Source organism: Bacillus sp. AL-1R, assembly GCF_052180195.1.
In the GTDB taxonomy this organism is placed as follows: Bacteria; Bacillota; Bacilli; order Bacillales; family Bacillaceae_G; genus Gottfriedia.
In genome coordinates, this window is the sequence record NZ_CP197469.1 from 2,018,498 (window position 1) to 2,076,168 (window position 57,671).

43 protein-coding genes (1 of these 43 cut by a window edge) are annotated in these 57,671 nt (G+C 32.1%); 36 read left to right on the forward strand and 7 right to left on the reverse strand.

What is annotated here, in order from left to right; genetic code table 11:
* The 4 genes from ACSBO6_RS09530 to ACSBO6_RS09545 form a co-directional block, all read left to right on the forward strand.
* On the forward strand, positions 1 to 234 hold the end of the coding sequence (locus tag ACSBO6_RS09530; protein ID WP_180233011.1) for an acyl-CoA dehydrogenase family protein. It extends 915 nt beyond the left edge of the window; the window shows 234 of its 1,149 coding nt (coding positions 916-1,149); the start codon falls outside the window, past its left edge; it ends in the stop codon at positions 232 to 234.
* A 31-nt stretch (positions 235 to 265) separates the two neighbouring features.
* Positions 266 to 1,417: a thiolase family protein gene (locus ACSBO6_RS09535; RefSeq protein WP_498844545.1), complete on the forward strand. Its 1,152-nt coding sequence runs from the start codon at positions 266 to 268 to the stop codon at positions 1,415 to 1,417.
* A gap of 31 nt (positions 1,418 to 1,448) precedes the next feature.
* A complete protein-coding gene (locus ACSBO6_RS09540) occupies positions 1,449 to 2,219 on the forward strand; it encodes a 3-hydroxyacyl-CoA dehydrogenase (RefSeq protein ID WP_098848188.1) in 771 nt (256 codons plus the stop codon).
* A 446-nt stretch (positions 2,220 to 2,665) separates the two neighbouring features.
* Positions 2,666 to 3,091, forward strand: a complete 426-nt coding sequence (locus ACSBO6_RS09545) for an SRPBCC family protein (protein WP_098848189.1) — start codon at positions 2,666 to 2,668, stop codon at positions 3,089 to 3,091.
* 93 nt (positions 3,092 to 3,184) lie between these two features.
* Here ACSBO6_RS09545 and ACSBO6_RS09550 read toward each other — a convergent pair whose 3' ends face one another.
* Entirely contained in the window at positions 3,185 to 4,027 is an 843-nt protein-coding gene (locus ACSBO6_RS09550) for a hypothetical protein (protein ID WP_098848190.1), read from the reverse strand.
* A gap of 396 nt (positions 4,028 to 4,423) precedes the next feature.
* Between ACSBO6_RS09550 and ACSBO6_RS09555 the strand changes: the two genes are divergently transcribed.
* The 11 genes from ACSBO6_RS09555 (at position 4,424) to istB (ACSBO6_RS09605) (ending at position 15,598) form a co-directional block, all read left to right on the forward strand.
* Positions 4,424 to 5,455 (forward strand): alpha/beta fold hydrolase, encoded by a 1,032-nt coding sequence (locus ACSBO6_RS09555; protein ID WP_098848191.1) that lies wholly within the window; start codon positions 4,424 to 4,426, stop codon positions 5,453 to 5,455.
* Between the two features lie 29 nt (positions 5,456 to 5,484).
* Positions 5,485 to 6,063, forward strand: coding sequence for a TetR/AcrR family transcriptional regulator (locus ACSBO6_RS09560; protein WP_286138475.1), 579 nt, complete (start codon positions 5,485 to 5,487; stop codon positions 6,061 to 6,063).
* A 164-nt stretch (positions 6,064 to 6,227) separates the two neighbouring features.
* Positions 6,228 to 7,448 (forward strand): phospholipase D-like domain-containing protein, encoded by a 1,221-nt coding sequence (locus ACSBO6_RS09565; RefSeq protein WP_286138477.1) that lies wholly within the window; start codon positions 6,228 to 6,230, stop codon positions 7,446 to 7,448.
* Between the two features lie 177 nt (positions 7,449 to 7,625).
* On the forward strand, positions 7,626 to 8,657 hold the full coding sequence (gene argC, locus ACSBO6_RS09570; RefSeq protein ID WP_098845090.1) for an N-acetyl-gamma-glutamyl-phosphate reductase: 1,032 nt from the start codon (positions 7,626 to 7,628) through the stop codon (positions 8,655 to 8,657).
* 13 nt (positions 8,658 to 8,670) lie between these two features.
* Positions 8,671 to 9,894 (forward strand): bifunctional ornithine acetyltransferase/N-acetylglutamate synthase, encoded by a 1,224-nt coding sequence (argJ, locus tag ACSBO6_RS09575; RefSeq protein WP_498844546.1) that lies wholly within the window; start codon positions 8,671 to 8,673, stop codon positions 9,892 to 9,894.
* 14 nt (positions 9,895 to 9,908) lie between these two features.
* Positions 9,909 to 10,679: an acetylglutamate kinase gene (gene argB, locus ACSBO6_RS09580; RefSeq protein WP_498844547.1), complete on the forward strand. Its 771-nt coding sequence runs from the start codon at positions 9,909 to 9,911 to the stop codon at positions 10,677 to 10,679.
* A complete protein-coding gene (argD, locus tag ACSBO6_RS09585; RefSeq protein ID WP_498844548.1) occupies positions 10,672 to 11,835 on the forward strand; it encodes an acetylornithine transaminase in 1,164 nt (387 codons plus the stop codon). Before argB ends, argD begins: the two co-directional genes overlap by 8 nt.
* A 159-nt stretch (positions 11,836 to 11,994) precedes the next feature.
* Complete coding sequence (locus ACSBO6_RS09590; RefSeq protein WP_098845083.1) at positions 11,995 to 12,462, forward strand: NUDIX domain-containing protein; 468 nt, start codon at positions 11,995 to 11,997, stop codon at positions 12,460 to 12,462.
* 90 nt (positions 12,463 to 12,552) lie between these two features.
* Positions 12,553 to 13,464 (forward strand): aminoglycoside phosphotransferase family protein, encoded by a 912-nt coding sequence (locus tag ACSBO6_RS09595; protein ID WP_498844549.1) that lies wholly within the window; start codon positions 12,553 to 12,555, stop codon positions 13,462 to 13,464.
* Positions 13,465 to 13,563: 99 nt separating this feature from the next.
* Positions 13,564 to 14,853 (forward strand): IS21 family transposase, encoded by a 1,290-nt coding sequence (istA, locus tag ACSBO6_RS09600; RefSeq protein WP_498844550.1) that lies wholly within the window; start codon positions 13,564 to 13,566, stop codon positions 14,851 to 14,853.
* Positions 14,846 to 15,598, forward strand: coding sequence for an IS21-like element helper ATPase IstB (gene istB, locus ACSBO6_RS09605; protein WP_098847248.1), 753 nt, complete (start codon positions 14,846 to 14,848; stop codon positions 15,596 to 15,598). Before istA (ACSBO6_RS09600) ends, istB (ACSBO6_RS09605) begins: the two co-directional genes overlap by 8 nt.
* Positions 15,599 to 15,780: 182 nt before the next feature.
* Here istB (ACSBO6_RS09605) and ACSBO6_RS09610 read toward each other — a convergent pair whose 3' ends face one another.
* The 3 genes from ACSBO6_RS09610 to ACSBO6_RS09620 all read right to left on the reverse strand — a co-directional run bounded on the left by ACSBO6_RS09610 (position 15,781) and on the right by ACSBO6_RS09620 (position 17,908).
* Positions 15,781 to 16,443, reverse strand: a complete 663-nt coding sequence (locus ACSBO6_RS09610) for a hypothetical protein (protein ID WP_498844551.1) — start codon at positions 16,441 to 16,443, stop codon at positions 15,781 to 15,783.
* A 25-nt stretch (positions 16,444 to 16,468) separates the two neighbouring features.
* Positions 16,469 to 16,645 (reverse strand): hypothetical protein, encoded by a 177-nt coding sequence (locus ACSBO6_RS09615; protein WP_180232847.1) that lies wholly within the window; start codon positions 16,643 to 16,645, stop codon positions 16,469 to 16,471.
* Between the two features lie 183 nt (positions 16,646 to 16,828).
* The gene (locus ACSBO6_RS09620) at positions 16,829 to 17,908 is read right to left on the reverse strand and encodes a site-2 protease family protein (RefSeq protein ID WP_498844552.1); all 1,080 of its coding nucleotides are present in this window, start codon (positions 17,906 to 17,908) and stop codon (positions 16,829 to 16,831) included.
* A 225-nt stretch (positions 17,909 to 18,133) separates the two neighbouring features.
* Between ACSBO6_RS09620 and ACSBO6_RS09625 the strand changes: the two genes are divergently transcribed.
* From ACSBO6_RS09625 to ACSBO6_RS09635, 3 genes are all read left to right on the forward strand, one after another.
* On the forward strand, positions 18,134 to 19,603 hold the full coding sequence (locus ACSBO6_RS09625; protein ID WP_498844553.1) for a long-chain-fatty-acid--CoA ligase: 1,470 nt from the start codon (positions 18,134 to 18,136) through the stop codon (positions 19,601 to 19,603).
* Between the two features lie 407 nt (positions 19,604 to 20,010).
* Positions 20,011 to 20,661 (forward strand): hypothetical protein, encoded by a 651-nt coding sequence (locus ACSBO6_RS09630; RefSeq protein ID WP_498844554.1) that lies wholly within the window; start codon positions 20,011 to 20,013, stop codon positions 20,659 to 20,661.
* 519 nt (positions 20,662 to 21,180) lie between these two features.
* Entirely contained in the window at positions 21,181 to 25,344 is a 4,164-nt protein-coding gene (locus tag ACSBO6_RS09635; RefSeq protein WP_498844555.1) for a S8 family serine peptidase, read from the forward strand.
* A gap of 802 nt (positions 25,345 to 26,146) precedes the next feature.
* Here ACSBO6_RS09635 and ACSBO6_RS09640 read toward each other — a convergent pair.
* Entirely contained in the window at positions 26,147 to 27,055 is a 909-nt protein-coding gene (locus ACSBO6_RS09640) for a nuclease-related domain-containing protein (protein ID WP_498844556.1), read from the reverse strand.
* Positions 27,056 to 28,023: 968 nt separating this feature from the next.
* On the opposite strand from ACSBO6_RS09640, the gene ACSBO6_RS09645 reads away from it, so the two are divergent.
* From ACSBO6_RS09645 to ACSBO6_RS09690, 10 genes are all read left to right on the forward strand, one after another.
* The gene (locus ACSBO6_RS09645) at positions 28,024 to 29,472 is read left to right on the forward strand and encodes a sensor histidine kinase (protein ID WP_498844557.1); all 1,449 of its coding nucleotides are present in this window, start codon (positions 28,024 to 28,026) and stop codon (positions 29,470 to 29,472) included.
* On the forward strand, positions 29,469 to 30,155 hold the full coding sequence (locus tag ACSBO6_RS09650; RefSeq protein WP_098845091.1) for a response regulator transcription factor: 687 nt from the start codon (positions 29,469 to 29,471) through the stop codon (positions 30,153 to 30,155). Before ACSBO6_RS09645 ends, ACSBO6_RS09650 begins: the two co-directional genes overlap by 4 nt.
* A 233-nt stretch (positions 30,156 to 30,388) precedes the next feature.
* Entirely contained in the window at positions 30,389 to 30,760 is a 372-nt protein-coding gene (locus ACSBO6_RS09655) for a hypothetical protein (RefSeq protein WP_498844558.1), read from the forward strand.
* A gap of 287 nt (positions 30,761 to 31,047) precedes the next feature.
* Positions 31,048 to 31,722, forward strand: coding sequence for an ankyrin repeat domain-containing protein (locus ACSBO6_RS09660; RefSeq protein WP_498844559.1), 675 nt, complete (start codon positions 31,048 to 31,050; stop codon positions 31,720 to 31,722).
* Between the two features lie 74 nt (positions 31,723 to 31,796).
* A complete protein-coding gene (locus tag ACSBO6_RS09665) occupies positions 31,797 to 32,768 on the forward strand; it encodes a DUF4822 domain-containing protein (RefSeq protein WP_498844560.1) in 972 nt (323 codons plus the stop codon).
* A 719-nt stretch (positions 32,769 to 33,487) separates the two neighbouring features.
* Positions 33,488 to 33,763 carry a hypothetical protein gene (locus ACSBO6_RS09670; protein WP_098848608.1) on the forward strand — a complete coding sequence of 92 codons (276 nt, stop codon included), beginning with the start codon at positions 33,488 to 33,490 and terminating at the stop codon, positions 33,761 to 33,763.
* 15 nt (positions 33,764 to 33,778) lie between these two features.
* Positions 33,779 to 35,797, forward strand: coding sequence for a DUF6531 domain-containing protein (locus ACSBO6_RS09675; RefSeq protein WP_498844561.1), 2,019 nt, complete (start codon positions 33,779 to 33,781; stop codon positions 35,795 to 35,797).
* Between the two features lie 46 nt (positions 35,798 to 35,843).
* Positions 35,844 to 36,521: a hypothetical protein gene (locus ACSBO6_RS09680; RefSeq protein WP_498844562.1), complete on the forward strand. Its 678-nt coding sequence runs from the start codon at positions 35,844 to 35,846 to the stop codon at positions 36,519 to 36,521.
* The gene (locus tag ACSBO6_RS09685; protein ID WP_498844563.1) at positions 36,496 to 38,007 is read left to right on the forward strand and encodes an RHS repeat-associated core domain-containing protein; all 1,512 of its coding nucleotides are present in this window, start codon (positions 36,496 to 36,498) and stop codon (positions 38,005 to 38,007) included. Before ACSBO6_RS09680 ends, ACSBO6_RS09685 begins: the two co-directional genes overlap by 26 nt.
* 774 nt (positions 38,008 to 38,781) lie before the next feature.
* A complete protein-coding gene (locus ACSBO6_RS09690) occupies positions 38,782 to 39,975 on the forward strand; it encodes an RHS repeat domain-containing protein (protein ID WP_498844666.1) in 1,194 nt (397 codons plus the stop codon).
* Positions 39,976 to 41,448: 1,473 nt separating this feature from the next.
* On the opposite strand, the gene istB (ACSBO6_RS09695) is transcribed toward ACSBO6_RS09690, so the two are convergent.
* Both istB (ACSBO6_RS09695) and istA (ACSBO6_RS09700) read right to left on the reverse strand, forming a co-directional pair.
* Positions 41,449 to 42,201: an IS21-like element helper ATPase IstB gene (gene istB / locus ACSBO6_RS09695; protein WP_098847304.1), complete on the reverse strand. Its 753-nt coding sequence runs from the start codon at positions 42,199 to 42,201 to the stop codon at positions 41,449 to 41,451.
* Positions 42,194 to 43,483, reverse strand: a complete 1,290-nt coding sequence (gene istA / locus ACSBO6_RS09700) for an IS21 family transposase (RefSeq protein WP_098847306.1) — start codon at positions 43,481 to 43,483, stop codon at positions 42,194 to 42,196. Before istA (ACSBO6_RS09700) ends, istB (ACSBO6_RS09695) begins: the two co-directional genes overlap by 8 nt.
* A gap of 999 nt (positions 43,484 to 44,482) precedes the next feature.
* Here istA (ACSBO6_RS09700) and ACSBO6_RS09705 point away from each other — a divergent pair.
* From ACSBO6_RS09705 to ACSBO6_RS09740, 8 genes are all read left to right on the forward strand, one after another.
* Positions 44,483 to 45,259, forward strand: coding sequence for a hypothetical protein (locus tag ACSBO6_RS09705; protein WP_498844564.1), 777 nt, complete (start codon positions 44,483 to 44,485; stop codon positions 45,257 to 45,259).
* Positions 45,260 to 45,377: 118 nt separating this feature from the next.
* Positions 45,378 to 45,764 carry a hypothetical protein gene (locus tag ACSBO6_RS09710; RefSeq protein WP_498844565.1) on the forward strand — a complete coding sequence of 129 codons (387 nt, stop codon included), beginning with the start codon at positions 45,378 to 45,380 and terminating at the stop codon, positions 45,762 to 45,764.
* Positions 45,765 to 45,885: 121 nt separating this feature from the next.
* On the forward strand, positions 45,886 to 46,659 hold the full coding sequence (locus tag ACSBO6_RS09715; protein ID WP_498844566.1) for a hypothetical protein: 774 nt from the start codon (positions 45,886 to 45,888) through the stop codon (positions 46,657 to 46,659).
* Between the two features lie 1,507 nt (positions 46,660 to 48,166).
* Entirely contained in the window at positions 48,167 to 55,195 is a 7,029-nt protein-coding gene (locus ACSBO6_RS09720) for a DNRLRE domain-containing protein (RefSeq protein WP_498844567.1), read from the forward strand.
* A gap of 90 nt (positions 55,196 to 55,285) precedes the next feature.
* Positions 55,286 to 55,687, forward strand: coding sequence for a barstar family protein (locus tag ACSBO6_RS09725; RefSeq protein WP_498844568.1), 402 nt, complete (start codon positions 55,286 to 55,288; stop codon positions 55,685 to 55,687).
* 502 nt (positions 55,688 to 56,189) lie between these two features.
* Positions 56,190 to 56,348: a hypothetical protein gene (locus ACSBO6_RS09730; RefSeq protein ID WP_498844569.1), complete on the forward strand. Its 159-nt coding sequence runs from the start codon at positions 56,190 to 56,192 to the stop codon at positions 56,346 to 56,348.
* 90 nt (positions 56,349 to 56,438) lie between these two features.
* Positions 56,439 to 56,789 (forward strand): hypothetical protein, encoded by a 351-nt coding sequence (locus ACSBO6_RS09735; RefSeq protein ID WP_498844570.1) that lies wholly within the window; start codon positions 56,439 to 56,441, stop codon positions 56,787 to 56,789.
* Between the two features lie 454 nt (positions 56,790 to 57,243).
* The gene (locus tag ACSBO6_RS09740; RefSeq protein ID WP_498844571.1) at positions 57,244 to 57,600 is read left to right on the forward strand and encodes a hypothetical protein; all 357 of its coding nucleotides are present in this window, start codon (positions 57,244 to 57,246) and stop codon (positions 57,598 to 57,600) included.
* Positions 57,601 to 57,671 lie beyond the last annotated feature (71 nt).

The following is a 57,671-nucleotide window of genomic DNA, read 5'->3' on the forward strand; positions in this document are numbered from 1 at the left end:
TATAAGCATATGGAAGGCGAAAATGTTGTTAAGCAAGTATCGATGGCAAAATGGTGGATTACAGATTTAGGTAAAAAAGTAGCCTCAGAGTGTCTTCAATTGCATGGTGGATATGGATATATGGAAGAATACGAGATTGCTAGACGTTTCAGAGATATTCAAATCATGTCAATTTACGCAGGTACAAATGAAATCATGAAGACAATTATTGCAAAACAAATGGGATTAAATTAATCTAAGATTTTAAAATTGGAGGATCAAGTTTATGAGAGAAGTAGTTATTGTTGATGCTTTAAGAACACCTATCGGTAAAAGAGGCGGCAGCTTTAGCGAAACAAGACCTGATGACTTAGCTGCAATTGTACTAAAGGAATTAGTAAGTCGAAATGAATTTGATCCAAAAGAAATAGATGATGTGATTATGGGCTGTGTTACTCAAATTGGTGAACAGGCTGGTGATATTGGTAGAGTTGCCGCTTTATTAGCAGGTCTACCAATAGAAGTGCCTGGTGTTACAATTGACCGACAATGCGGATCAAGTCAACAATCTGTCCATTTTGCATCACAAGCCATTTTAAGTGGGGATATGGACATTGTCATTGCTGCTGGTGTTGAAAGTATGACACGTGTACCAATGTTCTCGAATTTAAAAGGATCAAAATGGAATGAAAAACTAACGAATATGTATGGTGATTTTAACCAAGGAATTTCAGCAGAACGCATAAATGAAAAGTGGAATATCAGTCGAAGCCAACAAGATGAATTTGCTTATAATAGCCATCAAAAAGCATTAAAAGCAATGAAACAAGGTTATTTTGAAGACGAAATTGTTGCAGTTTCTGTTACGAATCAAGACGGTGAACAAGTTCAAGTTTCGAAAGATGAAGGACCGAGAGAAAACTCTTCGATTGAGAAATTATCCACTTTAAAACCAGCATTTACTGAAACTGGTTCAGTTACTGCTGGAAATGCCAGTCAAATTAGTGATGGTGCTGCAGGATTACTTTTAATGAGTAAAGAAAAAGCACATCAATTAGGTTTTAAACCAAAGTTTCGAATTATTGGGAGAACAGTAGTAGGATCTGACCCTCAATTAATGTTAACAGGTCCAATTCAAGCAACTCAAAAAGTACTACATAAATGTGGTTTAACAATCGATCAAATCGATTTGTTTGAAATAAATGAAGCATTTGCTACTGTTCCTTTAGCATGGCAAAAAGAATTAAATGTACCATTTGAAAAGTTAAATATATTCGGTGGAGCGATCGCATTAGGTCACCCACTTGGTGCTAGTGGTGCAAGAGTTATGGTCACTTTATGCAATGCTTTAGAGAAAACAGGCGGACGTTTTGGATTACAAGCGATCTGCGAAGGCCATGGTATGGCAAATGCGACAATTATTGAGAGATTAAATTAATAACCAACAACAAACTGGGGGATTTAAAAAAATGAATATTCGTGATAGTATAGCAATCGTTACAGGTGGAGCATCAGGTTTAGGTGCAGGTACAGTTAGAATGATTGTAGAAAATGGTGGGAAAGCTGCTATTTTCGATCTAAATGAAGAAAGAGCTGCAAGCTTGATTTCTGAATTAGGTGAAGAAAATGTTTGTTTTGAAAAAACAGATGTATCTTCAGAGGAGAGCGTAAAAAATTCAATTCGTAATGTTTTAACGAAATTCGGTTCATTCAATACAGTGGTAAACTGTGCGGGGATCGTTTTAGCTGAAAAAGTAATTAAAAGAGATGGAATTCATTCATTAGAATCTTTCCAAAAAATCATTAATGTAAACTTAGTTGGTACGTTTAACGTTATTCGTTTAGCAGCCGAACAAATGATTAACAATGAACCAAATGAATTTGGTGAAAGAGGCGTTATTATTAACACCGCTTCTGTAGCAGCGTTTGATGGCCAAATGGGGCAAGCAGCTTACGGTGCATCCAAAAGTGCAGTAGCAGGAATGACATTACCAATTGCTAGGGATTTATCAAGATACGGCATCAGAGTCATGAGTATTGCTCCTGGAATATTTGAAACGCCAATGTTTGATGTATTACCAGAAAAAGCTAGAGAATCATTAGGTAATATGGTACCATTCCCATCACGTCTTGGTAAACCATCTGAATACGCACACTTAGCGAAAAGCATTGTTGAAAATCCAATGTTAAATGGTGAGGTCATCCGTTTAGACGGTGCAATTCGTATGCAACCAAAATAAAAGGTAGATGAAAGGCAGGAGGAGCGTAACTTATTCTCCTGCTTTTTAGAATAAACTACTTAATTAAATCAATGCGATTTTATGAAGTTATGATAGAAAAACGACTCATAAGAATCTTTTATCCTTACTTTTTATTATAAAAAAGGTCAGGTTTTCCACAATTTGGGCACTCATATAAATAATGTTCTTGAATTTCGTTACTAATATTTGAATTCTCGTCATTAATGGAAACGTCTGAATTACAATTTGGACAATTATTGCTATTTTTTGAGGATTTATTTTTTAAATTCTCCATCTTCAATTCATCCTTTCTTTTCATTTCTCTAATAAATCTTTTATATTTTACCCATTAAATGATCGATTTTATTAAATAAATTAAATCTATTTTGGCAATACAGTATAATGTACTTTTAATATATTTTGGGTTCAAGAGAGGCGGTATTAAAATGGAAACAACGAATAAGGTAACTGTAAAAGCGACGATTAACGCACCAATTGAAAAAGTATGGGAATTTTGGACAGAATCTGAACATATTAAAAAATGGAACTTTGCTTCAGATGATTGGCACACACCAATTGCAGAAAATGACTTACGTGTAGGTGGGGAATTCCGTTCAAGAATGGAAGCAAAAGATGGTAGTTTTGGTTTCGACTTTGGCGGGATTTATGATGAAGTAAAAAAATATGAAGTTATAGCATATACACTAGGTGATGGTAGAAAGGTTAAGATAACATTTAGTGGAAATGAAAACGAAACAGAAGTAATTGAAACATTTGACCCTGAAACAACTAATCCTGTTGAGCTTCAACAACAAGGATGGCAAGCAATTCTAGACAATTTTAAAAAATATACTGAACAAACAATTAAATAAGTAGATCTACAGATTTTAGTAATTGATAAAAGCACAAATAGGTATACAAATGCATAAAAGGGCTACTTTTGTAGCCCTTTTAATTGTCTTAATTTAGTTAATGCTTGAAAACAAAGGGTCGATATTCACTTTCCAAGGAGAGATAGGTGAAGTTCTAACCATAGTAAAAGAAAGTGTGGACCTTAACCGCCCTCTATTTTTTATAAAAAGATTAACCTCTACTGGGATTTTAGTTTCTAAAACAGATGGGTCTGAATCCATTGTTTTGGGCAAAGTCCACTGAATCGCTTCTATATTTTTTATTTTCTTAAGATTTTTTTTCATATTTTTATGATTACTTATGGCAATTTTTTTAACCAAGCCTTTATCTTGGTTTTTAATCGTAACGAAAAATACATTCAACAGTTGGGAAGGTGGTAAGTTATTCATATATTCATCAAGCTTACCAGCAGCTTTAAGGATCATCACATGATGTGATAAGTCTGCTTTACCTGTCCGATGTGTTGTACTTCCCATAAAATGAATGCAAAAATGTCCACAAAAACCATTTGGAAGTGAACCAGCTCCATGTGGCATTCCGTGCATGGAAGCAGGGATTAGGTTTTCATCAGCTAAAATTAATACAGCCCTTCTTCTCCAACTCCAGTTCCCATCGTATATCTCCTTCATGATTCTTGTATCTTCTCTTGTTAGTGGCTGAACATCTGCATGCCTACTCCCAGCTCTTCTTTGTACATTAAAGCTCTTACCAGTTTCCACATCGATTACAGTGAACAACGAGTATTTTGGGATTATTTTGTTAACAGCTTCCCAATCTTGAATTTCTATTTGAAAGCTAATCGGGGTTAGTACTGGCTCGTTTGACGAAGCGTAAGTAAAATCTGCAAAGCAAATAAATGATAGGGACAGGCTGACTATAAAAAATAATTTTTTCACAGCTAAAAATCAACTCCGATGTTTAGTAATTAATAACATCTATTTTGTGTAATTTTTTAGAAAAAATAGCTAATAAAAATTTGGAAATATAAATGTTTTCGTTTTTTTAAAGGTTTTACTCATACTTCACTAGATACTTCTTAATAAATAATTTCTTTTTGAACTAACCGAATGCTTCCTGTAAAACTTGATCAACTTTATAGTTCTTTTTAGAATAAAATATCAGTTAAGGCGAATTATCAAACATAATTGAGCTAACAAATAAATATGTTAAGGTAGGCATGGATTAAATGTAAAATTGATGTTCTCCAAGTAGAATTGACAGACTAAGATGCATAACTTATCATAAGTGAGTAACTCACTTAATAAGAGATAGCAGAAAGGAAAAAACTCAAAATGACAAAATCTAATATTTTATCCGATTTCCTTTTTCGTAAATTTATTCAAAGGAAAAATGAAAAAAGGTTAGAAATTAATACTGAATATATGATAAATGAAGAAAAGTATGTATCGATTGGGGGAATTGATCAATGGATAACGATTCGTGGGGAAGATAGAAGAAACCCTGTTCTTTTATTGATTCATGGTGGTCCTGCCTCAACTTATTCGATTTTTAGTTCTATAATACGTCCTTGGGAAAGGCATTTTACTATTGTTCAATGGGATCAGCGAGGTGCAGGAAAAACTTTTAAAAGAAATGGTAAAGAAGGCTGTGGTAAAATTACATTACAACAGTTGGCAGAAGATGGAATTGAATTAAGTCATCTTATTTCGAATGAACTTGAGAAAGAAAAAATTATTTTGGTTGGAAGTTCTGTCGGTAGTCTTATCGCTACATTAATGATTAAGGAAAGACCAAATCTCTATTTTGCGTATGTAGGGACCGATCAAAATTGTTTGGATTATGAAAATATTGCATATCAATTGGGCATTGATGCTTTGTCTGATGCAAGAGATAAGAGGGGACTAAAGAAATTTAAAGAAATAGGGCCAGATCAAACAAAATGGACACAAAAAGATTATGACAAAAGAAATCAGCTATTAGTAAAATCTATAAAAAATGTTCCTAATATGGTAATGGACCTTATTTTACCTGCAATGCTTTCATCACCACAACATAATATGAACGATTTATTCGATATTTTTAAAGGGATGAAATTTTCAGGGGAACAATTGTTTAATGAACTAATGAATTTTGATTATGGGCGGTTAGGAACAGCATTTTCAATTCCTTTCTTTATTTTTCAAGGAGACAATGATATTATTACCCCTACTAAAAATGCAGAACGATTTTTGCAAGAAATCGAAGCACCTTTAAAAGAGTTTATTTATATAAATAACGCTGGACATTTAGCTTGCTTTGCTAGACCTGAGCAGTTTTTAGAAGAATTGGTAAATAGAGTAAGACCTTTAGCAATTAATAATTAAGTAGGAATTTATAAATTGGAGTGAGTAAGTTGTTACCAAAAGATGATAATCAACAAACTGATCGAAAGGTGCTAATAAAACAATCTGCATTGAAAATTTTTGCATTGAATGGTTATAAAAATACGAAAACAAGTGTAATTGCAAATGAAGCAAATGTTAGTGAAGGGTTAATTTTTCGCCATTTTCAATCAAAGGCAGAATTGTTTTTTCAAATTATTGAAAGCCTAATGATTGAGTCTCAAAGTGAGCTAAGTTCATTGCAGTTTTTCCAAGGAACACCTTACCAACTATTAAAATTATTAACTGAAAAAATGTTAGACGAAGATCATAAATATGCATTTATGATTATCGAACAAGCGAGGAAAAATACTGAAGTACCAGAAAAAGTGACTGAATTATTATCAAAATATTCACCTGATTATTTAATTGATTTACTAATACCAATTTTTATAAAAGGACAAGAAAATGGTGAATTAATAAATGAAGATCCACGCAAAATATTAGTATGGTATTTCAATGTGATAAATAGTTTAACCATTCAAGATCTTGTTGATAATAAATTTGGTTTACCTTCTTCTGATTTTTTGATGAAATTGTTAAAGGCTTAAATGGTAGTGATTGAAATAAAATTCTCAGTAATAAGAGTTCTTAAAGGATGTCTAATTAGACATCCTTTTTTTCGTCCAAAAATCATAATTTAACATTTCCGCAATGAATATTTAAGTAATTTATTCAAAAAATACTCTTATGCCGAACCTAGTAAGAGGAATCTATGAAAAAAATATTTAAATTCATATTTAAAACTTTAGTACTTCTATTTTCACTCTTGGTCATATTATTTGCTTTAAATGAGATTGAAATGGAGAAAGCTCAAAAAGAGAATATTTTTGCCAAAAAGCCTATAACATATCCGATGGGATATAGTGATTTGTCGGTTTTTATGAGTGGAGCTAAGTTAAATAATCAATTATTTCATGATATTAGAAATGCAAAAAAAGAAGTGCATATTTACTTTTTTTCAGTATCTAATGATCGTGTTTCACATGAATTTTTAGATATTTTGAAAAAGAAAAGTGATGAAGGAATTCCAGTTTATTATGCAGTTGATCGTCTTGGTGGAATTTTATTAGAACGGAAAGAAAGAAAATCTTTAATTGATCATGGAGTACATTTTACCTATTTTAATAAACCGCAATTATCCTATTTTTTTGCATCAATAAATCACAGAAATCATCGTAGGATGACGATTATTGATGGAGAAATTGGCTATATTGGTGGATTTAATATAGGTAAAAAGTATATTGATGAAAAAAAAGGATTAATACCGTGGGATGATGTTCAACTTAGATTAGAAGGTAGCGGTGTAGAAGGCTTAGAAAAACAATTTGTACATGATTGGAGAAAAAATTCAGACCAAAAAATTACTCAAATGGAAATCAGTAAAAAAAAGGGGAGAAGCCAGCATCAATTTGTTTCTTATACTAAAATAGGGATTGAGCAAGAATATCGTAAATTGTTTAAACAAGCAAAACGCTCTATCACAATTTATTCCCCTTACTTTATACCAAATAATAAAGTAATTTGGGATTCATTAGTAGATGCAGCTAATAGAGGAATTGAAGTAAAGATCCTCTATTCTCATAAGTCAGACGCCCTTTTAGTAGAACAAGCAGCATTGCCATATATAAAGAAAGCTTGGAAAAATAACATGAAAGTTTATGGGTTTAAAAAAGGTATTTTCCACGGTAAAGTAATTAAAATTGATAATCAAGTACTAATGATTGGCACAACAAATTTTGATTCTAGGTCATTTCATTTAACGGATGAATTAAATTGTTATATATATGATCAACAATTTATCAAACAAGTAGAACCAAAATTAGAGGATGCACTTAACTATTCTATTGAAATTACACCTACTTATATTAAAAATTTACCATTTAAAGAAAAAATAAAAGAAAAAATAGCGAAAGTATTTGAGTTTTATTTGTAGGATCAAAACTAGTTGTACTTTATTTTTATTTAAAGAATACAATAAAAAAATATGAAAGATTAATCAAGAAAATTGGTTAATCTTTTTTTATTTTCAATTATTTATAAAAATACAATTGATTTTATAATTATTCATAACTATAATGAAGAATATAATTTTATTAAAGGGGATATTAAAATGAAAGTTGGTATTATGGGGGCAACCGGATATGGTGGACTTGAACTGATTAGATTACTATCAATGCATCCAGAAATAAGCGGGATGAATTTTTATTCAACATCAGATTATACAGAAGATTTGTCTACGTATTATCCACATTTAGCTACTAATACAAGTGGTCCAATAAAAAAGTGGAATAAAAATAAATCTGTTATAGAAAATGATATTTTATTTTTTGCTACACCACATGGAATTAGTAGTGAATTAATTGGAGAAATCGATTTTTCGAAAACAAAATTGATTGATTTATCTGGAGATTTTCGATTAAAAAAAGAAGAAACATACGAAAAATGGTATAAACATACACATCCTTGTTTTTCAAAAACGAATCAATTTACGTACGGACTATCTGAACTTAATCGAGAAGCAATCAATCAATCGAATAATATAGCTAATCCGGGATGTTATCCAACAGCAACACTACTAGGGGTTGCTCCCTTATTAAAAGCAGGAATTGTCGAGAAAAATTCAATTATAGTAGATGCTAAATCAGGAATTTCTGGAGCTGGAAAAACAGCTAATCAAACGACTCAATTTATGAATCGGAACGAAAATTTAACAGCCTATAAAATGACTGAACATCAACATATTCCTGAAATTGAACAATTTATAGGATCAATTGATTCAACCCAGGATTTTATAACATTTACACCACATTTAGTACCTATGACTAGAGGGATTTTGTCAACAATTTATGTTACTTCAACACGTGAAATTAGTAACGAAGAATTAAAAGAAATCTATAATCAAAGTTATGAAGATTCCTATTTTGTGAGAGTAAGAGATAACATACCTTGTACAAAAGATGTTTATGGTTCAAATTTCTGTGATATATACGCTACTTATGACGATCGTACAAATCGAATTACAATCGTTTCTGTCATTGATAATCTTGTTAAAGGCGCCGCTGGGCAGGCAATTCAAAATATGAATTTAATGTTAGGTTTGCCTGAAGAAACAGGTTTGCAATTTACACCAATATTTCCATAAGGAGAGATAAAAGTTGATAACTAAAGAAAAGAATATAAAAAAAATAAATGGAACAATTACATCACCAAATGGTTTTTACGCAAGTGGCGTTCATGCCGGACTACGTTATAAACGTAAAGATTTAGGATTAATTTATTCCGAGAAGCCAGCATCAGTTGCGGCAGTTTATACATTAAATTTATTTCCAGCCGCACCAATTGCGGTTACCAAAAAAAGCATTGCATATAGTAATCAGCTTCAAGCAGTTTTAGTAAATAGTGGTTGTGCAAATGCATGTACAGGTAAAAAAGGAGAAGACGATGCCTATTTAATGAGAGCATGGTGTGCGGAGCACCTTAATCTACCAGAACATTTAGTCGCAATCGCTTCGACTGGTGTAATCGGTGAATATTTAAAAATGAATCGTTTAAAGAGCGGCATTGACAAGTTAACTCTCGGTAATAAGTTGGAAGATGGGGAAGATTTTGGGCATGCAATCTTAACGACAGATACAGTTATAAAAACGACTTGTTATGAAGTATTGATTGACGGAAAAATCGTAACGATTGCAGGCTCTGCTAAAGGTTCAGGAATGATTCATCCAAATATGGCAACTATGCTTGGTTTTGTGACAACTGATGCAACGATTAGTTCTACTCAGTTACAAACTTTATTAAAGGAAGTAACAGATCAAACATTTAACCAAATTACAGTTGATGGAGATACTTCAACAAATGATATGGTTTTAGTGATGGCAAATGGAGCAATTGAACATGAGGAATTAACAGAAGCTCATCCAGATTGGGCTAATTTTGTAGCCGCGTTTCAATTAGTTTGTGAAGACTTAGCAAAAAAGATTGCTAGAGACGGTGAAGGGGCAACTAAGTTAATTGAAGTAAACGTAAACGGAGCTTCTAGTCAAAAAAATGCAAATCAAATTGCTAAAACAATCGTTGGATCAAATTTAGTAAAAACAGCTGTATATGGCGAAGACGCTAACTGGGGAAGAATTATTGGTGCCATTGGATATAGCGGGGTCGAAAGTAAATATAATCAAATCGATATTTCTATTAATGGTGTAACAGTTTTATTTGGTAGTAAACCGGTTGAGTTTAATGAAGAAGAGGCTAAAATTGCTTTGAAAAATGAAATGATTTATATCGATGTTCATTTACACGATGGAGATGCACTTGGTACTGCATGGGGCTGCGATTTAACTTATGATTATGTGAAAATAAATGCAAGCTATCGCACATAAGGGGGAATTAAACAGTGGAAACAGTAGTTATTAAACTTGGTGGTAGTTTAATCGATAACTTATCAAATACATTCTTTGAAAATATAAACCAATTAAAAATGAGTGGTAAAAAAGTCATCATTGTTCATGGTGGGGGACCATTGATCAATAACTTATTATTAAAGTTTTCAATTCCAGTAGAAATGGAAGACGGCATTCGTAAGACTTCATCTGAAGTTTTAGAAATTGTAGAGTATGTGCTAAACGGAAAAATCAATAAAGATTTAACGATTATTTGTAATCAATATAATCTTAAAGCAATTGGTCTATCAGGCTGTGACAATCTATTACTTGAAGCTTCACTTTTTAATAAGGGCAAATTAGGTTGGGTTGGTGAAATTGAGGATGTAAATACGAATCTATTAAATTTACTACTTAACAATGAATATGTACCAGTTATTTCACCTGTTGGAGTAGATAAAATTGGCCAAAAATATAATATTAATGCAGATGAAGCAGCAAAAAGTATTGCCAAGGCAATGAATGCTGAATTACTCTTATTTATCACAAATACAAAAGGTGTTTTAGATGTAGAACAAAAATTAATTGAAAAGATTACGCCTACTGAGGTAAATAAATTAATCGATGAAAGAACAATTTATGGTGGAATGATTCCGAAAGTTACTAGTGCCTTAAATGCATTAAATGTAGTAAATTCAGTTGCTATTGTAGGTGAGAGTTTCTTAAATGAAAATGGGACGATCGACGGTACAGTATTTACAAAAGGAGTTGTGTTAAGTGAGTAATTTATTTCCAACTTATAATAAAAAATTAATTAATTTTCAAACTGGTAAAGGTACTTACCTATATGATGACGAAAATAACAAGTACCTAGATTTTTTAAGTGGAATTGCTGTTTGTAATTTAGGTCATTGTCATCCAAAAGTTGTAAATGCATTAAAAGAACAAGTTGAATCGATTTGGCACGTATCAAATTTATTTACAATTAAAAAACAAGAAGACCTAGCGAAAGCATTAGTAAAAAGCTTTAAGGATGGATTAGTATTTTTCTGTAATAGTGGTACAGAAGCAAATGAGGCAGCTATAAAATTAGCAAGAAAACATTCAGGAAAATCTCATATAATCAGTTTTAAACAAAGTTTTCATGGCCGTACCTTTGGATCAATGGCTGCTACAGGTCAGTCAAAGATTCATGAAGGATATGGCGAAATGTTAAGTGGTTTTACATATGTACCTTATAATGATTTAAATGCATTACAAAATGAAATCAATGAAAATACTGGAGCAATTATTTTGGAAGTCATCCAAGGTGAAGGTGGTGTAATAGTTGGTACTAATGATTTTTTTGAAGGGGTTCAAGCTCTTTGTAAAGAACATGAATTATTACTCATTGTTGATGAAGTACAAACCGGAGTGGGCAGAACAGGAACAATGTTTGCCTATGAACAAACTCCACTAGATCCAGATATTATTACGCTAGCAAAAGGACTAGGGAATGGTTTTCCAGTTGGGGCAATGCTTGGTAAGAACAATTTAGCAAAAACATTCTCCTTAGGTGCGCATGGTTCAACATTTGGTGGAAATTATTTAGCAATGGCGGCTGCTTTCGAAACAATCAATCTAATTAATGATTTGCCATTTTTAAATAGTGTAAAAGAGAAAGGTCAGTATTTAGTTGATAAATTAGCTGATATAAAAGATGAGTTTCCACAAATAATAGAAATACGCGGTAAAGGATTAATGATTGGTGTCGAGCTAAATCAATCTGTGGATCAACTAGTAGAGCAATTGCTAAAGAATGGTTTAATCGTTGGAACTGCAGGCCCTAATGTATTAAGATTATTACCGCCGATCAACTTATCATACGGAGAAATAGACGAAGCAATCCAAATTATGAAACAAGTACTTTCTTCTTATTTTTTAGATACTCAAGTAAAATGATGAATAGTATTTTTTGACTAGAGGGCATTCATGGGACCTATACCATGATGCCTTTTTATTATTTAGGTCTTTCTCCTTGATTTGTAAAAATAGATTGAAAGTTAAATTAATTTTTTAGATAATGGAATAATCACTTTTTAATGGGGGAGGAGCTAGACCATGTATCATATTCGTGTAAGAGCATGTGCATTAATTATTGAAAATGATTCAGTTTTATTAATTCAATTCACAGATGAGGACGGAATTCATTATAATTTACCAGCTGGTGGTACCGAGCCAGGTGAGACCATTATTGAGGCTGTAAAAAGAGAAGCATTAGAAGAAGCAGGTGTAGAAGTTGAAGTTGGGGAATTAGTATTTGTTTCAGAAAATGCACCTCATTTGACTGGTCATAAAATACATGGATTAAGTTTAATGTTTCGCTGTCATATTAAAGAAAACTCATTTCCTAAAATGCCACCAAATCCAGATCCAAATCAAACTGGCGTAAAGTGGGTACCAATTAAAGAATTAGATAATACCATCCTATATCCAAATATTAAAGACCAAATTATACAATATGCAAAAGGTAAATATCAAAATAATCGATTAATTGAAGAGTACAAACTAAAAGAACAATTCATTTAATGATTCTTTTCAACTTTCCGAAAAACAAGTGTACTTCAGTTCCAATCTACATTTTTAAGCAATTATTAATCATAAGAAAAGGATGATTAAATGATAACCCTTCCAGATCAGTTTATAAAGACGATTAAAGATATCCATAAAGAAAAAGGAGAAAAGTGGCTCAGAAATTTTAATGACTTGTGCAATCGATGTGAAATTCGATGGAATATGAAAATATTATCCCCATTTGAATTATCATATAATTTCGTTGCGCCAATTTTAATTGATGGCGAAAAAAAGGCTGTTATTAAACTAGCAGTCCCTAATGAGGAATTTACTAGTGAGGTTGAAGCTTTAAGAGAGTTTAAAGATAAAGATTTTGTTAAAGTTATTGATGCCGATCTTGATGAAGGAATCCTAATTTTAGAACAATTAGTACCTGGTGTAACGCTTGCTACGATTGAAAATGAACAAGAGGCAATGAAGATAGCCGTAAAAGTAATGAAAAATTTATGGAAAGTTGCACCTAAATCCACTAAAATACCTTCCATATTAAGTAGAGAAAAAAGCTTTAGTCGAATTGTTGAAAAATTTCCAAATAGCTTAGGCCCTATAACGAAAGAAATACTATTAGATGCATTTTCTATTTTTAAGGAAATGAATCGTACACAATCAACAAAATACTTATTACACGGGGACTTACATCATTATAATGTATTAAATGCTAGAGAAAACTTTTGGAAAGTGATTGACCCAAAAGGATTAATTGGCGAAAGGGAATATGACATTATCCAATTTCTTTTGAACAAATTAGAGGGGAAAGATATTTCAACAACTTTAGAAAATCGAATTGAACTACTAGTAAAAGAATTGCATTTAAATAAAGAAAGAGTACTACTATGGGGTTATTCCCATGCTGTATTAGCAACATGTTGGAGTTTAGAAGATGAAGGTACTTATAATGAATACTTTTTTCAGGCTATAAATGTTTTTAAGGAATTACATACAAGGTTAGATGATTAGACTTTATTTACAAATGCTAATTTAAATATGTACAAGATTGATTAAATAAAGATGTACAGTTTCGACTCTCTTCTACATACTAATCCTGGGGGGATTAGTATGTACATATCACTAAATATTCAAACCAATTATGAGATTAAGAGTCTTTTAGACTTACCAAAATTAAAGTTACTTATGGGGAGTTTGAAAATGAGAATTAACAAGAGTCAGCTAGCGAAGGAATTAAATGTAGATCGGCGAACAATTGATAAATATTTAAATGGTTTTACTCCAAAAAAAACAAAAAACAAGTCTTCAAAAATTGATGATTACTATGAAGTAATTTCACTTTTATTATCAAAAGATTCAAAACAAGTTTTTTATTACAAACGAGTGCTTTGGCAATATTTAAAAGAAAACCATAACTTGAACTGTGCTGCTTCTTCTTTTCGTAGATACATTCAAAGTAAACCTGAGTTTCAAGCCTATTTTAAAGAAGGAAAGAGAACAAATCCAACACAATCAAGTATCAGGTTTGAGACTCCACCTGGAGAACAAGCTCAACTAGATTGGAAAGAGGACATTCGTTATGAAACGAAAGATGGCGAAATTGTACATATAAACGTGGCGGTGTTATTACTTTCTTACTCAAGATTTCGTGCCTTTTATCTGTCTATCTCTAAATCACAAAGTGTTTTATTTTCGTTTTTGACGGAAGCATTTGAATCGTTTGGGGGTGTTCCAAAGAGAATTGTGACGGATAATATGAAAACTGTCATGGATGAAGCTAGAACGAATCATTTTAAGGGAGTTGTGAATAAACGTTTCGCTCAATTTGCGGATGACTTTGGATTTAAAATACATCCTTGTATCGCTGGAAGACCTAGGACAAAAGGGAAAGTTGAATCACCTATGAAGTATTTAGATGAGATTCATGCCTATCAAGGGAAGTTTAGCCTTGAAGAGCTCCATAAGTTTGTCCAACACCTTTGTGAGAGAATTAATCATAGTTTTCACCAAGGTACTGGGAAAATACCGATTTTTGCCTTAAAACAAGAAAAGAATCTCCTACTGCCCCTACCACGGCAACAAATAAGAGATTCTTACAAAATCAAACATACGCTAGTGAAAGTAAATTCATCCAACATGGTGTCTTATAAGTCCAACCAATATTCAGTACCAGCTAAATATAGAGGAAAGACTGTCGGACTGCAAGCATATGATGATCAGCTATTCATTTATTATAACACAGAGCTAATTGTTCAACACAAAATTAGTCAGTTAAAAATCAATTACAAGGATCAGCATTACAAAGAAGAGCTAAGTAAATCGGTTCCTTACTATCCTGATATTGATCAATTAGCTAAGAAAAATTTACAGGCAATTGGAGATGTGTATAAAAATGAATAATTCTTACCAGCAGTTAATACAAAATCTAGAGTATTTAAAATTAAAACAGATGATTCACCATTTAAGTGAAACCATTGATTTTAGTGTAGGTAATCAATTATCCTTCGTGGAAACATTGGTTAAACTCACGAACTATGAAATTGATGTAAGAGAGAAAAACATGATTCATTCGATGGTTAAAGTGGGGGCATTCCCCCACTTTAAAGAAGTCAATGACTTTGATTTTGAATTCCAACCATCAATTAATAAGCAGCAAATCATTGACTTTCTAACCTTACGTTTTATTGAAGAAAAAGAAAATATTGTATTTTTAGGACCTAGTGGTGTAGGAAAAACACATTTAGCTACTGCGATTGGAATCGCAGCAGCTAAAAAAAGAACAAGTACGTACTTTATAAAATGTCATGAATTACTTCAACAATTAAAAAGAGCTAGGATTGAAAATCGATTAGAAGCACGATTAAAACATTACACAAAATATAAACTACTCATTATTGATGAAATTGGCTATTTACCAATCGATGCAGAAGATGCGAAGCTGTTCTTCCAATTAATAGACTTACGATATGAAAATCGAAGTACAATCCTAACAACGAATATTAATTTCAAGTCATGGGATGAAATCTTTCAAGATACCAAACTAGCCAATGCCATTTTAGATCGAGTTCTACATCACGCAACAGTCGTAACAATTGTTGGGGAATCATACAGAATTAAGCAACATATTTCAAAGGAAAATGAGTGATTTTGTACATATTTAAATAATCAAAAATGTACATGTTTAAGTTGACATTTATATTTATTTAAGATTTCAAATTAGCGTAAGTGTGTAAGGGGGTACTAAAGGCTGTCTATGTAGATGGCCTTTAGTAGAATTAATGATTAATTTAGTTGGAAGTAGAACTTATTGAGTTAAGACAGTATTTATTAAATAGATACTATATGCGGATTATTTACATCATTATTATTAATGATTAGATCAGCATTAAGTTGAGGGTAATGTTGCTCTAAATAAAGTTTTGAAGCTGCATGATATCTTTTAATAAACATTTCTTCGGCTTTTTCATAGCTTCCGAATGCTCGTTCTTCACGGATTGCTCCTCGTTTTCTTGCAATATCAAACTTGGTATGTACGAATATTTTAAAATCGTACATATTACATAATTCTCTTTTAAATAAAAAGGTTCCATCTATAATAAAAATCATATCTTTGGTTGCAACTTTTAAATCTGAATGAACATACTCATCCTTGAGTAAGTCGAAGGAAGCTGTTTGATATTGAAGGTTGCCATTTGGTCCTAATGGTATTAAAAGTTTTTGCTTAAAAGCCTCGTAATCATGGGCATCCTCATAATAACCAATAGCAGATTCCTTCCCCAGCTTGTAACGAATCTCTCTCGGGTTATGAAAATGATCTATACTAGATCTAATGACGTTCTTTTTCCTACGTCTAAGTTCCCAAGCAATTTCATTAGCAATCGTTGTTTTACCAGATGCTGTTATTCCGCTAACACCCACTCGAACTGGATGATCTATTTTTAAGCACAAGATTTTATTTACCAAATCGGAAACTAATTTGTTCCTTAACATAAATCCTCCTTTTTATCGAAATTTTTTAATATGGCCCATTAATATTATTCGGATTAGTAGGATTAGTTGAATCCCTCCCAATTTCTTCATTAAATGTTTGATTATCACTTTTATTTGGGGTGCCCGATCCAAACTTCTTTTCCATGAAAAAACCAAATGCAATTAGGATAATAACAAATCCTAAAATGACATATCCAAACATCGAAGTATACCTCCTTTCCCCAATTTTAAAGAAAGATCAAAAGTACGTTTTAGTCCGATCTTTTAAAGATATTCCATTTTTTACCACAAAATTCCTTTTCCTTATTTAGCTAAAAATCCAAATTATAATAAAAAGAAAAAGAACCTAGATTGAATTATTATTTTCAAAATAGGTTCTTTTTCTTTATCTACCTAAAACATGTTCAATTAAACCATAACTCCAAAAACCAAGTAACACTAAACTACTCGCTAAAATGATATAGGCAATAAAAATTTGCCATTTTTTACGATTACTAGAAACATAGTAAGTTTCTAACGTTTCTTGTTGTTTCATTAATGGAGCAATCCTTCTTTGCTTAATTTCTTGAATCTTTTCATCAATATAAGTTCTCCAGTCTAAGTCAGGTTCATGAAAACGCGCTCGAATAGAACGAATTAGGTAGTTTAGTTCAAGTCGTTCCTTATGAATTTCTAATTCTAATTTCTTATTATCCTCAAAAAATGGGAAAAAGAAGCGTTTTTCAATCGTACGATCAGAATAGACATTAAAAATACCAAACTGAAATTGTTTAATTGTATGTTCGTAAAGTTTTATTTTTTCTTTTATAACCTTTAACTGATAAGCTTCTCGAATTCGTTTAATGAATGTTGTAATACCTAAAATAATAATATAAAATGCGATAAAACTAGGTTGATAAATTAAATACACTAGCATCATCATAATTCCGATAAACCAAAAAATCGGAGGTAATACACTTAAAATTCTTCCTCCATCTAGAGGTGAAATAGGTACTAAATTAAACAAGTTAAGTATACATCCTAAAGCAATTACTAATCCGAAAAATTCATTATGTGTGTAATGATAAAGAGGAATTGCTGGTAGAACAGAGATTAAACCTGATAGCGGACCACCAAACGCTACATAAGATTCAGTCACAGCATCTTTTGGCATTTCTTTAAGTGAAATAACTGCCCCGACAAATGGAATAAAAAATGCTGGTGAAGTTGGTAGCCCTTTTTGTTTCGCAGCAATTAAATGTCCACTTTCATGACAAATTAATAAGTAAACAAGTGCGAAAGCAAAATACCATCCAAATGTAAATCCGTATACAAATAAATACAAGATCATGCTTAAAAAAGATAAAAATTTCGCAGCTTTTAATAGCGGTAAAAGTAGCTTAAATTTAGTACCTATTAGTGCGATTACAATACCAATTCTTGTTAACGATTTTTTCGTTTTATTATTAATCACTGGTTGTGCCATTCATTTCACCTTCTCGCTAATTATGTTATGATTATGTAGTATAAAAATTATATCATTAAAGATTATTTGTTTGATAGAACAATAAAGAAATAGGGACTAAAGTCTCTCTTTTATTAAGATAGAGAAAGAATATAAGGATAAAATTAAAAGTTAGAAAGTTATCTTTCTAGCTTTTGCATATTTCTAGAATACTAACAAAGTAATTAACTAAGGATTGATACAGTAATGAATATATACGGGATGATTAAAGAAGTAGCAGTTCATAAAGGTAAAAACATTGCTTTTCGTTACGATGGAAATAAAATGAATTATGAAGAACTCATATCATCGTGTGAAAATATAGCACAAACATTAGTAGAAAATAAGATTGAAAAGGGAGATAAAATAGCGATATTACTAGGAAATTCTCCTGAGTTTATTCAAACCTATTTAGCAATATTAAAACTCGGTGCAATCGTTATTCCTTTAAATCCAGCTTATACGGAAAGTGAACTCTGCTATATTTTAAAAGATTCTTCTACAAAACTTGTTATTTCAACTAGTGAACATGAGAAAAAACTTAAAAATGTTAAAAATCAATGTCCTGCATTATTAACGATTATTTTAATAGATGAAATACAACCGACAGTGGAAATTAAAAATCAATTAGACGAAATTGACATTTTACAAGATGATACGGCTGTTATTCTATACACATCAGGGACAACTGGAAACCCTAAAGGAGCAATGTTGTCCCATTTCAATTTAATTGCAAATGCAAATGATTTTTCCAAGTTAATCGAATTAAGTGAAAATGATCAAATGATCGCCGTACTTCCAATGTTTCATTCATTTTGCTTAACCTTATGTGTGAATATGATTTTGTTGAACGGAGCATCAACAATCATCATTCCTAAATTTAATCCAGCTGAATTAGTTGAAGTAATCAAAAAAGAAAAAGCTACTTTAATTGCGGCTGTTCCGACGATATATAATTATTTATATCAATTAAAAAGTGCGACAGCAAACGATTTTAGTAGTTTAAGAGCTTGTATTTCTGGTGGGGCTTCTATACCAATTGAATTATTGCAGTCAATTCAAGAAAAATACAATGTCTTAATTGTAGAAGGCTATGGATTATCTGAGACAGCTCCAGTTCTTACTTTCAATCCATATCGTGGAATTTGTAAACCAGGATCAGTAGGTCTTGATCTACCTAGTGTTACGACAAGAATCGTAAATGAAAATGGCGAAGATGTTCCAATTGGTGAAGTAGGAGAAGTTATTGCGATTGGACCAAACGTAATGAGTGGTTATTTAAATAAAATAGAAGAGACAAAAAAAGCATTTTCTAACGGTTGGTTTAAAACGGGTGATCTCGGTAAAAAAGACGAAGACGGCTATTTATTTTTATTAGATCGAAAAAAAGATGTCATTATAACGAACGGATATAATGTTTACCCTAGAGAAATAGAAGAGCGCCTATATCAGCATCCTAATATTATTGAAGCAGCGGTAGTCGGAAAACCGAATCCATTAATAGGTGAAAGCGTATGTGCTTATTTAGTCGTTTCAAATGATTCACTTTCAGAAAGTGAGATCATCGATTTTTGTAAAAAAGCACTTGTTTATTATAAAGTGCCTAAGGAAATTAATTTTGTAAAAGAATTACCTAAAAATGGTACTGGGAAAATTTTGAAAAGAAATCTTAAGTAATGTTTTAAGACCAGCTGAATGGTCTTTTTTTTTTTGCAATTCTAGCAATCTTAAATTAGCTCTTTTTCAAATTTAAGTTCCATAGAGAAAGTTCAAAACACTGTATAGGTAAAAATACCTATAAAATAGGTGGGTAAAATAGTCTATTTTTCATATTTTTGACACATTAATACAAACAATTAAATGCTAAATTTTGGTAAGCTTTATATAGAATTCATTTTTACAAAATAACGGAGGCAAAAAATGAAAAAGAAAATAAAATCACTTTTTGTTATGATATATCGTTTTCCTTTTTAACTGCGTGTAATGGTAAGATTGATCAAACTCAAAGTAATAAAAAAGAAACTGCTACTTCAATAGTAGAAAACATTACGACAGTTAATTCAACTGAAAATGAACAGATTAATGTGAACGATCAAGATTTTGCGGAAAATGTAAAAGTTTTAAATTCTGCCATTTCTTTTGCTGTTACATACAATGATGTAAACCAATTAATGAAGGACTCAGAGTTAGCTGTTGAAGGGGGAGTATTGTCTACAGAGAATTATGTAAACATGGATGAAGCTACTGGTACTGGTAATCAATTAACGAAATTATCCTTTAAAGTTAATCATGTATTAAAGGGAGATTCATCTTTAGAAGGTAAGAAAATAACAATTTTAGAGCAAGGTGGATATATTTCTGCCAGGCAAAGTGGAATGAAGGATAAATTTCCTAATTTAACTGAAAAAGATTTAGACGAAATATATTTTGTAATACCAGACGGTCATAGACCATCGGTAAAAGGTGATGAATTTGTTGCCTTTTTATCAAGCGATTCCTATTTTAATACAGGGTTTGATTTTTATGAATTCATAACGGTATATCAATCAAAATTTAAATATGATAAAAATAGTAAGGAATATAAAAGACCCTCTGATGAATTTGCTGAAATGGTAAAAGAAGCTGATACACTTGATGAAAAAAAGACAATTGAAGAGGAGATTAAAAGTGAAAATGAAATTAATGATAGTGTAACTGACTTAGAGGAAGAAAAGGTGAGTGAATTAATTAGTTAACTCTTTGTGTTTATGTGACTATTAAGTTAGTCATTGTCATAAAAAAAGGGGATCTAATGAGCAAATATATGAAGTTATACTTCAAAAGGAGTATGGCTTTTTTGTAATGCTTTAATAAAAAGAATTGTATTTTGAAATGAATTCCTACAAATCCCACAATTTTTAGCTGAAAAAATCTTACAAAAAACAACAAAAACCATCTTTTTGTGAATTTTCACCTTTTTATTTTCATAAAGAATTAAATATGAGAATTAGTATAATTAAATTAAAAAATTAAATGAGTATTCTGATTAAGCTTAATAGATCAGTATGAACAATTAATAATCTATTTTTTTAATCTACTAAATTTTAGAGTTGATCATCACGTATTAAAATAGAATTTATTAGTAAAGAATGGAATTTTTGTAGAAAAATGAAGATTAATATCATCTGAAATTCCCCCAATACACTTTCTGAATTTGTTTGATTATAATGATAATTGTAAGATTTTTCAGAAAAGTACAAAAAAGGAGAATGCAGATGATGAAGCATAAAAACAAAAAAATTGTCAATGTAATGACTGCCGGGGTAATTACATCTAGTTTATTTTCAACTAGTTTAATTACAAGCCACAAAACATTCGCTGTGACAAACCCTACAGGTTCAAATACTAGTATTAAGGATATTGATAGTTATATAAAAAATATTTCAAACGCTGATCGGGAAATGATTCATAGCATGCAGGAAAATAATAATTACGGAGGGCTAAAGATCTCACCTGATGTAGACCTAAATGTAGATACTCCTTTAAATGTAATTGTTCAGTTTAAACAAGCTCCATCAGAAATTGATTTTAAAAACAATCAAAAGAATGGCCTTAAAGCTTCCATTCAGGAGTCAAAAGAAAAAGTTGAGGACTCTCATAAAAAATTCAAAGAACAATTAAATGGAAATGCAAAATTAAAATCAATTGGTATTAAAAGAGAATTCAAGAGTATCTTCAACGGTGTTGCAATGACATTACCAGCTAATGAAGTAAAAGAACTTTTAACATTAGATACAGTAAATGCTGTTTATGAAGATCGTGAAATTACGGTGGAACCTTTTGTAGAACAAAATGGTGAGCCGACTAATAATGCATCGATAAAATTAAATAATATGGAACAAATCGGTGCTGAAAAACTACATAAAGAAGGTATCACTGGTAAAGGGATTAAAGTAGGTGTTATTGATACAGGTATCGATTATACTCATCCTGATTTAAAAGATGTGTTTAAAGGAGGATATGACTTAGTAAATAACGACTCTGATCCAATGGAATCGACATATGATGATTGGAAAAAATCTGGACAAGCTGAATTAAATCCAACTTCAGGTGAACCTTGGTATACGGCTCATGGAACACATGTATCAGGTATTATTGCGGGAACGGGTAAAAATAATTCAGATTTTGCGATAACTGGTGTAGCTCCAGAAGTTGAACTTTATGGCTATAAAGTACTTGGACCGTATGGTACTGGATCATCGAATACAATACTTGCAGGAATTGAAAAAGCTGTAGAGGATAAGATGGATGTCATTAACCTATCCTTAGGGGCACCTGTTGCTAACCCTCTTGATCCATTGGCAGTTGCGATCAATAATGCTACTTTAGCTGGTACTGTATGTGTTCTTGCTGCTGGTAATGCTGGGCCTAACCAGTATACGATAGGGAGCCCTGCTTCATCAGCGCTTGGTATTACAGTTGGCGCAAGCAGCTCGCCTATAACAATCCAAACTAGCAATGCAGTTGCAATTACAGCAACCGAAACTACTAAATTAGATAATATGAGAATGCTTGGTTCAGATTATACTAATCTCAATACATTGAAGGGTTCTAACCTACCAATTGTTTTTGTCGGTAAAGGACAAGTTGCAGATTACAACGGTAAAAACGTGAAGGACAAGATTGTACTAATCGAGCGTGGGGATTTAACGTTAAATGTAAAAATTAAAAATGCTAAGGAAAATGGTGCCAAGGCCGTAATCATGTTCAATAATATCGATGGTGAAACATATATTCCTTATTATTTCGGAAATAATTTTGACTTTATCCCAACCTTTAGTATTCCAAATGAACAAGGTACAAAACTAGTCAAAATGTTATCAAAAGATAATGTTAACGTAATGATGAATGATTTTGGATCTTTTGATACTGAAGGGGATAAATTGGCTGACTTTAGTTCAAGAGGGCCAGCAAGAAGATATTATGATATTAAACCTGAGGTAACCGCACCAGGAGTAGCAGTATTTTCTTCAATCCCAGCTTATTATAATGGAGTAGCTCATAAGGATGATTACGAACATGCATATGTAAGGTTTGATGGTACTTCAATGGCTGCACCACATGTAGCAGGTTCTGCTGCTTTAATTTTACAAGCTCATCCTGATTATTCACCTGAGCAAGTTAAATTAGCATTAATGAATTCTGCGGACCCTTTAAATGGATCATATAGTGTTTTTGAAGAAGGATCAGGAAGAATTGATGCAGATGAGGCTGTACATTCTTCCATTCAAATTGGTGTGAAGGATGATGCACCAACACTTGATGAAAATGGAGAAAAAATGATGATTCCAGAGACAGCTGGCGACCTAAGCTATGGTGCTATTGTTTCAGCAGATGAGGATTATACACACAAAAAGACAATTGAACTGACAAACAACTCAAATAAAGATAAAGTGTTTGATGTAAAAGTTCAATTTAATCATGTTAGTCGTTACGATAAGGACGCAGTAAAAAATGGTATTTCTTTAGCTGTACCATCTGAAGTTCGAGCTAAAGTTCATGGAATGTCCAAATTTAAACCGATACTTACTGTTCCAAAAACTGCTGAATTAGGCATTTATGAAGGTTATATTATTTTTACGAATAAGGAAGATTCAAATGAAGTCTACCAAATACCATTTGGCTTTAACAAAATGGAACAAGGAATTAAAGAAGTTTTACTAACAACAAAAGCTTTTAATACTAGAAGAGATTTACCATTCCCAATCTCTGGATCTACTGGAATTGCATTCACTCTGAATAGTCGCATGGAAACAGTTGACATCATTTTAAAGAATGCAGACACTGGTGAGCAATTAGGAATCATAGACGCATTTGACGGTGGATTTAATGAAGGTATGACATTTGGTTTAGATGGTGGATTTAATGGTCTATACTTCCCGTTTACAGGAAATCCTGATCAACCAGTTCATGTTACAAAAGCTCTGGCTTCTCCAGGACGATATGAGATTGAAGTTGTTGGTACAAACGAAGAAGGAAAAGTATTTAAAAAGTCTCAGCAAATTGTTATTGATAATACACTACCAACCATGAAAATGAATATTCCAGGTGGAGTTTATGAAGTAGATGATGCGGGTCTAAGGATTACTGGTACTATTTCAGATTCAAGTATTGATCAAATTAGCAAAAATGGTGATCAAATTGACCAATCAAAAAATACTGTTAAAGTAACTGGTGCACAAAACCCAATTGGTAATGTACCATTAGTCGTTGACAGAAATGGAAACTTTGAATACATAAGAAAAATCCAATTAGAGAAAAATTTCTCGACAATGACTTTATTAGGCCAAGACATTGCAACTAACGGTATACAAAACCATCCAAATCAGACATTCACATTAGTTAAAAAAGGACAACCTTACATCAAATTAACAACTGACAAATTAGACGCAAAATACGGTGATACTGTTAAAGTAACACTTAGTGAACATAACATTAAAAACCTAATAGGTGGCGAATTTACACTTACTTATCCTAAAGATGTTTTTGAATACCAAAGCACAGAACTAAGTAGTGAATATATTAATGCAGCAAAGGATTTAGGGTTAACAGCGAACCTAACCGCTCAAGATCAAAAAACTGATACATCTAATAACTGGATTAAATTAATAACAACTTTAGATGGACCTACTCCTTCAACAGGAATTAATTCAAATATGTCAGTGGCTACGATCACTTTAAAAGTAAAGGATAAACCAACTTTATATACAAAATGGGTTCAACAATTAGGATTCCAAACTGCCAAAGCGAATATTTTAGGTCAACCACAAATGACAATAAACAATAAATTTGGACAAGGTGTAAATATTATTCCATCTTATTCAATACTTGAAGGTGGTTTTCTACCTGATGGATTTATTCCAAGTAATTCAATTTGGTTAGATTCTAAGAAGGATTATTCAAATGTAGGAGCAGAAATATATGTTATAGGTGGCATAGATGGAAAACGCTACGATGCAACCATCAACAGTGCTGCTAGATTCTCAGTGCCTAATCTACCATTATTAGACCAATCATATGAAATCGTTATCAAAATACCAGGTCATTTCGAAAGACATGTAAATGTTAATGAAATGGTTGATTCATACGATGCAATGGATGCTGGAAAATTAAAGTATTTCTATTACGCAACGATGAAAGCTGGAGATGTTAACAATGATAATGTTGTTGATCTACTTGACGCAATCTATATCACTAGCAAACTAAATACAAATGATCGAAATGCCGATATCAATTTCGACGGTATTGTGGATTTCAAAGATCTTGATTATGTTAAGAGAAACTATCTAATGCAAAATCCTGATGTATCAGAAAAAATCAAACCAGTTACAAAATATAAAGGGAATACGATTGACGATTATATTAAACCATTGGGTTAAGATGTGTTTAGTAGATAATAACCGCCAGCTTTTATGCTGGTGGTTTTTTGTGAGATCAATTTTTGAAGGTACGACGTGCATGAGAAAGATGAAAAGGAAAAAGATGAATTATACTTCCTCATGAGGTGTTCATGGAGAAGTAAAAAAGGAAAAAAATGAAACATACTTCCTCATAGGTTGTTCATGAGGAAGTGTAAAAGGAAAAAAATGAAACATACTTCCTCATAGGGTGTTCATGAGGAAGTGTAAAAGGAAAAAAATGAAACATACTGCCTCATGAGGTGTTCATGGGGAAGTAAAAAAGGAAAAAAATGAAACATACTGCCTCATGAGGTGTTCATGGGGAAGTAAAAAAGGAAAAAAATGAAACATACTTCCTCATGAGGTGTTCATGGGGAAGTAAAAAAGGAAAAAAATGAAACATACTTCCTCATAGGGTGTTCATGAGGAAGTAAAAAAGGAAAAAAATGAAACATACTTCCTCATGAGGTGTTCATGGGGAAGTAAAAAAGGAAAAAAATGAAACATACTTCCTCATAGGATGCTCATGGGGAAGTATAAAAGGAAAAAGATGAAACATACTTCCTCATGAGGTGTTCATGGGGAAGTAAAAAAGGAAAAAAATGAAACATACTTCCTCATGAGGTGTTCATGGGGAAGTAAAAAAGGAAAAAAATGAAACATACTTCCTCATGAGGTGTTTATGGGGAAGTAATATAGCAAAAATACCCTACTCAGCATGGTCCCATAAGTAGATAAAATAAAAAATGTACTCATAATAATGAGTACAAAGCTAAATCAACTAAGTAAAATAACTATATTTACCATAACCATTCATATTGAAATTTTCGCGAAGCACTTTACAAATACCTTTTTTTGATTTATAAATTCCACACCAATCATAAACCGCATTAGTTGTAATTTTTCTATCTGGATAGAGTAATTTAAGTTCTTCAACGCTCCTTAATATACCATTGGGCAGACTTTCTACATAGTTACAGGCTTTGCAGATCAGTTTCCCTTTTTTAACTTCAGTAATAAACGTATTACAGTTAACGCAAATGATCCCCTTTGATTGTTCGTTATAATGATACGTTGGATATTGAGTGTATTTTGACTCTGTTTTATGAAGTGATAAAAAAGCTTCGGCAAGTCGAAAGTGATTAACATTTAATTTGTAATATTGCATGTTTAATTCGTTTATTAAGCGATTTAATTGTGATGGAAAAATAATGGGTAGGTTCATAGGAGCATTGTATAAAAAAAATTCGGGGTTTACAAAAACTAAATGAGGTTTTAATTTGAAATGGATCTTGTATTCATTAAGTAATTTTCGTAACATGGATTCGGTTCTTTTTAGTTGTTCGTAAGGATTTTTTATTTCGGTATTTTGAGTTTTATACCATCGATCTCCTTCTATATAATAATCTCCTTCAAAATTTTTCACTTCAAATAAATAGATGGTTTCTCCATTTATACCTATCGAATCAATTTGAAATTCGGATTTATTACATTCGAACAATAAATCGTTTAGAAAAAGCCAGTTATCTGAAAGTTTTGAATTCCATTGATCAAATTTCTTTTCACCCTCGAACCCTTTTTTTAGATAGGAAAAGTATACTCTGTCATCATCAGAAAGATTGCTCCTAGCATTTAAACTTTGATAAATCCTTAATTCATTTGATTCAAATCGTTCTTTTTTATTTTTCATATTTCACATCCTTTCATACTATTTTACATTCAAATTAAACGAATTAATTGATGGTTTTTTAACTATTTTATGAATTATGTAATGTTTAGATTTATTTCATACAAATTTTACATTTTTTTAAGATTTATATGATATAGTTCACTTAATTTACATCCTTTTTTGTTGAGTATGTAGTTTACAAAAGCAGTATTTATAAAAGGATAAAATGAATTAGATGAATCATACTTCCTAATAAGATGTTCATGGGGAAGTAAAAAAGGAAAAAGCTGAATCATACTTCCTCATGAGGTGTTCATGGGGAAGTAAAAAAGGAAAAAGCTGAATCATACTTCCTCATAAGGTGTTCATGTGGAAGTAAAAAAAGAAAAAGCTGAATCATACTTCCTCATAAGATGTTCATGGGGAAGTAAAAAAGGAAAAAGCTGAATCATACTTCCTCATGAGGTGTTCATGGGGAAGTAAAAAAGGAAAAAGCTGAATCATACTTCCTCATAAGGTGTTCATGGGGAAGTTAAAAAGGAAAAAGCTGAATTATACTTCCTCTTGAGGTGTTCATGGGGAAGTAAAAAAAGAAAAAGCTGAATCATACTTCCTAATAAGATGTTCATGGGGAAGTAAAAAAGGAAAAAGATGAAACATACTTCCTCATGAGATGTTCATGGGGAAGTAAAAAAGGAAAAAGCTGAATAGCACTTCCTTATGAGATGTTCATTGGGAAGTTAAAAAGGAAAAAGCTGAATCATACTTCCTCATAAGGTGTTCATGGGGAAGTAAAAAAGGAAAAAGCTGAATTATACTTTCTCATGAGATGTTCATGGGGAAGTAAAAAAGGAAAAAGCTGAATTATACTTTCTCATGAAGTGTTCATGGAGATCTAAAACTGGAAAAAGATGAATTATGCTTTCTCAAGAGCATGCTAAGAATAAAGATCATCAAACTAAAAATTTATTACTGAGCGAGTGAAAGAAATGTCAATTAAAATGAGGTTTTTGTTGTCATATATAGGTGTGATTCTATTTTCGATTACATTATTATTGGCAGCAGGGTTTTTAATTATTTTTGCAATAACAGGGGATGTAAAGTCAGTAGAAAATCTTTATAAAAAGACTTATGTACAAAAGCCTTTGACTACAGTTGAAGAAAGTGTGTTTCTTGATTTGAAGTTGCTTGCTAAACATAATCCTAATCAGTTACTCAATAGACAGGAACTCAAAAGTATTGAGCATAAGAATATCGGAATCGTAGTACGAAAGGGTACAAATATCGAGTACGCTTCTACGGCTTTAGACAAAAAAGGGCTGGAACAAGCGCTTCCTGGGTTTGAGGCAACGAATATTAATACTCGGGATACGATAAAAATAAAAGATTTGTTTTTTACGTATGTGAAATTTGATTTTTATTTTCCAGATCAAAGCCAAGGGAGTATTTTTGTCTTAAAGAAGGCAAGTTCATATACCGAGATTATCCGTAATCTTTTCCCAATTTTACTAGGCTTACTACTTTTTTTATTTATTATGATTATTGGAATGTTAAACTATCTGGTTTCTCGAAGCATTATTAAGCCAATCTCAAAACTTAAAAATGGTGCTGAAAAGATTAAAGTTGGGGATTTGAATTTCGAAATTGTTATGAGTTCAAATGATGAAATTGGTGTATTAAATAAAGCGTTTGAGGAAATGAGAATAAAATTAAAAGAATCGATCAATCTCCAGATACAATATGAGGAAAACCGTAAAGAGCTACTGTCCAATATTTCACATGATTTGAAAACACCAATTACTTCAATAATTGGATATGTGGAAGGGATAAAAGATGGTGTAGCAAATACTCCGGAGAAAATGGAAAAGTATTTATCAACAATTTATTCTAAAGCAAAGGATATGGATTCATTAATCGATGAATTATTTTTATTCTCTAAGCTTGATTTAAAAAAGGAACCATTTCATTTTGAAACTTTCGAGTTGAATAAATATATCAAAAGCTATATAGAGGAAATAAATTTGGATTTAAGGCAGCAAGGCATCGAGATAGAATTTAATCATTTGCTTGAATCAATCAATGTTACAGCGGACCGAGAGAAATTAAAAAGAGTGTTGTCAAACTTAGTAAGTAATTGTGTGAAATATATGAACAAAGAAGAGAAGGGAATTTCATTTTCAATAAATGAACAGTTAAGTGAAGTAATTGTAGAAGTCAAAGACAATGGACAAGGTATCGACCCTGCTACATTACCATTTATTTTTGATCGGTTTTTCCGTGCAGAACAATCAAGAAATTCACAAACTGGTGGTAGTGGTTTAGGTTTAGCAATCGCAAAACAGATTGTTGAAGAGCACGGAGGGAAAATCTGGGCAACTAGCGAGATTGGTAAGGGGACAAGTATATTTTTTTCCTTAAAGAAAGGTGAGAGAATTTGAAAGAAATATTACTGATTGAAGATGATATAAGCATTGCAGAATTACAACGAGATTATTTAGAAATAAATGATTTTCGTGTCGATATACAACATAATGGCGATGAAGGCCTTCAACATGCACTAAAAGGAAATTATGATTTAATCATTTTGGATATCATGCTGCCAGGGAAAAATGGATTTGAAATTTGTAAAGAAATTCGTGCTGTAAAAAACATTCCTATTTTATTTGTATCTGCTAAAAAAGAAGATATCGATAAAATTAGAGGACTTGGTTTAGGTGCGGACGATTATATTACAAAGCCATTTAGCCCAAGTGAACTAGTTGCAAGAGTAAAGGCACATTTATCTCGATATGAAAGGCTAGCAGGTAACAATGCGATTTCAAACACAATTTACGTTCATGGAATATCAATCGATCGATCCGCTCGTAAAGTTTTTATTAACGAGGTAGAAGTACCATTTACGACAAAAGAATTTGATTTAATGGTGTTTTTTGTAATGAACCCAAACCAAGTATTAAGTAAAGAACAACTTTATGAAAAAGTTTGGGGTCTCGAATCAGCTGCAGACGTTTCAACTGTAACTGTCCATATTAGTAGATTACGTGAAAAAATTGAAAGAGATCCCACAAGCCCGAAGTTCTTGGAAACCGTTTGGGGAGCGGGTTATCGGTTTAATATTTAATTAATAAACGTCACATAGTGGCGTTTTTTTATTTATAGGAACCATTTAAATTGATTTTCTAATTTACCAATCACTAAATGATAGATTAGTTGAGGAAGAATAATATAGGGAAACGCTTCTTTTTTTGGTTATTTCAGCAAATTTTTAAATGGAATGATAGTCAAAGGTTTTTAAAACACACTTGTTGAATATTAAATGTAGAGTTTTATTCTTGAATAGAGGTGTTTAATAAAATGAACTTGGCAATATCACTTAAAAATAAAAAAAAGTTGGCCTTAATTTCTCTAATAGCATTCAATCAAATTATTTTATCATTTGTTTTATTCCCTTTACGATTTACTTTAAATTTAAATTTCCTATTTTACTTTTATTGTTTCATGGCAGGTATTTTATGTTTTAACACCTTTCAAAGTAAGTGGTACAACACCTTATTTATAACTCTTATTAGTGGTCTTGTCGGAGTTATGTCAAGAGTCATTGTAGAATGGGGAGAAGTAACAATTACTGAGAATTTTAGTTTTGGTCATATTGTATCAACAATTGGAATGACAACTGCTGGTATTTTTATTGTATATCTACTAATGATTCTTTTTAGAAAAGAATAAAATGATAATTTCATACTGCTCCATAACCATTGCGTTATTTTAAAAAATGATCGACATTTTTGTCGGTCATTTTTTAATTCTTAGTTCAATACAGCAATCTAAAAAGAAATATTATTAAAAATTTTATACTTTTTTAATAATTTGTTTAGATGGAGTTTTCATTTAAAGATTAATATAGATTACAGACGAACAATGGTCTATTTAATGAAAAAGATTGGAGGGTAATTTCCCAGGAATAAAACGATATTTTCATGTAGATTTTTAAAGGAAAAGGAGGACGTTACTTTATGTGGAAGATATTTGCAGTAGTCACCAGCTGCATACTTTTGCTAAATGGATGTGCCTCATTTGCTAAGGGGGAAGACAAAGTGAACGAACAGTTATTTCAGGCAGTAAAGCGAGGAGAAACTGATTTCGTAAAGAAGTTGATTGAGAATGGTGCGAATATTAATGCACAGAATTCAAATGGACAAACTCCTACAATGATTGCAACTTACCATAATGATTTCAAAACTGCAAAAGTACTGATTGAAGCTGGGGCAGATGTAAATATACGAGATCATATGAAAAATAATCCTTTTTTATATGCTGGTGCAGAGGGATTAATCGATATTTTAAAACTTACAATTAAAGCAGGAGCAGATCCAACAATTACGAACCGGTATGGTGGAACAGCATTGATTCCTGCTTCAGAACATGGATATGTGGATGTCGTAAAAGAGCTTCTTAATCATACTGATATTGATGTTAATCATGTCAATAATCTTGGATGGACTGCTCTATTAGAAGTAATACTTTTGAACGATGGGAATGAAAAACAACAGCAAACAGTGCAATTGCTTATTGAGAATGGAGCAGATGTTAATTTGCCTGATCGTGAAAACGTTAGCCCTATACAGCATGCACGTAAGAGAGGTTTTAAAGAGATTGAAGAGATTTTACTAAAAGCAGGAGCTAAATAATAAAAGTTCATGGCCAATTGTAAGAATAATTGGGGAGTATATAAATAACGATAAAAATTTAAGGAGACAATTAAATGATTAAGAAAACAAAAGCAATTTCATCAATTTTACTTGGAGTTTCTCTAGTAGTAACAAGTTATAATACTGTTGCTAACGCACAAGAAGAGCATAGTAAACAAAAAGATGAAAGAGTTTATAAAGCACCAAAAAAGGTTAAGAACAAGTTAACAAAAGGGCAAGTAATGGCTAATATTTTAAGTAGTACAAACTGGCAAGGTACAAGAGTGTATGATAAAAATCATCATGACCTAACAAAAGAGAACGCAAATTTTATTGGTCTTGCTAAATATGATTCTAAATCAGGTAGATACGAATTTTTCGATGCAAAAACAGGTCAAAGTCGTGGGGATAAAGGAACATTCTTTATTACAAATGATGGTAAAAAGAGAATTTTAATTTCAGAATCAATGAATTACCAAGCTGTAGTCGATATGATTAAACTAAATAAAAACGTATTTACTTATAAAAGAATGGGGAAAGATGCAAACGGTAATGATGTAGAAGTATACGTTGAACATGTCCCTTATAAAGGAAAAGCACTTTCATTTACAGATCCAGATAAAAAACTAGATACTAAAACAGGGGAAATTGTAAAAAAAATTGATGGAGATAAAATTTTAGGAAGAACACTTTGGAATGGTACAAAAGTACTTGATGAACAAGGGAATGACGTAACGAAATACAATACGAATTTTATTAGTCTTGCAAAATTTGATGGTTACACAAACAAATATGAGTTTTTCAATCTTGAAACAGGAAAAAGCCGTGGTGATTATGGATACTTCGATATTGCCCATGGAAATAAAATTAGAGCACATGTTTCAATCGGAACAAATAAGTATGGTGCTGTTCTTGAATTGACGGAGCTTAATAAAAATAAATTTACTTATAAAAGAACAGGTAAAGACAAAGATGGTAAGGATATAACTGTATTTGTTGAACATGAGCCGTATAAAGGTGATTTTAAACCAGTCTTTAGTTTCTAAAATGAGTATTCAAAAAGGACCTTTTGAACAATTCTAGAAAAAGGTTAAAATGTTAGTCAATTAATTATTATTTTAATAATAATTTTACTTATAGTTTTACCCAAGCATCCTCTTTCTCTTAGGATTTTCAATATTTGGAAGTACATCACTAAATCAATGATTCACTTAATTTTAGGTAGGGGAGAGGGATCATTATAGTAGCATACATATTTATAAATACTTTTAGATCTCTAATGTCATTCTTTTAATAAAACTTGAAGAAAAATACTATGCAGGATTTTATACAGAAAAAGAGAATACTAGGTGAACAAGACCTTCCCCAAAAGCCTTTTACATCAACAATGTATAAAAAACTGTATAACGTGAGAAAAAACTAAAAAGCCAATCCCTTGCTGCACAAGGGATTGGCTTTTTCGCAACTTCCGCTAAGAAGCTTTATGTAAACTAGATTTGTATATGGTATTCATAGAAAACACAAAAATACCTACCAACCTAAATGAAGGTTTTGAACGTTTTTTATAATAAAAATTATAATATTTCTTATACTCTTAAAATTCCATATTTTTCATGGTGACTTTCATGTCATTTTATAAGAAAATATCTTAGGGCAGAAAATGAAAACCCTTCCAAAAAATTCACTTGAATGGGAGGGGGCATTTTAGAAACATTTTTCTGAATTTTTTTTATTTTAAGAATTAACATCTAGATGAGGCATGAACATGAAAATGAACAAACGTTACATTGTATTTGGAGGAGCTCTTATTTCATCATTTGTTATATTAACCAACGTTATGGCAGCCCCATCAGACAATAGCCCCAAAAAAGCTGATTGGAAATTAGAAAAACAGGATTTGAAAAAAGGGGAAAAGCCTCAACCGAAAAGAAATTTGAAGCCTAATGTCCAAGTACATAAAGGAAACACTCCTTTTGAACAAGTTGATAGTGACAAAAGTATAGAGAAGAAAAGGCCTGAAAAAGCCGATTCGTTAAAATAGGAGGAAGAGGATAACATGGGGAAAAAGTCATCTTTGTATAAGTCTTCTTTACAACGACGTATAAATAAACTTGTAGTTTCAGTTTTTGCTGCTTCTTCTGTTTTATATGCAATACCTCCAAGTCAGCATTCAAAGATTGGCACACAACGAACATTTGCTGCTACGACAGGTGTTGCGGATAAACCGAATTTAGGGCAAGAATCTTATTGGAACTTCTACACGACAACTTTAAGTTCAGGTTGGTATTCACAAGTTAATACTGCGACTGGAAACCTTGTGATAAACAATTCACTGGTAACTGTAGATGGTCGTGCTTTACCATTAAGCGAAGGATTGACTTACAATGCAACTACTCAACAAGACGTTGGCGTAGGTCCTGGTTGGTCATTAGTAAATGGATTATTCTTACAAGAAAACGCGGATGGAAGCGTTACTTTGAAAGATGAAGATGCTACGAATCATACATTTACAAAAAATGGAGATGGTACGTATACTGCTCCTGCTGGAAAACATTTAACTTTAACTAAACTGCAAGCAGGTATTTTTACAATTCAAGATAAAGATCAGTCCATTTCTCGTTTTGAAAACGGACATATTGTAAGTATCACTGATGAAAAACAAAATTCAAAGAGTTTTTCTTACGATACGAATGGAAATTTATCCAAAGTAACTGATCCGTCTAGTAGAACTCTAACGTATACTTATGATACAAACAAGCGATTAGATAATATTACGGATCCAGCTAATCATAAAATTCAGTTTTCATACGATACAAACGGTAAACTAATTGGTGTAACAGATGCTCAGAATAATAAAGTTCAATTTGAGTATGATACCTCGAATCGTTTAAAAACTTTTATTGATGCAAAAGGTAAAAAAACAGCTTTTAACTATGATAGTTTAAGCCGTATGGTTAAATTGGTTGATGCACGATCAAATGCGACAACAACTTATGAAACGACAATTGCTTATGACGATCCTACACGTACAGCAACAATTACGGATCCTGCGGGTAAAAAAAGCACTTATATTCACAATACTTCAAAGAATTTAACGCAGTATAAAGATGGAGTAAATAACATCTTTAACTATGATTGGAATCAAAATGAATTGATGACAATTAGTGACAGCAAAGGATCTAGTACCTATCAGTACGATAGCAAGGGAAATGTCACTCAAGTTTCAGATACGATTAGTCCTACTAGTACAGCAACAACTACAACTAAATATGACAGTAAAAATAATCCAACAGAAGTAACAGATCCTAATCAAAATAAACAGGCATCTCGTTATGATGAGAATTCAAATCAAATTTCGGCTGTCAATTTAGAGCGTCAAGAGGCGGATGGAACAACTTATGATTCGAATGGAAAGGTTACTTCTAGAACTGACATAGGAGCACCGACATATAATCTAGTAGAAAATGGAAGTATAGAACGACTTGACACAAACGGGAATATTATCGGATGGAATAAAGGTGGTAATACCTCTAAAATTTCAGTTGATTCATCAGTGTCAACTTACGGATCGAAAAGTGTAAAAATTTCTAGTACGACTGCAACCAATGCTTACTTGTATAGTAATGGGGTTACTGTAACTCCTGGTGAAAAATTAACTTTATCAGCTAAAGGAAGAATTGATAATGTTTTTGGAACAGTCGGGGCAGACGTTGGAATCGAATTCTATGACTCTAATTGGAATTTTATCAGTTATTCTTATACGGAAGGTTTTACAGGAACAGGAAACCCTTATTATAATGTAACGGCAACTGTACCAGCGAATAGTGCATACGCTTTAGCAGTTGTTGATCTAGATGGAGCAAGTGGAACTGCTTGGTTTGATGGAATTCAGTTAGAAAAACCCGTAAAATCAGAAGAAGGTCATATTTTAACTGACTTTAACATGAACGAAAATTCTAGCTTTGAGTGGGGAGGCGCATTATGGTTAACAAAGTCATCTAACCCTGCAACGATTACGACTGAAGCAGCGTGGGCTGGCTCATATAGCGCAAAACTAAACTTTCCTACTTGGTGATTCTTGGATTGGCAGTAATGACATACCTGTAAAACCAGGTGAACCATTGACAGTATCAGGATTTATCAAAACAAATAACTTGTCAGGTGATGGGGCTAGAATCGAAATTAACTACTATGATAGTACAGGTGCTTATATAGGCTACGGAGGAGCTAAGCTTCAAAAAGGTACGCAAGACTTTACGCGTTATGCATTTAGTTCGACTCCACCAGCTAATACAGCGTTCGCAAAAGTATATGGTACCGTATGGGCATCAACAGGAACGGCTTACTTTGATAATATAAAACTAACCACTGGTAGTACAACATTATATGGGTACGATGCTAGTGGAAACTATCTCACTTCAACACAGGACGCATATGGAGATTTAACACAGTCTACGTATGATGGTGTTGGAAATCAGACTAGCATGACAGATCCAATGGGATATAAGACCAGTTTCGCATTTGATGGAAATAACAATCTTACATCGGTGACAGATCCAAAACTGAAAGTCACTCGTTATGAGTATGATCCATCAAACTTACATGTATCCATTCGAGATGCGCGTAGTTCATCAGCTTCAGATAACATGTATCGAACTACGTTTGGTTACAACGAATTGAATCAAATAACAAGTATGACTGATCCATTAGGAAAAGTTACTTCTCATACTTATGATAACGCAGGGAATGAAGATAGTACGAGTTATCCATGGGATGAGCCGTTTAACATCATACACTAATTTGTTTGGCTATTCCATTAATTATCAGTTAGATAAAGTAGGGAATATTTTAAGTAGTACGGATTCAAAAAACAAAACAATTTCGTATAGTTATGGATCGGATAACCGTCTTCTTTCTTTAACTGACACTAGTGGTAAAGTAACGAAATTTAACTATAACGAGTCAGGACTACCATTTGAAATCGTTTATGGAAACGGTATAAAAAGTTTACAATCGTATGACAAACTTGGTCGTATCAAAGAAATTGCAAGCAATGGAAATCCGAATTCTGGCATTTTCACATATGAATACGACAAAAACGGAAATATTACGACTATTCAGGGTTATGATGGAACACAAACATTTTCTTATGATGAGCTGAATCGTTTAACAGGTTGGACAAATGAAGCTGGTACTCTTACAACCTATCAGTATGATGCAGTAGGAAATCTGACAAAAAAAGGTAGTCAGACATTCACTTACAATGCAGCAAACCAAATCACGAATACTGGTTTTACTTACGATGTCAACGGTAATTTGACAAAAGATAGTAAGTACAATTATATCTACAACCATGAAAACCAGCTTACAAAGGTAACGAAAGTCTCTGATGGTTCGACGGTTGCAACTTATACGTATGACTACCGTGGTCTACGTATTAGTAAAACGACACCATCTGGTGGTACAATCTATTATCATTGGGATGATCAAGATCGATTAGTAAGAGAAAGTGATACAAATGGTAACACTTTATCGCTTTATATCTACAACGGAATTGAGTTAGTAGCTGTTGAAAAAGGCGGATTTATGTACTATACTCATACGAATCACCGTGGTGACATCTTAGCTTTAACAGATGCCAACGGAAATAGAGTTGCAACTTATAACTATGGTCCTTGGGGTGAGCTTATCAGTAAAACTGGTACAGTGGATATCCCATTTCGCTATGCAGGGTATTATTACGATCAAGAAACTGGCCTTTATTATTTGAAGGCTCGGTACTATAATTCAGAATTAGGACGTTTCTTAACAAAAGATGGGATAGAAAACGGAGATAATCAAGTACCAATTACTTTGAACTTATATGCATATGCGAATAATAATCCAATAATGATGGTTGATCCAGATGGGAAGTTTGCATGGCTATGGTGGATGGCAAAAGGAGCCTTGATATCCGGTTTTGTAGCATATGTTAAGTACAAAGTAGAAGTAAAGTTAGGCATTCAAAAAGCGAATAAGTCTAATATGCTAGTACAAGTGGGAACAGCGGCTGCAATAGGAGCTGTTACAGGAGGAATAGGTGCGAGTGCACTTGGTCGAGTAGGTGGCCTTCTTAAACTTGCAAAGAATAAGGGTTACCTGTCTAGTAAGGAAATAAAGATAGCAAACTACTTCATATACGAACAATATAATATTCTCAAATCTATCGTAAATAAATTTAATACTAATCCTGGTGGCCTTTCATGGAAAGAAGTGATAGCTAGAGAGGCAAAAAAATTCTTCTAAGAGAGGTATATATGAAAATATTAATAATTATAGGAAGCCTATTTTTAGTCGTTCTTTCACTAATTATGTTTTTTATATATTTTTTTAGAGCAAAAAGTAAAAAAGAAAAATTAATGATGACAATAGCTTTTTTTTCTGAGCCATTAGATTCATGGTCTTCGGCCTTTTATTTAGGTCTTTTAGGATTAGTATATTCGATTATTTTTCTATAATAACATTCAATTTTCTAAGAGTATTAATTCAATTAGTCTTAGAATAAGTTGAATCGATGAAAAAAGTTTCCGAAATAGTTAGAGATTGATATCTTAATATAAAAGATTTCAAAGGTGAAGCTGACTCTAAAGATCGTTGCATGACGACTTTTTGAGTCAGTTTTTATTTAACTATCATTTCTCCTTCTTTATAAAGATTTACAGCATCATTCATACCAGCATAGTTTTTATGGTATTTCTTTATTGGCCTAGTGACAGGGTTGCTGTCATAGACCGCAAAGTAGTTTGTTACAGAAATACCAAAAAAGAAATTTGCAGATCGATTAACTAATGATGGTTACCAAAAACCACTATTTTTGTAATTACTCTGTCCATTTATCGGTTGAATGATTGCCATTGGATTCTATAATTATCAAAAGATATGTCCGAAAGTATTACCAAATATCTTTACCACAACTTTAGCGTACTCTTGGCTACTTTACTTTGCGGTCTACAGCACAAACCCTGTGACTAGGCCTATAATGAGTCAGGACTACCATTTGAAATCGTTTATGGAAACGGTATAAAAAGTTTACAATCGTATGACAAACTTGGTCGTATTAAAGAAATTGCTAGCAATGGAAATCCGAATTCTGGCATTTTCACATATGAATACGACAAAAACGGAAATATTACGACTATTCAGGGGTATGATGGGACACAAACATTCACTTATGATGAGCTGAATCGTTTAACAGGTTGGACAAATGAAGCTGGTACTCTTACAACCTATCAGTTTGATGCAGTAGGTAACATAACTAAAAAAGGAAGTCAGACATTTACCTACAACGTAGCAAACCAAATCACGAATACTGGTTTTACTTACGATGTCAATGGTAATTTGACTAAAGATAGTAAATACAATTATTTTTATAATCATGAAAATCAGCTAACTAAGGTAACAAAAGTCTCAGATGGTTCGACCGTTTCGACCTACACGTATGACTATAGAGGTCTACGTATTAGCAAAACGACTCCAACTGGTGGTACAATTAATTATCACTGGGATGACCAAGATCGATTAGTAAGAGAAAGTGATACAAGTGGAAACACATTAGCTCAATATATCTATAATGGAGATGAGTTAGTGGCTGTTGAAAAAAATGGTTCAATGTACTATGTCCATACAAACCACCGTGGCGACATTTTAGCTTTAACAGATGCCAATGGTAATAGAGTAGCAACATACAACTATGGTCCTTGGGGTGAGTTACTAAGTAAGACAGGTACAGTTGATATTCCGTTTCGCTATGCAGGATACTATTACGATCAAGAAACGGGACTTTACTATTTGAAAGCTCGCTACTATAGCTCAGATATTGGTCGTTTCTTGACGAAGGATCAAATAGAGTACAGTGAGCTTAAGAATCCTACTACATTGAATTTATATGCATATGTAAATAATAATCCAGTTATGTATATCGATCCAAGTGGACATATATCGACCAAGTTACATTGGACTAGCTTAGATGTGTATTTTTTAAAATCAGAAGCAAATTATTGGTCTAGAACGCTTGATAGCAGAGCTGATCTATGGGCGTTAGTATGTGTCATTACGGGGGCTTACGGTTTACTTCCGGCATCTGTTGCTAGTGCTATAATGGCTTATGGAAACTACAGATTTCCCAAAAATTTAGCTTATTATAATGGTAGTAAAGGTGTCAAAGTTGTAGTTCAATGGCTCCCTTATCCTTTGGTTAAATTTTATAAAAGATAGAATATAACAAATTGCGACCTAATTTTACTTATTAAATTTAGGTCGCTTAAAAATTTATAAAAAATATATATTAATGTTGTATTCACAGAGGATAGATAATTACATGAAATTTAACACAATTCAATTTATTATAGTTGTTGTATTGTTGGTTTTGTTTACAATTCCATTTAAATCGTTGGGTATAATAGAAGTTTATAAAAATAGTTTTTTTTTACTCATTATATTGGTTATAATCTTAGAATCAATTAGAAAAGGTATTGATAGCATTCTTTTTTTTATAACTTTACTACTTTTAACTATAATAATTATAAAAAAATTATTCTTGAGTTAGTATTAATTATGTCAAGTTTAATTGTTTGTTTTAACGAATTTCAACACGTAAATCACAAAAAAGTACTTTGGTCAACCAGTAACTTATTAAAGAGAAATCTACTTTTTCTCATGCTTTAAGTGGTTGATAATCTTTTACTTGTATTTTAAGTAATCGTGCAGATTTTTGTCATGGTATAAACTCCTGCCAATTAACATAGAGATGGGCATGCTATTTTTTTTAGGCCACAAGCCTTGATAAAGTTTGGTAATCGGGTAAATAGAATTGTAAAATTATGTATTAACAATTGTAAACTTATGCATTATTTCGCGGCAATCTACAACTAACAAATCAGCGTATAGAAAAACTTAGATGAAAGGAGATTATTTCTATGGTTTGGTTAGACTTTATTCAGTTCGTTTTATTTATATTTTTGTTAGTATTACTAACTATTCCATTTAAAATTATTAAGATATCTGATAGAGCAAGGTACATTTTCTATTTACTTATTATAACATTACTTTTATTTGCAGTAATAATGGATCATATCAGTAATTATAGCTTTCTCTTTATAGGAGCTTTGATTATAATAGGTACCGGAATATTTAGGAAATTTAAAAAAATTAGATAAGAATTCACTGGATTGAATATATTTTTTAGCATTATAAATTGCTGAAATAATAAAGGGCACTGTATTAAATATAATTAAAACAAGAAATAAAGTATCTAAACTTGATATTTTATTTGACGCTTACGTTTAAAAATAAATTAAAAAACACAAAGTCTAGTCTATTTTAATTTCGCTTTAGAAGAATCTATTTTATAGAGAATTTAAGAGAAATAAATAATCCATCTTTTTGTTAAGACTGATTGTATTAATCCAGAAAAAAGATTGTGAACTATTGCACTTAAACTATCGCATGCAATAGTTACATAAGGAAAAAGAGTCTTTAAACAATAAAGATCCTTTTTTAATTACCGATAAGTTAGGGTATTCAGGAGCATTCCCTTTTCTCAGTCGATTAGAGGGCTTATTAATATATATGCAAGACAGCTAAAACCAAAAACATGAACATTAAAAATCGGTTTGAAGTTAAATAAATATATACATATAAATGTCAACCTAAGTATGTACATTTTTGATTATTTAAGTATGCACAAAATCACTCATTCTCTTTCGAAATATGTTGCTTAATTCGGTATGATTCACCAACAATTGTTACTACTGTTGCGTGATGTAGTACCCGATCTAAAATGGCATTGGCTAGTTTGGTATCTTGAAAGATTTCATCCCACGATTTGAAATTAATATTCGTTGTTAGGATCGTACTTCGCTTTTCATATCGGAGGTCTATCAATTGAAAGAACAACTTCGCATCTTCCGCGTCAATTGGTAAATAGCCTATTTCATCAATAATAAGTAATTTATATTTTGTATAATGCTTTAACCGTGATTCTAATCGATTCTCAATCCTAGCTCTTTTTAATTGCTGAAGTAATTCATGACATTTTATAAAGTACGTACTTGTTCTCTTTTTAGCTGCCGCGATTCCGATTGCGGTAGCTAAATGTGTTTTTCCAACTCCACTAGGACCTAAAAATACAATATTTTCTTTTTCTTCAATAAAACGTAAGGTCAAAAAATCAAGGATTTGTTGTTTATTAACTGTTGGTTGGAATTCAAAACTAAAATCACTCACTTCTTTTAAGTGGGGAAATGCCCCCACTTTAACCATCGAATGAATCATGTTTTTCTCTCTTACGTCTATTTCATAGTTAGTGAGTTTAACCAGTGTTTCTACGAAGGATAATTGATTACTTACACTAAAATCGATTGTTTCACTTAAATGCTGAATCATTTGTTTTAATTTTAAATACTCTAGATTTTGAATTAGCTGATGATATGAATTATTCATTTTTATACACATCCCCAATTGCCTTTAAATTTTTCTTAGCTAATTGATCAATATCAGGATAATAAGGAACAGCTTTACTTAGCTCCTCTTTGTAATGTTCATCCTTGTAATTGATTTTTAATTGACTAATTTTGTGTTGAACAATTAACTCCGTGTTATAATAAATGAATAACTGATCATCATATGCTTGGAGACCTACAGTCTTACCTCGGTACTTAGCTGGTACTGAGTATTGGTTAGACTTGTAGGACACCATGTTGGTTGAATTTACTTTCACTAGCGTATGTTTGATTCTGTAAGAATCTCTTATTTGTTGCCGTGGTAGGGGCAATAAGAGATTCTTTTCTTGTTTTAAGGCAAAAATCGGTATTTTTCCTGTCCCTTGATGGAAACTATGGTTAATTCTTTCGCATAGTTGTTGTACAAATTTGTGAAGCTCTTCAAGATTAAACTTTCCTTGATATGCATGAATTTCATCCAAATACTTCATAGGTGATTCAACTTTTCCCTTTGTCCTTGGTCTTCCTGCGATACAAGGATGCACTTTAAATCCAAAGTCATCCGCAAATTGTGTGAAACGTTTATTCACTATACCTTTAGAATAGTTCGTTCTTGCTTGATCCATGATAGTCTTCATATTGTCTGTCATGATTTTCTGCGGCACACCCCCAAACGATTCAAATGCTTCTGTTAAAAACGAAAATAAAACACTTTGTGATTTAGATATAGATAGATAAAAGGTACGAAATCTTGAGTAAGAAAGTAATAACACCGCCACATTTATATGGACGATTTCTCCTTCTTTCGTTTCATAACGAATGTCCTCTTTCCAGTCTAGCTGAGCTTGTTCTCCAGGTGGAGTCTCAAACCTGATACTTGATTGAGTTGAATTCGTTCTCTTCCCTTCTTTAAAATAGGCTTGAAATTCTGGTTTACTTTGAATGTATCTACGAAAAGAAGAAGCAGCACAGTTCAAGTTATGATTTTCTTTTAAATATTGCCAAAGCACTCGTTTGTAATAAAAAACTTGTTTTGAATCTTTTGATAATAAAAGTGAAATTACCTCATAGAAATCATCAATTTTTGAAGACTTGTTTTTTGTTTTTTTTGGAGTAAAACCATTTAAATATTTATCAATTGTACGCCGATCTACATTTAATTCCTTCGCTAGCTGACTCTTGTTAATTCTCATTTTCAAACTCCCCATAAGTAACTTTAATTTCGGTAAGTCTAAAAGACTCTTAATCTCATAATTGGTCTGAATATCTAATGATACGTACATACTAATCCCCCCAGGATTAGTATGTAGAAGAGAGTCGAAACTGTACATCTTTATTTAATCAATCTTGTACATATTTAAATTAGCATTTGTAATACAGAACTAGTGTATTCGAAATGTATTCGCATATCATAATGAATTCGCTTGAACGCCCATTTTAGTTGAGGAAAACGGAGTTTGCATACAACTTTAACTCTGCCTCCCCACCTCCCTAACAGAGAGATGGGGCAAAATCATTTTCATTACCGTTACTGGTAAGTCTATTTATGTAAACTGGACGTGTATAGGACCCAATCACAGGGTTGCTGTCATAGACCGCAAAGTAGCGAATTATAATAGCAACCTTGTAACTAAGTCTAATAGATTAACTAAAACGAAGGTGAAATTTATATTTTTCATTTTGTTTCTAAAGTACGTTTTTGAATAGCTCGATACAAAGAGCCTTGTGAGATAAGATGAGAAGTGATTTATACTTCTTTTTTTTGATTTTATAAAATAAATGAGTGCCGAATGACCGACGATTACCGATTTTCGAGATGCCGAGTGACCGACGATTTGGGTAAAAATGGAGTACCCAAGATAACACTAGGCTTTGCCTAGTCCCACAACCTTGTTGGGGGCAGTTTTTCCTTATGCTCTTTCTCTTCGATTTTAGTGTTTGGCCAAATTCAGTTCATTAACAAAAAAGGAGTATAGAAATGGAAATAAAAATTAGAAATCTAGATCTTATTTTTAGTTGAACATAGACTATAATGCGGAAAAGGATCTTCATAAATTGAAGATCTTTTTTATGTGCCGATAAGGTCCATTATGTAAACTGATAGAAAAAAGTAATTTTTTTCCTTTTTTCTAGACTATTAGTTTCATTATTTAACTCGGTTGAAATATATTGAGAATAGAAGATGAATACAAATTTTAGAATCTTCTGTAAATAATCCCCTGTGTTTTCGGAAGAACGCGCTTGCAACTAATTTGTGAAAATTTTGAAAGGAGAGAAAGTCCTTGCACATTACAAAGTATAAACTGTTAATTTGTATTGTATTGTTATTGAGTACTCCCTTGATTTATTCTCCTCAAAAAGTAGATGCCAAAGAATATCAAAAGGAAGTGGTCTTATTTGAGACCAAAGAAACGAATGATAAAGAGGTCCTACTTTCCAGAGCGACGAAAGGAATTACTGATAACCCTGAAATAGAAAAGAACTTAAAATCCTTAATTAATATATCAGATAAGAACGGATCAGTTGTTCCTCTTTCCAAATCAGATGTAAAAAGTACGACTCAAAAGCTAAAACGAGTTGTAAAAGAAAATGGTGAAGTAATAGATAGTTATGTAACTTCAGTTTTTGGAGAGGCATCAATTAATCCCAATAGCAATCCAGTGAGTGCTCTTAGTTTTGATAAAGGAGGGGGTGCATTAGACTCAACTTTATCTGTTTATTCGTTTTCTAGATTGTATTATAATGTTACCTCAATAAGTGGGCGGGACCATTATGGTTTAACAAAAGTAACAGGTTATTGGACATTACAAGACACTTCAACTGGAATTAAGAACACAAAGGTTAAAATTGGCCAAACAGGAATTTCCGATGCTGGTTGTGGCACGTGTCAAAATCAAACGCAGGACTATGCAGTAGGAACATCCTTTTCTATTACTCCTCCATCTACCTGGAAGCCGGTTATTAAAGGGACATTCAACAAAGTAGGGTCTACCCTATCATGTACTGTTACGGAAGGCTCTCAATCCTGGAATGTAACTTTTACTAATAATTTGTGGTAACGGCTATTTAAAATAAACTATTAAAACAAAAGGTTTATTAATTTAAATATAAGGTGTTTTCCTCAGTTTCTAATTATTCATTATATTTTCTACTAGATTTACAAGGAGAGATGATAATGTGAAAACAAAAAAAAAATTGATGTTATTTTGCTTACTTATTTTTGTGTTATTGGTCGGTTGTGATCGAAAAACCCTCGCTTTTAAAGGGGAAAGTACCAATTGGATTGGCACGTACAAATCGACTATAGATGGGGATAACGAAGATGGAGTTTATGTAGTAAAGTACAAGGGGGAGAATCCAGAAAAAATAAAAGTTTTAAATATTATTATTAATGGGGGAGAAACCGACTTCAATGGTGATGGGAAGGCACTAGACCAAAACAAAGAAATATCTTTACCCAATAGATGTACCAATTGTTTAACAACTAGAAATGATAAAAAAATGAAAATTGACATAAAGTGGGACGGTAAAGAGGAAACTATTACGTTAAAAAAAAATGATTAAAAATACTGTTTCAAATTCACTCCATTATTTCTCATAATATCTTTAGTCTAGAACCTTATCTAATACGAAGTTATCTTAAGAAACACATTTTAAACTCAAAGTTAGAGGAGGTAAAAATAAAATGTATAAAAAAATAAAGCTGTTTATGCTTACTTCTTTAGCATTTTTCCTACTTGTCCCATCTGTATTTGCTGATGAAGAAACTAATATAAAGAAAAAAGAAGTAGTCATTTTTAAAGCAAAAGAAATTAGTGATAAAAATGTACTTCTATCAAGAGCAAAGACAGGAATCACTGATAATTCTGAAATGGATGAAAATATGAATACTCTGATGGAAGTGAAAGATAAGAATGGAAAATCGGTACATATTTCCAAAAAAGATGTAAAAATTACAACGCAGAAACTTAAAACCGTAAAAAAAGAAAAGAATACGGTTGTCGAAAGTTATGTTACAACAGTTTTTAGTGAGGCCTCATTTGAAAGAAAAAATGGAGAAATATCTACCTTAGAGTATGATATAGGAAAAGGAGCATTGGACCCAACGCTGTCAGTTTATTCATATTCAAGAGTATATTACAATATTATTATGGTAGGCACTGTTAAACACTATGATTTAGTGAAAGCAACTGGTTATTGGACTTTGCAAGATGCAACAACTGGTATTAAAAATACGAATGTTACTCTCCAACAATATGGATATACCAATGTAGGTGGAAATCGTATAGTTAATGGTAGTCAGAAGTTTGATGTGGGCACTTCCTTTACTGTTAATGCCGATCCCGACTGGGTGCCAGTATTTAAGTATACTGGGTCAGTAGTTAATGCAGTTCAACGTTGCACTATTACGGAAGGATCCAGTTCATGGAGCGCAACTTTTATAAATAATGTTTTTTGAAGTAAGTAGTATTTACAATGATAAATTAGTTTTTCTAATAAATAAACATACTAATCTTTAATATACCGAGAAAGTTTAGTAATAAAAACGGGATAAAACAACATTTGTTGTATTAGTTTTTTAACGCAACAAATGTTGTCTTTATTATTGATACGAGGATCCCTCTTTAATTTAAATTCATTTCATCATATAACATATCCAATTTAAAGATAGTAAGTATTTACATGTCTATAGTCCTAATAAAGGACTATTTTTTATTACCGATTGATAAGCGAATTTATGTAAAACGGACGTGTATAGGTAAGTTGGGGAAGTTAAGTTATATTTTCTCTGTATGGGTAACTTAATTTTCGTTATCCACACATCCAAAATAAAACTTATGTTCCTCTATCCCCTAATCTACATCTACTATCTAGCTATTCTTTTAATCTTTTTGTTTGGTTGTTCTTGAATTTGAACTTTAAGGTCTTGTAAACTCAGCTATCGAGGAATGGACAACGGCTGGAAGGCAGACTAACCCCTTGCAAAAAAATTGAGGTTAAAATCTGCCTTTCCATACAAATAAATGTCTCAGCACTACTGAGTTATGGTATCCGTATGTATATGTCAAAGGTTCTTTAGCTGATTTAACTATGTTTTTTAATCTACGGTTTACTGAAACCAAACTTAAAACGAAATATCAATTACCGGAGTAGTACATTTCACCAATTGATTAAGAGATTATAATTCTTTTTTTTAGTAATTGAAAATGTTACTATTAATCTTTATCGAACCATTAATATCCTTTTTATTAAAAGAGATTGTTCATTTTGGTGAAGAGTTTCTTCCTTATTCATTTTTTAATTCTTTTCATGGTCCTTAACAAGCTTATAAAAGGTTGTCTTTTTTACACCAATTTCTTTAATAGCTCCTACAGCTGTCATTACCCCTGATTTCAATAATTGCAGATTTCAATAAACTCTTCATTTCGTTCGGCTTTTGGTCGTCTAAAAGAAACTCCGTTTAGATGTGCTGCATCAATTCCTTCTCGTTGATGCTTACGAATCCTCCCGTCCCTCTTCAGCCATCCAAGAGAGAATTTACAAAACAAGTCTGCGATAAAGGTACCCAAACAATCTTTATATTGAGTTGTATATAATATAGTCATATATCAAATATAAGTGACCTTTAGCTTGATAGACAAAGAGGATAATTCCACTTGGCTTCAAGCTTTTTTATTGATTAGAAAAATTGATATTAATGTGAGAATAACTCAGATCTTTTTATGTAAAGAAAAAATGATTAAATAGTAATATTTAGTTGTTTAAAGACTAATAAATTTATAGTTGATTAGTTTGGTATAGCATTAAAATTTTATAATATTCAGTAAAAATATTGTAATAAGAATGTAACGAATTTATAATTTTATTTATTTTCAAAATATTAAGAAGGGAATATGAAATTCAGAAAAAAATGGTCAGTTTCTATTTAGAAAATATCAAAATTGAATAAGAGGATGGCTATACACATGAAGAAACATACACTAAGGTTTTTCTTTATTAGGATTTTGTTAACAGTTTTAGTGATTAGTTCAATTCAATTAAAAGCATTTGCTGAAGAATTAACTAGTACGAAAAAAGTTGATGAGACAGTAGTTCAAACAAACTCAGTTGAAAATACTGAACCACAAGTCGGAGAATTAATTGATGAGCGTACGGCTAATACCAAGACATTCTATAATGGCGACGGTAAATACACTGAAAAAGTCTACTTTGAACCTGTAAATATGAAAGAACCAGGAGAAACAAACTTCGAAGAAATTTCTCCGGATTTGGTAAAAGATAATACAACTACAAATATCATAACAACAGAAAATACTGCGATAGATACTGAATTCCTTAAAACAATGTCAAATGGCAAATACGCTAATTTTTCATATAAAGGGCATTCTATGTCATTGTCTCTATTACAGGCTGCGGGAGAAGATAAAACAACATTAAACGCAAGTGATGTTGATGCCAAGTTTGTTGAGAATACGAACAAAATAGTTCATGAAGGTGTTTTTCCGCAAATCGATTTACAAAACTACACTTTTAATCAAAATACAAAAGAAGATTTAGTTTTACACCAATACGATGGTTATCATATTTTTACATTTAATATTCAAACTGACTTAAAAGCGACAATTGATGAAGATGGAAATATTCAAATGAAAGATGACGAAGATAAGAAGATTTTTGAATTGCCGAAACCATTTATGTCGGATTCGAATATTAATGAAGGTTCTGGAGAAGCAGTTACATCTGATAAAGTGAGCTACGATATCGAAGAAATAGATGGTGGATATAAATTAAGGTTAAATGCGGATCCAAACTGGTTAGCAAGTCCTGATCGAGTTTTCCCAGTGTTTATTGATCCGACAACTTCTGTAACGGATTCATCAGATACGTTTGTAATGAGCGCCTATCCAACTACTAATTATTCTAGCACCTCTTCAAAATGGGACTCTGGGCTAGGTGCATATATCTTAAAAATTGGTAATTATGATAGTACTACTGGTACTTGTTATGCATTTTTAAACCAAGGGCTACCAGCAAATCTAACTGGTTTAACGATTACTAGTGCTTCATTTAATGCATACGTAAAACATAGTGCTTCTTCGAGTGCAACAGGTATTTGGTTAGATCGTATTACAGGATCATGGTCTAATTCGTCTGTAACTTGGGATACGAAACCTAGTTCTACAAATATAGCAACTACTACTGTAGGAGAGGGTCAGTGGGCCAACTTCGATATTACAAATACAGTAAAAAGTTGGCTAAGTGGTTCTTTAACTAATTATGGTCTAAAATTACATGAAAACGGAAATGGATCAGCTTATTGGAAAAAAATAATTTCAACTTCAAATTCTGATAACAATCCATACATATCTGTTAACTATACAATTCCTACTCCTGATTCACCAACTGGGAAAGCCTATTCATATGGTGATAGTACTAATTCAGGATACGTTGATTTAAATTGGGATGCAGTTCCAGGTGCTACTAGCTATAAAGTGTTAATTTTCAATGGGAATGATTATGATGAGTTTTCTGTTGGAAATGTAACAAGCTGGAGTACAAAAGGGAGGAAAATTTGGCCATCGCCATCAGAAATCGCAAGTGGAATTTATACATTGCATCATGTCAGTACAGATGGTGGAGTAGAACTACCAAATGATCCATCAGCTTTATATAAAAAGAATGGAAATAAATACCCTACAAATACAAATTATTGGTTTCGAATAAAAGCTATCTATCCATTAGGTGAAAGTGCTCAATCTGACCCACCTTTTAAACCGACGATACCAAATCTGAAATTTGCAGAAATGACCTCTGTTAATAGTTTTACTAGAGGAACAAACGGATATATTGATTTAAGTTGGAAGCCTGTGCCAGGTGCAACTGGTTACAAGTTTTTAATGTATAACGGAAAAGCTTTCGAATCATTAGATATCGGCAATGTGACATCATGGACAACGAAAGATAAAAAGTATTGGCCAAAACCGACAGAAAGTTATGATTTACATTTAGATAACACAAAATCGGGTGATGAACTAGCAATAGATCCATCTATAGTCTATCAAAAAGCAAATCCCAATTATAAACCAAGATATTACGTATTAAAAATTGTTCCATATAATGCTAATGGTGAGACGGTGCAACCTGCAGCATCCTATCCATACATTCCGCTAATCCCTGTACCTAGTCCTCCAACAGGACGAGCTTATACAAATTTAAGTCAAAGTAACTCAGGATACGTAAACTTGAGTTGGGATAAGATTTCGGGAGCAACAGGTTATAAAGTATGGGTTTACAATGGAAAAGACTATGAATCCTATGATGTAGGGGATGTAGATAATTGGACCACACAAAATAAAGGAATTTGGCCGAGTCAATCGGAAATTGATGGTGGCATGAAAAATTTACATCATCCGACTAACCCGGATGATCCTAATTATGGTGGTGTAGAATTACCTCTCGAACCATCTAAACTGTATGCAAAAAATGGGACAACTTATGCAACTAGTCCATACTATTACTTTAGGATAAGTGCATATAATACCCAAGGAGAAACTGTATATTCAACAACATATTTTAGAACAGTAATTGGAGAAGCAGTTCCGTTTTTAGGGACAGAAGACTATTGGTCATTAGTTGATGTACCGTATGGAAAGGTAAATGTTGCGACAGGAAATCTTGTTGTCGATGAAAATGATTTTTCGATTCCAGGTAGAGGACCAGGTCTACATTTAAACAGAACGTACAACAGCTTATCTGAATCAGTTGGGTTATTTGGAACGCATTGGCATTCAGATGTCGAAATGAGTATGGTAACTTCGACAGATCAAAGTAAAGTTAGCTTTAACGATGAAGATGGTACATTACACGTGTTCACGAAAGAGGCGGATGGTTCGTTTAAAGCGCCAACAGGTGTGTACCTTGAATTAACAGAGGATTCAAATATCTATTTGTTAAAGGATACTGATCAATCAACAATCTATTTTTCAAAAACAACCGGACGAATAACACAAATAAAGGACAGGTATGGCAATACGTTAACTTATACGTATGATAGTAATGGAAAATTAACGACAATGACGGATGCATCTAATCGAACATTAACGTTTGAATATAATTCGAGTGGACTCATTTCTAGTGTGACAGGTCCAGACAACCATAAGGTATCGTATACTTACCAGGATGGATTTTTAACAAGTGTTACTCAATCCGCAAGTCAAGTGACTTCTTATGAATATGAAGATGGCAATTTAGTCAAAGTATTTGAACCTAATCACACGGCAGAAAAGCCAGTTATTGATCAATTTGTCTATGATGAAACAAAAAATGTGATTGAACTACTGGATCCAAAACATCAATCGTATCGAATTGATTATGACCAAACAAATCATTTAGTTACATTGACTTCTCCAAAAGGATCGAAAAATCAATATACGTATAATGATGCCGCGAATCCAACAAAAATAATCGAAGATGTGGATGGATTAAACATAACAACGACATTTAATTATGTTGGCAATAATTTAGTCGAAACAACTGACCCAAATGACGAAGGCGCATCTGATCCAACTGAAAAGTATACGTATGATGGAAGTGGGAATATTCTAACTTCTACAGACACTTATGGGACAGAAACCTATAAATACAATCAGAATAATGATAGGACGTCCGTTGTTGATACAGAAGGTGACAAAACAACGATTGCGTATGATGATTTTGACGCTGTATCTGAGACAAACCAAACTGGTAAAACATCATCAATTGCAAATTATCAAAAAGATACAAATGGAAACAGTAACGGGAATCTTTTGGAATCAAGTTACTCGTTAGCCACATCAACAAACTTATTATTGAATAACAGTTTCGAGAATGACCTGACTAGTTGGTCTACTAACAGAACAAATGACACAGGAACACTGACAATTGATTCAATAACAGCAAATGGTCTAACAGGAACCAAATCGTTAAAACTTTCAGCTCAATCGACAAGTAGTGCAAAAGGATTTATAGCAGCTACACAACAATTTGATATTGAAGCTAATAAGCAGTATACACTTAGTGGTTTAATTAAAACGGATGTTTCAAAAGGAAATGCTTTCTTTAATGTTTTAGTGATGGATGCAAATGGCACAGCTGTTTTATGGACAGATAATCGTTATAGTCAAATTACAGGAAAGCGAAATTGGACAGAACGACAATTATCGTTTAAAACTCCTGCGAATGCGAAACTGATTCGTGTATATTTAGAAATTGAACATTATGATCCGACTGCATCTGGTTCAGCGTGGTTTGATCAAATTCAATTGGAAAAGGGTGACATTTCATCAAGCTATAACCCAATTTTAAATAGTAGTTTTAATGGTACACTTACGAATTGGACAGGAACTGGAGGTGCTATTGATACTACCAATGGATTTGAAGATTCTAATTCACTAAAGGTAGAAAGAACAGCAACTACAAATGCAGCCAGTGAATACAAACAAACTTTCATTTTAGGACAAACTTCATCAGATGAGTCTTTTGACATTACTTTAACGGGGCTTTCAAAAGCAGACAATGTTATTAGGAAAGGAACAGTTTCAGATCGTGATTATGCAATTGTTGGAAAAGTAACATATACTGATAACTCAACAAATGAATTTGTAGCTAATTTTCCAATAGGAACGCAGGATTGGAATCGTGCAGCAATCAAAATTCCAGCAATCAAAATTCCAGAAACAAAACGAATCACAAAGATTGAAGTGTCAACTTTATTTAAAGGAAACTATACAGGAACTGTTTGGTTTGATGGATTACGCTTATTAAAAGGTGCTATTGTTACAAAAAATGAATATGAAGATGATGCGAAGAACTATGTTACTAAAAGAGAAGACGAATTAGGGAACACTATATCTGCAACATTTGATAAAAATGGTAATCAAAAAACTGAAACAGATGCAAAAGGCAATACAATAAACTATCAGTATGATTTATCAGATCGACTTTCAAATCTTTCATTAGAGAATGGAACCTCAATTAGTTATAAATACGACCAAAGTGGAAACGTGCTTTCTAAAACAATTGAAGACTATCAAGGAAAGAAGCAAACTTTCACGTATTTCTATGATGCAATTAATGAATTAACAGAAACAGTGGGGCCGCTTAATGAAAAAAGCACAAATGAATATGATGCTGCAGGTAATCTCGTAAAAGTAACTCTACCAAATGGTAACATAATTACAAATGTGTATGATGGAGCAGACCGTATTAAGAGTGTATCTTTTAATGATGAAAAAACTTATGAATATAATTATGATAAAAATGGAAATGAATTATCAGTAAAGTATTTAAGCGAAGGGCGAACAAAATCAAGAACGTTTGATGAAAAAGATCGTGTTATAAAGCAAGAGGATCGTGGAGCGACGCAGGAATGGATTTATCCTATTGAATCAGATGAATTAAGTCAATTTAAAGTTAATCATGATAGTTTTAACCAGCAATTGACTTATCAATATAATAATTTAGATCAAGAAATCTTTGTGAATGATGGTGAACATTCGTATCGTTTTGATTACGATGAACGAGGTAATGTGCGAACGTACACAGCAGGTAATGGCGCAGGTACATCATATAAATTTGATGACCGTGGTAACGTCCAACAAATCGTTGTCGGTAACAAAGATGGGCTTGATATTCTTGATGAAACATATACGTACGATAAAAATGGAAACCGAACAAGTATTGAATATGCAGACGATCAACAGATTTCGTATGAATATGGAAATCTAGATCAATTGAAAAAAGAATCCCTAAAAGATGGGACGATTAAAGAATATACGTATGATGGCTTTGGTAATCGTACAGCTGTTAAAGAAACGAAAAATGGTCTGACAAATGAAACTACTGCGAAATTTAATCTTAACAATCAACTTATTGACTTTGGATCTGTGTCAATTTTATACGATGAAAATGGTAATCGAAAAGAAGATGGAGATTACATTTATAAGTGGAACGAACAGGGGCAATTAGAGTCTATCACAAGGAAAGGTCAAGGTTCACCATTTGCAATCTATCGTTACGATGAATTGGATCGTCGTATAGAAAAAATTGTAGATGGTAACACAACAAAGTACTATTACGATGGAGACAGTATCAACGTATTATATGAAACAGATAATACAGGGGCTGTGTTACGATCGTATATCTATTCAACTAATGGTCAACGCCTAGCGATGAAAACTCAAGGGCAACTATTTTATTACCACTATAACGCTCATGGAGACGTTATTGCATTAACTGATCAATCAGGCCAAATTGTCGCATCTTATGAGTACGATGCTTGGGGAAATGTGATTAAATCTGATGCACAAGGTTTTGCTAATGATAATCCATTTGGTTATGCGGGTTATATGTATGATAAAGAAACAAAGTTATATTACTTGATTGCAAGATATTATCAACCTGAAACTGGAGTATTCTTATCACTTGATCCGGAACCTGGAGAGCAAGATGACGTTATAACTCAAAATGGTTATACTTATGTAAGCAATAATCCAATTAATCTTGCAGATTGTGACGGAAAAGCTAACCAACAAATAGGTCCAAATGAAGGCGGTGGAGGCGGTGCCTACCGCGGCCCAAGTAAAGTTAAAACCTATAAACCAAAACTTCCTAAACCGAGCAATAAAGTTAAAGGATCAATAAAGCCGATTAAGAGTGTCAAGTTAGGTAATTTACCCGCAAAAGTACAAGAAATGTATGGTAAATATAGTAAAAGTGGTTGGAAAGGAAACGTAAGTGGTCAGACAAAGGGAACAAAAGCTGGAGGGAAATATGAAAATGATAATTTAAAACTCCCATCAAAAACAAAAAGTGGTAAGCGTATTACTTATAAAGAATTTGATGTTAATAATAAAAAAGCAGGTCAAAAACGAGATGACAAGCGATTTGTAAAAGGAAGTAATGGTAAAATTTACTACACGCCAGATCATTATGGTACATTCCAACTAATACAATAGAAAGAATCGTTTTATACTAAGTATAAAAATCTGTACTAATATTATTTGAGATTTTGAGCCATGTATTTCAATAGAAAGTGAGATGAGTAAATGAAAAATAAGATTATTAAAGTAGACTTCAATGAAATGTTAAAGTTGAAAAAGGAACTTAGTCTTGTTGATTCTTTGTTGTTAGTAGAACTAAATGGCAAAAATATTCATTCTTGGGAGGATTATATAGAACAAATTGAGAGGGAATTTGACTTTCCCACAACTTGTATAGATAGTATGGACAGATATTTAGATTGGATAAGGGATTTAGATTGGATTGAAAAAGATAGTTTCGCAATAGTAATATACAACTATAATGATTTTTTAAGTTCAGAATTAGAACTTAAGAATAAAATAATTAATAGATTTAAAAATACTATACTGCCTTTTTGGGAGGAGGAAGTTGTCTATACTATGGTAGGAGGACAAGTGAAGTCCTTTAATGTCTACCTAGTAAATTAGTTTTTGTTAACATTATATAGAATAAATTATTTCTTATATCGATATGTTCTTTAAAGTGTTTATTACTAAACTAAAAAACCTTAATAGAGTATAATCAGACCCTAAAAAGTAGAGATGCAAAAAAATGAGTTATTTCCTTTTGTGATAAATCACGAATATATTCTCAGAATTTACTATTCTTTAAAACTTAGGACAAACTTATCAGAGTTTGTCCTTTTTCCACTATTTTTGATTAACTCTTTATAGTTTATCCGAAAAATATGGAAAAGCACGCACTAGAATGCTTCAGATGTGAGATATAGAATGAAACTAGTTTCTTCCTATTATTCATATTATAAATTAGACCTATCCTTAAACTCTTTTATAAGTTTGTAAAAAACGGGTGGCACATTCTCACCTAATTCAAAAAATGGTAAAAAATTAAAAGAAACTAAACTAAAATTAAATAATGTAGATACTTTAACTAATGGTCAGAGAGTTTATTTGTTTTTAGATAAATTTAATGGTCCTCGGATTAACAGGCGGCTATATTCCATTAGGGGCTTATCAAGGGAAATTCATAATAGATTCAGGAAAAGTTTCACGTATGAAGAATATCGAAAATGATTGGGAAGAAAATGATACTTTTAATTTAGAAGAGTTTAAATCAAAAATAAAGTAAGTGTACCAATTCAAAAATATATAGTATCTTATGTTTAAGATTAATTTAATCTTCTCGTTCTTAGAAAGTTTAAAATATAGGGAGGGTAATATGAGTAAACTTTGGAAAGTTATTTCAGCTTGTGCCTTATTTATCATTTTGTTAGTTATTAGTGTAAATGCAATAAGTGCTAATAATAATGATGATTATTCCTCCATTAAAAAATTTGCATGGGAAAGTTTAAGTGTTGATCAACAAAATGAAGTTACAGAAGATTGGAAGGAAGCAACCGTCAAAAAGACTAAGCTTGAAAAAAAATATGGACTATTTGATGAAAAATACATTAATAAAAAAGTATATGCGGTTACCTTTAAAGTAGATGGAAATTCTCTTCTTGGCGATATTACAGCATATGTCTCTTTAAATAAAAAGACATTTATCGGAGTAGCTAATAGAGAATAATAAAATTAATTAAAATTGAAAGTAGCCTTACCATCTGTAAGAGCTACTCTTTTTCTATCTGTAAATAAATAATGTTAAAAATAATAATCACATTATTTTACCGATTAAAAAGATTTACGAATATATCACCAATATTTGCAAAAGAAAATGCCTTCTTATGCAACCCCCATGGTAGTTTAATAAGAAGCAATAGCAAAAGGAACTTCCTTAAAGGAAGTTCCTTTTGTTATTGCCGATAAGGTCCATGATGTAAACTATCGTTGCATGCTTTATTCATTGAAAAATCCCTATATAAATAGTACTTTAAGAGAATCACTTTATAATTGGTTTTGGTTAATACCATTATTTTCAAAAAATACCAAAAATTAGAAACTTTCAGTTGGTAGAGTTGGATATTAGTGTTATCATAGATTATAGTAAGACAAATACATAGCAAGTGGAGAGGATTATATTTATGAAAAAAAAAGCGTTGTTCACATTTTTTTTAGCTCCATTACTATTATTTAGTTCTACTACATTAGCTTCAGCAGCAGAAAACACTTCTGCAGAAAGGCCAATAAACCATATTAGCATTAGCAAAAATGTATCAATCCAAGCAGCAGATAGAGTTTGGATAGACGATTTACTTTATATTTCTCAATATGACGGCGGAGCTACTAAATACTTTGAAAAGACAGTAGATGGTACAAGATATCGTGGTTATTTATCAAAATATAAACAAGCTGGTTTTTATCAGTATTATCAAGGGTATTTATATCGTGAAGGCATACCTTATCCAATTCCATCAGTTGTAAAACCAATTAGCTTATAATAATAAACTATTAGCTCTTGAAAACCTGCTTATTTAAGTAAGTTTCAAGAGCTTTTTTTAATTAACTTGTA

Bases quoted from the DNA above. Each gene is read 5' to 3' on its own strand.
- ACSBO6_RS09535 (WP_498844545.1), top strand. From the start codon at position 266: ATGAGAGAAGTAGTTATTGTTGATGCTTTAAGAACACCTATCGGTAAA.
- ACSBO6_RS09540 (WP_098848188.1), top strand. From the start codon at position 1,449: ATGAATATTCGTGATAGTATAGCAATCGTTACAGGTGGAGCATCAGGT.
- ACSBO6_RS09545 (WP_098848189.1), top strand. From the start codon at position 2,666: ATGGAAACAACGAATAAGGTAACTGTAAAAGCGACGATTAACGCACCA.
- ACSBO6_RS09555 (WP_098848191.1), top strand. From the start codon at position 4,424: ATGACAAAATCTAATATTTTATCCGATTTCCTTTTTCGTAAATTTATT.
- ACSBO6_RS09565 (WP_286138477.1), top strand. From the start codon at position 6,228: ATGAAAAAAATATTTAAATTCATATTTAAAACTTTAGTACTTCTATTT.
- argC (WP_098845090.1), top strand. From the start codon at position 7,626: ATGAAAGTTGGTATTATGGGGGCAACCGGATATGGTGGACTTGAACTG.
- ACSBO6_RS09590 (WP_098845083.1), top strand. From the start codon at position 11,995: ATGTATCATATTCGTGTAAGAGCATGTGCATTAATTATTGAAAATGAT.
- ACSBO6_RS09595 (WP_498844549.1), top strand. From the start codon at position 12,553: ATGATAACCCTTCCAGATCAGTTTATAAAGACGATTAAAGATATCCAT.
- istA (WP_498844550.1), top strand. From the start codon at position 13,564: ATGTACATATCACTAAATATTCAAACCAATTATGAGATTAAGAGTCTT.
- istB (WP_098847248.1), top strand. From the start codon at position 14,846: ATGAATAATTCTTACCAGCAGTTAATACAAAATCTAGAGTATTTAAAA.
- ACSBO6_RS09610 (WP_498844551.1), bottom strand. From the start codon at position 16,443: ATGTTAAGGAACAAATTAGTTTCCGATTTGGTAAATAAAATCTTGTGC.
- ACSBO6_RS09615 (WP_180232847.1), bottom strand. From the start codon at position 16,645: ATGTTTGGATATGTCATTTTAGGATTTGTTATTATCCTAATTGCATTT.
- ACSBO6_RS09620 (WP_498844552.1), bottom strand. From the start codon at position 17,908: ATGGCACAACCAGTGATTAATAATAAAACGAAAAAATCGTTAACAAGA.
- ACSBO6_RS09625 (WP_498844553.1), top strand. From the start codon at position 18,134: ATGAATATATACGGGATGATTAAAGAAGTAGCAGTTCATAAAGGTAAA.
- ACSBO6_RS09635 (WP_498844555.1), top strand. From the start codon at position 21,181: ATGATGAAGCATAAAAACAAAAAAATTGTCAATGTAATGACTGCCGGG.
- ACSBO6_RS09640 (WP_498844556.1), bottom strand. From the start codon at position 27,055: ATGAAAAATAAAAAAGAACGATTTGAATCAAATGAATTAAGGATTTAT.
- ACSBO6_RS09645 (WP_498844557.1), top strand. From the start codon at position 28,024: ATGTCAATTAAAATGAGGTTTTTGTTGTCATATATAGGTGTGATTCTA.
- ACSBO6_RS09655 (WP_498844558.1), top strand. From the start codon at position 30,389: ATGAACTTGGCAATATCACTTAAAAATAAAAAAAAGTTGGCCTTAATT.
- ACSBO6_RS09660 (WP_498844559.1), top strand. From the start codon at position 31,048: ATGTGGAAGATATTTGCAGTAGTCACCAGCTGCATACTTTTGCTAAAT.
- ACSBO6_RS09665 (WP_498844560.1), top strand. From the start codon at position 31,797: ATGATTAAGAAAACAAAAGCAATTTCATCAATTTTACTTGGAGTTTCT.
- ACSBO6_RS09670 (WP_098848608.1), top strand. From the start codon at position 33,488: ATGAAAATGAACAAACGTTACATTGTATTTGGAGGAGCTCTTATTTCA.
- ACSBO6_RS09675 (WP_498844561.1), top strand. From the start codon at position 33,779: ATGGGGAAAAAGTCATCTTTGTATAAGTCTTCTTTACAACGACGTATA.
- ACSBO6_RS09685 (WP_498844563.1), top strand. From the start codon at position 36,496: ATGAGCCGTTTAACATCATACACTAATTTGTTTGGCTATTCCATTAAT.
- istB (WP_098847304.1), bottom strand. From the start codon at position 42,201: ATGAATAATTCATATCATCAGCTAATTCAAAATCTAGAGTATTTAAAA.
- istA (WP_098847306.1), bottom strand. From the start codon at position 43,483: ATGTACGTATCATTAGATATTCAGACCAATTATGAGATTAAGAGTCTT.
- ACSBO6_RS09715 (WP_498844566.1), top strand. From the start codon at position 45,886: ATGTATAAAAAAATAAAGCTGTTTATGCTTACTTCTTTAGCATTTTTC.
- ACSBO6_RS09720 (WP_498844567.1), top strand. From the start codon at position 48,167: ATGAAGAAACATACACTAAGGTTTTTCTTTATTAGGATTTTGTTAACA.
- ACSBO6_RS09725 (WP_498844568.1), top strand. From the start codon at position 55,286: ATGAAAAATAAGATTATTAAAGTAGACTTCAATGAAATGTTAAAGTTG.
- ACSBO6_RS09730 (WP_498844569.1), top strand. From the start codon at position 56,190: ATGGTCCTCGGATTAACAGGCGGCTATATTCCATTAGGGGCTTATCAA.
- ACSBO6_RS09735 (WP_498844570.1), top strand. From the start codon at position 56,439: ATGAGTAAACTTTGGAAAGTTATTTCAGCTTGTGCCTTATTTATCATT.
- ACSBO6_RS09740 (WP_498844571.1), top strand. From the start codon at position 57,244: ATGAAAAAAAAAGCGTTGTTCACATTTTTTTTAGCTCCATTACTATTA.